This is a genomic window from Streptomyces brasiliensis, from assembly GCF_014647875.1.
GTDB lineage: Bacteria > Actinomycetota > Actinomycetes > Streptomycetales > Streptomycetaceae > Streptomyces > Streptomyces brasiliensis.
The window spans coordinates 1-57,014 of sequence record NZ_BMQA01000001.1 but is presented as its reverse complement, the minus strand read 5'-3'; the positions used below and the strand labels follow the sequence as shown (position 1 = coordinate 57,014).

46 protein-coding genes and 9 pseudogenes are annotated in these 57,014 nt (G+C 70.1%); 23 read left to right on the top strand and 32 right to left on the bottom strand.

Annotated features, from left to right (window positions below):
- Positions 1-223: 223 nt before the first annotated feature.
- Positions 224-1,135, top strand: coding sequence for a DMT family transporter (locus IEZ19_RS00265; RefSeq protein ID WP_189308892.1), 912 nt, complete (start codon positions 224-226; stop codon positions 1,133-1,135).
- Between the two features lie 193 nt (positions 1,136-1,328).
- Entirely contained in the window at positions 1,329-1,556 is a 228-nt protein-coding gene (locus IEZ19_RS00260) for a DUF6458 family protein (RefSeq protein WP_189308891.1), read from the top strand.
- Positions 1,557-1,727: 171 nt separating this feature from the next.
- On the opposite strand, the gene IEZ19_RS00255 is transcribed toward IEZ19_RS00260, so the two are convergent.
- Both IEZ19_RS00255 and IEZ19_RS00250 read right to left on the bottom strand, forming a co-directional pair.
- Complete coding sequence (locus tag IEZ19_RS00255) at positions 1,728-2,591, bottom strand: cation diffusion facilitator family transporter (RefSeq protein ID WP_229839830.1); 864 nt, start codon at positions 2,589-2,591, stop codon at positions 1,728-1,730.
- 199 nt (positions 2,592-2,790) lie between these two features.
- Positions 2,791-3,210: a CBS domain-containing protein gene (locus IEZ19_RS00250; RefSeq protein WP_189308890.1), complete on the bottom strand. Its 420-nt coding sequence runs from the start codon at positions 3,208-3,210 to the stop codon at positions 2,791-2,793.
- 263 nt (positions 3,211-3,473) lie between these two features.
- Here IEZ19_RS00250 and polX point away from each other — a divergent pair, with 263 nt between their 5' ends.
- Positions 3,474-5,234, top strand: a complete 1,761-nt coding sequence (polX, locus tag IEZ19_RS00245; RefSeq protein ID WP_189308889.1) for a DNA polymerase/3'-5' exonuclease PolX — start codon at positions 3,474-3,476, stop codon at positions 5,232-5,234.
- Positions 5,235-5,334: 100 nt separating this feature from the next.
- Here polX and ligD read toward each other — a convergent pair whose 3' ends face one another.
- Entirely contained in the window at positions 5,335-6,261 is a 927-nt protein-coding gene (ligD, locus tag IEZ19_RS00240) for a non-homologous end-joining DNA ligase (RefSeq protein WP_189308888.1), read from the bottom strand.
- 297 nt (positions 6,262-6,558) lie between these two features.
- On the opposite strand from ligD, the gene IEZ19_RS00235 reads away from it, so the two are divergent.
- Positions 6,559-6,696 carry a hypothetical protein gene (locus tag IEZ19_RS00235; RefSeq protein ID WP_189308887.1) on the top strand — a complete coding sequence of 46 codons (138 nt, stop codon included), beginning with the start codon at positions 6,559-6,561 and terminating at the stop codon, positions 6,694-6,696.
- 51 nt (positions 6,697-6,747) lie between these two features.
- Here IEZ19_RS00235 and IEZ19_RS00230 read toward each other — a convergent pair whose 3' ends face one another.
- On the bottom strand, positions 6,748-7,095 hold the full coding sequence (locus IEZ19_RS00230) for a hypothetical protein (RefSeq protein ID WP_189308886.1): 348 nt from the start codon (positions 7,093-7,095) through the stop codon (positions 6,748-6,750).
- Between the two features lie 159 nt (positions 7,096-7,254).
- On the opposite strand from IEZ19_RS00230, the gene IEZ19_RS00225 reads away from it, so the two are divergent.
- Positions 7,255-7,869, top strand: a complete 615-nt coding sequence (locus tag IEZ19_RS00225) for a hypothetical protein (RefSeq protein ID WP_189308885.1) — start codon at positions 7,255-7,257, stop codon at positions 7,867-7,869.
- A gap of 518 nt (positions 7,870-8,387) precedes the next feature.
- Complete coding sequence (locus IEZ19_RS00220; RefSeq protein WP_189308884.1) at positions 8,388-9,821, top strand: P-type ATPase actuator domain-containing protein; 1,434 nt, start codon at positions 8,388-8,390, stop codon at positions 9,819-9,821.
- Here IEZ19_RS00220 and IEZ19_RS00215 read toward each other — a convergent pair.
- The 5 genes and pseudogenes from IEZ19_RS00215 to IEZ19_RS00195 all read right to left on the bottom strand — a co-directional run bounded on the left by IEZ19_RS00215 (position 9,709) and on the right by IEZ19_RS00195 (position 13,274).
- Entirely contained in the window at positions 9,709-10,491 is a 783-nt protein-coding gene (locus IEZ19_RS00215; protein WP_189308883.1) for an Fpg/Nei family DNA glycosylase, read from the bottom strand. The genes IEZ19_RS00220 and IEZ19_RS00215 overlap by 113 nt on opposite strands.
- A 22-nt stretch (positions 10,492-10,513) precedes the next feature.
- Positions 10,514-10,765 (bottom strand): annotated as a pseudogene (locus IEZ19_RS00210) (thiamine pyrophosphate-binding protein); the annotation flags it as partial.
- Between the two features lie 30 nt (positions 10,766-10,795).
- Positions 10,796-11,899 (bottom strand): baeRF2 domain-containing protein, encoded by a 1,104-nt coding sequence (locus IEZ19_RS00205; protein ID WP_189308881.1) that lies wholly within the window; start codon positions 11,897-11,899, stop codon positions 10,796-10,798.
- A 30-nt stretch (positions 11,900-11,929) separates the two neighbouring features.
- Complete coding sequence (ku, locus tag IEZ19_RS00200; protein WP_189308880.1) at positions 11,930-12,940, bottom strand: non-homologous end joining protein Ku; 1,011 nt, start codon at positions 12,938-12,940, stop codon at positions 11,930-11,932.
- Positions 12,941-13,013: 73 nt separating this feature from the next.
- Complete coding sequence (locus IEZ19_RS00195) at positions 13,014-13,274, bottom strand: DUF6480 family protein (RefSeq protein WP_229839829.1); 261 nt, start codon at positions 13,272-13,274, stop codon at positions 13,014-13,016.
- A 232-nt stretch (positions 13,275-13,506) separates the two neighbouring features.
- On the opposite strand from IEZ19_RS00195, the pseudogene IEZ19_RS53340 reads away from it, so the two are divergent.
- Positions 13,507-13,665 (top strand): annotated as a pseudogene (locus tag IEZ19_RS53340) (CBS domain-containing protein); the annotation flags it as partial.
- A gap of 316 nt (positions 13,666-13,981) precedes the next feature.
- Here IEZ19_RS53340 and IEZ19_RS00185 read toward each other — a convergent pair.
- Positions 13,982-14,654 (bottom strand): annotated as a pseudogene (locus IEZ19_RS00185) (HemK2/MTQ2 family protein methyltransferase).
- 139 nt (positions 14,655-14,793) lie between these two features.
- Positions 14,794-15,144, bottom strand: coding sequence for a helix-turn-helix transcriptional regulator (locus IEZ19_RS00180; protein ID WP_189308879.1), 351 nt, complete (start codon positions 15,142-15,144; stop codon positions 14,794-14,796).
- Positions 15,145-15,348: 204 nt separating this feature from the next.
- On the opposite strand from IEZ19_RS00180, the gene IEZ19_RS00175 reads away from it, so the two are divergent.
- The 3 genes from IEZ19_RS00175 (at position 15,349) to IEZ19_RS00165 (ending at position 17,493) form a co-directional block, all read left to right on the top strand.
- Entirely contained in the window at positions 15,349-15,516 is a 168-nt protein-coding gene (locus IEZ19_RS00175) for a hypothetical protein (RefSeq protein WP_189308878.1), read from the top strand.
- Between the two features lie 104 nt (positions 15,517-15,620).
- Positions 15,621-16,673, top strand: a complete 1,053-nt coding sequence (locus IEZ19_RS00170; protein WP_229839827.1) for an NAD-dependent epimerase/dehydratase family protein — start codon at positions 15,621-15,623, stop codon at positions 16,671-16,673.
- Between the two features lie 91 nt (positions 16,674-16,764).
- Complete coding sequence (locus IEZ19_RS00165; protein ID WP_189308877.1) at positions 16,765-17,493, top strand: UdgX family uracil-DNA binding protein; 729 nt, start codon at positions 16,765-16,767, stop codon at positions 17,491-17,493.
- 104 nt (positions 17,494-17,597) lie between these two features.
- On the opposite strand, the pseudogene IEZ19_RS54120 reads toward IEZ19_RS00165, so the two are convergent.
- Positions 17,598-17,825, bottom strand: a pseudogene (locus IEZ19_RS54120) (Orn/Lys/Arg family decarboxylase); the annotation flags it as partial.
- Between the two features lie 36 nt (positions 17,826-17,861).
- Between IEZ19_RS54120 and IEZ19_RS00155 the strand changes: the two are divergent.
- The gene (locus IEZ19_RS00155; protein ID WP_189309510.1) at positions 17,862-18,674 is read left to right on the top strand and encodes a hypothetical protein; all 813 of its coding nucleotides are present in this window, start codon (positions 17,862-17,864) and stop codon (positions 18,672-18,674) included.
- A gap of 447 nt (positions 18,675-19,121) precedes the next feature.
- Here IEZ19_RS00155 and IEZ19_RS00150 read toward each other — a convergent pair whose 3' ends face one another.
- Positions 19,122-19,313, bottom strand: a complete 192-nt coding sequence (locus IEZ19_RS00150) for a CsbD family protein (protein WP_189308876.1) — start codon at positions 19,311-19,313, stop codon at positions 19,122-19,124.
- Positions 19,314-19,513: 200 nt separating this feature from the next.
- Between IEZ19_RS00150 and IEZ19_RS52525 the strand changes: the two are divergent.
- Together IEZ19_RS52525 and IEZ19_RS00145 are read left to right on the top strand one after the other, a co-directional pair.
- Positions 19,514-19,639: pseudogene (locus IEZ19_RS52525) on the top strand (LPFR motif small protein); the annotation flags it as partial.
- A pseudogene (locus tag IEZ19_RS00145) lies at positions 19,638-20,355 on the top strand (Ppx/GppA phosphatase family protein); the annotation flags it as partial. The pseudogenes IEZ19_RS52525 and IEZ19_RS00145, both read left to right, overlap by 2 nt.
- Positions 20,356-20,371: 16 nt before the next feature.
- Here IEZ19_RS00145 and IEZ19_RS00140 read toward each other — a convergent pair.
- Both IEZ19_RS00140 and IEZ19_RS00135 read right to left on the bottom strand, forming a co-directional pair.
- On the bottom strand, positions 20,372-20,710 hold the full coding sequence (locus tag IEZ19_RS00140) for a DUF3040 domain-containing protein (protein WP_229839826.1): 339 nt from the start codon (positions 20,708-20,710) through the stop codon (positions 20,372-20,374).
- 71 nt (positions 20,711-20,781) lie between these two features.
- On the bottom strand, positions 20,782-21,522 hold the full coding sequence (locus IEZ19_RS00135; RefSeq protein WP_189308875.1) for a GvpL/GvpF family gas vesicle protein: 741 nt from the start codon (positions 21,520-21,522) through the stop codon (positions 20,782-20,784).
- A gap of 157 nt (positions 21,523-21,679) precedes the next feature.
- Here IEZ19_RS00135 and IEZ19_RS00130 point away from each other — a divergent pair, with 157 nt between their 5' ends.
- From IEZ19_RS00130 to IEZ19_RS00110, 6 genes and pseudogenes are all read left to right on the top strand, one after another.
- Positions 21,680-22,120 (top strand): SRPBCC family protein, encoded by a 441-nt coding sequence (locus IEZ19_RS00130; protein ID WP_189308874.1) that lies wholly within the window; start codon positions 21,680-21,682, stop codon positions 22,118-22,120.
- A 104-nt stretch (positions 22,121-22,224) separates the two neighbouring features.
- Positions 22,225-22,314: pseudogene (locus IEZ19_RS53330) on the top strand (gas vesicle protein); the annotation flags it as partial.
- A gap of 109 nt (positions 22,315-22,423) precedes the next feature.
- Positions 22,424-23,088 (top strand): annotated as a pseudogene (locus tag IEZ19_RS50225) (acetate kinase).
- Between the two features lie 81 nt (positions 23,089-23,169).
- Positions 23,170-23,622, top strand: a complete 453-nt coding sequence (locus IEZ19_RS00120) for a YbhB/YbcL family Raf kinase inhibitor-like protein (protein WP_189308873.1) — start codon at positions 23,170-23,172, stop codon at positions 23,620-23,622.
- Between the two features lie 116 nt (positions 23,623-23,738).
- A pseudogene (gene gvpK / locus IEZ19_RS52515) lies at positions 23,739-23,837 on the top strand (gas vesicle protein GvpK); the annotation flags it as partial.
- Positions 23,838-23,953: 116 nt separating this feature from the next.
- Positions 23,954-24,214 carry a DUF5133 domain-containing protein gene (locus IEZ19_RS00110; RefSeq protein ID WP_189308871.1) on the top strand — a complete coding sequence of 87 codons (261 nt, stop codon included), beginning with the start codon at positions 23,954-23,956 and terminating at the stop codon, positions 24,212-24,214.
- Here IEZ19_RS00110 and IEZ19_RS00105 read toward each other — a convergent pair.
- The 4 genes from IEZ19_RS00105 to IEZ19_RS00090 all read right to left on the bottom strand — a co-directional run bounded on the left by IEZ19_RS00105 (position 24,191) and on the right by IEZ19_RS00090 (position 29,223).
- The gene (locus tag IEZ19_RS00105) at positions 24,191-25,438 is read right to left on the bottom strand and encodes a carboxylate-amine ligase (RefSeq protein WP_229839824.1); all 1,248 of its coding nucleotides are present in this window, start codon (positions 25,436-25,438) and stop codon (positions 24,191-24,193) included. The two genes, IEZ19_RS00110 and IEZ19_RS00105, sit on opposite strands and share 24 nt — an antisense overlap.
- A 193-nt stretch (positions 25,439-25,631) precedes the next feature.
- Positions 25,632-26,114, bottom strand: coding sequence for a (2Fe-2S)-binding protein (locus tag IEZ19_RS00100; protein WP_189308870.1), 483 nt, complete (start codon positions 26,112-26,114; stop codon positions 25,632-25,634).
- On the bottom strand, positions 26,111-26,998 hold the full coding sequence (locus IEZ19_RS00095) for an FAD binding domain-containing protein (protein ID WP_189308869.1): 888 nt from the start codon (positions 26,996-26,998) through the stop codon (positions 26,111-26,113). The genes IEZ19_RS00100 and IEZ19_RS00095 overlap by 4 nt, the downstream gene beginning before the upstream one ends.
- On the bottom strand, positions 26,995-29,223 hold the full coding sequence (locus IEZ19_RS00090; protein ID WP_229839823.1) for a xanthine dehydrogenase family protein molybdopterin-binding subunit: 2,229 nt from the start codon (positions 29,221-29,223) through the stop codon (positions 26,995-26,997). Before IEZ19_RS00090 ends, IEZ19_RS00095 begins: the two co-directional genes overlap by 4 nt.
- Positions 29,224-29,646: 423 nt before the next feature.
- On the opposite strand from IEZ19_RS00090, the gene IEZ19_RS00085 reads away from it, so the two are divergent.
- On the top strand, positions 29,647-30,918 hold the full coding sequence (locus IEZ19_RS00085; protein WP_189308868.1) for an MFS transporter: 1,272 nt from the start codon (positions 29,647-29,649) through the stop codon (positions 30,916-30,918).
- A gap of 373 nt (positions 30,919-31,291) precedes the next feature.
- On the opposite strand, the gene IEZ19_RS00080 is transcribed toward IEZ19_RS00085, so the two are convergent.
- From IEZ19_RS00080 to IEZ19_RS00070, 3 genes are all read right to left on the bottom strand, one after another.
- Positions 31,292-31,789, bottom strand: a complete 498-nt coding sequence (locus tag IEZ19_RS00080) for a hypothetical protein (RefSeq protein WP_189308867.1) — start codon at positions 31,787-31,789, stop codon at positions 31,292-31,294.
- Positions 31,790-32,074: 285 nt separating this feature from the next.
- Entirely contained in the window at positions 32,075-32,557 is a 483-nt protein-coding gene (locus tag IEZ19_RS00075) for a DUF6114 domain-containing protein (RefSeq protein WP_189308866.1), read from the bottom strand.
- Positions 32,558-32,654: 97 nt separating this feature from the next.
- A complete protein-coding gene (locus IEZ19_RS00070; RefSeq protein ID WP_189308865.1) occupies positions 32,655-33,188 on the bottom strand; it encodes a DUF6230 family protein in 534 nt (177 codons plus the stop codon).
- 448 nt (positions 33,189-33,636) lie between these two features.
- On the opposite strand from IEZ19_RS00070, the gene IEZ19_RS00065 reads away from it, so the two are divergent.
- Entirely contained in the window at positions 33,637-34,488 is an 852-nt protein-coding gene (locus IEZ19_RS00065; protein WP_189308864.1) for an SDR family oxidoreductase, read from the top strand.
- 115 nt (positions 34,489-34,603) lie between these two features.
- Here IEZ19_RS00065 and IEZ19_RS00060 read toward each other — a convergent pair whose 3' ends face one another.
- From IEZ19_RS00060 to IEZ19_RS00015, 10 genes are all read right to left on the bottom strand, one after another.
- Positions 34,604-35,614 (bottom strand): LacI family DNA-binding transcriptional regulator, encoded by a 1,011-nt coding sequence (locus IEZ19_RS00060; protein WP_189308863.1) that lies wholly within the window; start codon positions 35,612-35,614, stop codon positions 34,604-34,606.
- A gap of 31 nt (positions 35,615-35,645) precedes the next feature.
- A complete protein-coding gene (gene yicI, locus IEZ19_RS00055; RefSeq protein WP_189308862.1) occupies positions 35,646-37,904 on the bottom strand; it encodes an alpha-xylosidase in 2,259 nt (752 codons plus the stop codon).
- Positions 37,905-37,915: 11 nt separating this feature from the next.
- The gene (locus IEZ19_RS00050; RefSeq protein ID WP_189308861.1) at positions 37,916-38,737 is read right to left on the bottom strand and encodes a carbohydrate ABC transporter permease; all 822 of its coding nucleotides are present in this window, start codon (positions 38,735-38,737) and stop codon (positions 37,916-37,918) included.
- Entirely contained in the window at positions 38,734-39,702 is a 969-nt protein-coding gene (locus IEZ19_RS00045; protein ID WP_189308860.1) for a carbohydrate ABC transporter permease, read from the bottom strand. Before IEZ19_RS00045 ends, IEZ19_RS00050 begins: the two co-directional genes overlap by 4 nt.
- A complete protein-coding gene (locus IEZ19_RS00040) occupies positions 39,699-40,994 on the bottom strand; it encodes an ABC transporter substrate-binding protein (protein WP_189308859.1) in 1,296 nt (431 codons plus the stop codon). Before IEZ19_RS00040 ends, IEZ19_RS00045 begins: the two co-directional genes overlap by 4 nt.
- 256 nt (positions 40,995-41,250) lie before the next feature.
- The gene (locus IEZ19_RS00035) at positions 41,251-45,030 is read right to left on the bottom strand and encodes a S8 family serine peptidase (RefSeq protein ID WP_229839822.1); all 3,780 of its coding nucleotides are present in this window, start codon (positions 45,028-45,030) and stop codon (positions 41,251-41,253) included.
- 487 nt (positions 45,031-45,517) lie between these two features.
- Complete coding sequence (locus IEZ19_RS00030; protein WP_189308858.1) at positions 45,518-47,812, bottom strand: M4 family metallopeptidase; 2,295 nt, start codon at positions 47,810-47,812, stop codon at positions 45,518-45,520.
- 1,730 nt (positions 47,813-49,542) lie between these two features.
- Positions 49,543-50,721, bottom strand: a complete 1,179-nt coding sequence (locus tag IEZ19_RS00025; protein WP_189308857.1) for an acyl-CoA dehydrogenase family protein — start codon at positions 50,719-50,721, stop codon at positions 49,543-49,545.
- Positions 50,722-50,746: 25 nt separating this feature from the next.
- Positions 50,747-51,820 carry a CaiB/BaiF CoA transferase family protein gene (locus tag IEZ19_RS00020; RefSeq protein ID WP_373296896.1) on the bottom strand — a complete coding sequence of 358 codons (1,074 nt, stop codon included), beginning with the start codon at positions 51,818-51,820 and terminating at the stop codon, positions 50,747-50,749.
- 77 nt (positions 51,821-51,897) lie between these two features.
- Positions 51,898-53,406 carry an aldehyde dehydrogenase family protein gene (locus tag IEZ19_RS00015; protein ID WP_189308855.1) on the bottom strand — a complete coding sequence of 503 codons (1,509 nt, stop codon included), beginning with the start codon at positions 53,404-53,406 and terminating at the stop codon, positions 51,898-51,900.
- A 215-nt stretch (positions 53,407-53,621) separates the two neighbouring features.
- Here IEZ19_RS00015 and gabT point away from each other — a divergent pair, with 215 nt between their 5' ends.
- Together gabT and IEZ19_RS00005 are read left to right on the top strand one after the other, a co-directional pair.
- Complete coding sequence (gabT, locus tag IEZ19_RS00010; protein ID WP_189308854.1) at positions 53,622-54,998, top strand: 4-aminobutyrate--2-oxoglutarate transaminase; 1,377 nt, start codon at positions 53,622-53,624, stop codon at positions 54,996-54,998.
- A 283-nt stretch (positions 54,999-55,281) separates the two neighbouring features.
- Positions 55,282-56,805, top strand: a complete 1,524-nt coding sequence (locus IEZ19_RS00005) for a PucR family transcriptional regulator (protein ID WP_189308853.1) — start codon at positions 55,282-55,284, stop codon at positions 56,803-56,805.
- Positions 56,806-57,014: the final 209 nt, after the last annotated feature.

The following is a 57,014-nucleotide window of genomic DNA, read 5'->3' as shown; positions in this document are numbered from 1 at the left end:
CGTATGCGCCATGATCACCTCGCATCGAGCGGTGAGCAACAGGTATCCCCGGCACCGGCCGCCAAACCGGCATCGGCCGAGATCCGCCCGTATGCGCGGCCGCTACGGCAATGTTTATCCGTGTGTACGGCGGATACGTCTGTGTTCGCTCCACCCCCCACGGCCCGTCCACCCAGTCCACGGTGGTGCCGGTCGGGCCTTCCCGTGAACGACAGGCATCCGCATGCACGTGCTCACCGTCGCCATGGCCTTGTTGTCCGCACTGTCCAACGCGGCGGCGTCGGTCCTGCAGCGCCGGGCCGCTGTCGAGCCGGACGGGGTCTCCGGCCGCGGTGTGAAAGCGGCGGCGGCCCGTCTCGCGGGGCTCCTGAGTCAGCCGTACTGGTGGGGCGGCGCGGTGGCCTTGATCCTTTCCGCGGTCTTCCAGGTCATCGCTCTGGACGCCGGACAACTGGCCGTGGTGCAGCCCCTGCTGGCCAGCGAACTGCTGTTCACGCTGCTCATCGGCGCGGCAGTGTTCCGCCACCGGCCCGGCGCCGGGACATGGCGGTCCTTCGTCATGCTCGCCGGCGGGCTGGCGCTCTTCCTGCTCAGCGCTTCCCCGTCGCCCGGCGGTGACCAGGCCGGCGACTTGCGCTGGCTCACCGTCGGGGGCGGGTCGGCGTGTTGTGTCGCCCTCCTCCTGTCAGCCGCACTGCGCATGCGTGGCCCCCTGCAGGCCGCCACGCTCGGTACCGCGACCGCCGCCTGCTTCGCGGTCACCGCCGCGCTCATCAAGGAAGTGACCGGACGCTTCTCGGAGGGGCCCACAGCGGTCCTCACCACCTGGCACACCTACGCCGGCGCCGCCACCGGCCTGCTGAGCGTGCTGCTGCTGCAGTGGACCTTGCGGGCCGGGACCCTCTCCGCCTCCCAACCCGCCCTGACATTGGGGGATGCCCTCATCAGCGTCTGCCTGGGCGGCCTGCTGTTCGGGGAGAACATCGCGCTGGGCTGGCGCTTGCTGCCCATGGCCGTGGGCGTCGGCCTCATGGCCACGGGCATCGTGGGCCTGACCCGATCGCCCGTCGTGGCCGAGGCCGGCAGCTGGGACGAGGCGGATGCGGATCCACAGGATGTCCGGCGTGATGCGTGACCCGCGAAAGGAGTTCGGTGCCCAACCCTCTCCGCGGACTCCGGTGACGGCGTGTCACCCGCGTCCGGAACGGCCTGCCTCGGCCCTCCGTCTGCTCGATACCCCGATCTCTCGGGGTATCGGCTCCGCTTGGTGCTTCCCGCCCGGGGTACCCGCAGTCGACGAGCCAATCGCACGGAAAGGGCGAGAATCAATGGGCTTGGGTGGCTGCATCATCCTCATGGCTGTAGGTGCCATTCTCACGTTCGCCACGGATTGGCACGTGAAGGGGGCCAATCTTGATGTGATCGGCGTGATTCTGATGGCGGTCGGGCTGATCGGCACCGTCGTCTTCGCGAACATCGCGCGCCGCTACCGGGTGATGGTCCCGCCGACCGCCCCGGTCGTCGACGAGCGGGAGATCCGCCGTACCCGCGAATGACCGAGGGCCGGGGGAGGAACCCCTCAGACGTGTCGAGGAACAGAGAGAACGGGGACGGCAGTTGCGCGCGGACGCGGCACGCGTGGCCCGGATGCCCGCCGGCGCGGCGATGTCCATCACGGCACATCTCGGCCGAACTTGTCAGCCCCTCAGCGGCCGGGGTCCGTGGTGTCACACCTTCGGCAGACGGTGCGACACCCGGTGCCCACGGCTCGGGCCGGTTCCGTACCGTTTCGCCTTCGGAGCTTCCGTGATGTCGAGGAACATCTGGTCGGCCTGCGGCCACTGCTCGGTGAGCTGTCGCCTGATACGCAGGCACGCCGGCTCGACCCGCTCGCTGTCGATACCCGGTGCGAGGTCGACTCGGGCGGCCACGAGCACGGAGCCCAGACCGAGCCGCATCGTGAGCAGGGACGCGATATTGTCGATCTCCTCCTGCGAGGCGAGGAAGGACCTGATCCGGTCGCTGAGGTCCGGGCCCACGGCCTCGCCGATCAGCCGGTCCCTCGCCTCCCGGGACAGCCGGTACGCCACGTACACGAGCAGGAGACCTATGCCCAAGGACGCGGCGGCCTCCCACACCACCTGCCCCGTCACCAGGTGCAGGATCATCCCGGCGGCGGCGGCGAGCACGACGCCGAGCACCGCGAGCCCGGCCACATAGCCGTCGTGCGACTCCTGGGCGCCCGAACGCAGGGCGTGCAGCCCTTGGTACACGGAGAAACAGCCGCCCGTGACGAAGATCCCCACTGCGGCCGGCAGCGCCCAGAAGTAACGCTCCTTGCCGTACCCGAAAGGGTGACGGCGGTCCGCCGGGCGTCGGCTGCGCCGCAGCGCAATCAGCAGGAACACCTCGTTGAGACTGTCCGCGACCGAGTGCGCGGCCTCGGACAGCAGTGCGGGGGAGGCGGCCAGGAGCCCCGCGGCAGCCTTCGCGGCAGCGATCACCACATTGGCGCCGAGCGCGACCAGGACCGTCACCCGTGTCCGGCCGTCCCGCTCCCGGCCGCCCTGTCCCGTCGTCTGCGGTGTCACGCCGTACCGTCCCGTCCTGAGGTTCGTCGCGCCGGACGGGTACCCCGCGCCTGGTGCCGGTTCCACAGGACACCCGGGCGGCGGCGGTTCGTCGGCAGGCGACGCGCCCACCGCCGACGACACGCCGCCCCGGCGCCGTACGGCGTCGATCGCCTCTGCTGCGCCCTCGCTGCGACGGCGCCGCAGCGATGGGACCTGCCTATCGGTTCGGCTCCGCGAAACTGATGTCGGCGAGCGCGGAGTGCGGATCCCGGTCGATGGCCAGGTCGCCCAGGCTGACCGTCCCGACCACCTCGTCACCCTCGATGACCGGCAGTCGTCGCAAGGCGTGTTCACGCATGAGCCGCACCGCGTCGTCGACGGCATCTTGCGGCGAGCAGGTGACGAGGTCCCTGCTGCACACCTGTCCGACGGTCGTCAACGTGGGGCTGCGCTGGTCCGCGAGGGCCCGGATCACCAGATCACGGTCGGTGACCACGCCGCGGAGGTGGCCGGACTCTGTGACGATGACGTCACCGATGCCCCGCTCCCGCATGAGCTGCGCCGCCTCGATTATGGGCGCCTGTTCCGTCACCGTCACCGGATCCGGCGTCATGATCTCCCGAATCTGCCGAGTCATGTCCACCACCCACCAGTGTGCTGCGCTACGAGCGCGTACGAAGTACTCGGGTGTCCCCGGGTACCCGGGGACACCCCCGCGAACCGGGACGCGAAAGGGCCGCCGGGCTCCGGCGGACGACGAGCGCCGCCGGTCAGGTCGTCGCTGATCACCAGAGCGGTGAAGGCTCCCGCCGGCACGATGGGGAGCGGCCCGAGGAACCGTTTCTGCTGCGCTTCGTCCCCAAAGGGTTGAACGGGTCCGTTCCTGCTCACCCGGACAGCATGACTCGGTCCAACGACGAGGTCGCGGCGCTGTTCCAGGAGTACGCGGACCTGATATCGATCACCGGCGGAGACGCGTACAAGGCGCGCGTCTACGAGAAGGCCGCCCGTGCGATCGGCGGCTACCACGCCGATGTGTCCACGCTCGATGCCAAGGGGCTGCAGGAGATCCCCGGGGTCGGCAAGTCGATCGCGGAGAAGGTCGCCGAGTACTTCCGCACCGGCAGTGTGTCCGCGGTCGACGAGGTGCGCACGAAGATTCCGGCCGGCGTCCGGCGGCTGACCGCCATCCCCACGCTCGGTCCCAAGAAGGCGTTGGCCGTCTATGAAGAACTGGGCATCTCCTCGGTCGACGAGCTGGTCGACGCGATCCACGCCGAGAAACTGCGCGACCTGAAGGGTTTCGGGCCCAGGACGGAGGAGAACATCCTGCACGGCGTCGAACTCCTGCAGTCCTCCGGCGACCGTGTCCTGCTCGACGTGGCCATGGACCTGGCCGACGACATCGTCGGGCAACTGTCCCGCGTGACCGGTTGCCGTCGCTGCACCTACGCCGGGTCGCTGCGCCGTGTACGCGAGACGGTCGGTGACATCGACGTCCTTGCCGCAGCCCAGAAGTCGGGGCGGCTGATGGATGCCTTCACCGAGCTGCCCTATGTCGCGGAGGTCATCGCGCACGGCCGGGCGAAGACCTCGGTACGCACCGTCAAGGGGCTGGCCGTCGATCTGCGTGTCGTACCGCCCGATTCCTGGGGCGCGGCGCAGCAGTACTTCACCGGCTCGAAGGCACACAACATCCGCACGCGGGAGCTGGCCGTGCGCGAGGGGCTGAAGCTGTCCGAGTACGGCCTGTTCGACGTCGAAAGCGGGGAGAAGATCGTCTCCGAGACCGAGGAGGAGGTGTACGCCCGGCTCGGGTTGCCGTGGATCGCGCCGCCCCTGCGGGAGGACCGCGGAGAGATCGAGGCCGGACTGCGCGACGAGCTGCCCGACCTGGTAGGGGAGTCCGACCTACGGGGTGACCTGCACACCCACACCGACCTGACCGACGGCCTCGCGCCGCTGGAGGAGATGGCGCAGGCGGCAGCCGAGCGCGGCTACGCCTATTACGCGATCACCGACCACGGGCCGAATCTGTACATGCAGCAGATGACCGAGGAACGGATACTCGCCCAGCGTGAGCAGGTACGGGAACTCGACGGCACGTACCACAAGCGGGGCGGACGGCGGGGCATGCGGTTGCTGCACGGTGTGGAGCTGAACATCGACCCGGACGGCGACGTCGACTGGCCCGAGGAGTTCCTGGCCGGCTTCGATGTGTGCGTCGCCTCGGTGCACTCGCACTTCAACCAGACCCGCGGGGCGCTGACCCGGCGGATCGTGCGGGCCTGCGAGAACCCGTGCGTCAACATCATCGGCCACCCCACCACCCGTCTCATCGGCAAGCGGCCGCCCCTCGACGTCGACCTCGACGAGGTATTCGCAGCATGCGCGCGCACTGGTACGGCCCTGGAGATCAACGCCCACCCCGACCGGCTGGACCTGCGCGACGAGGACATCCTGCGGGCCCGGCGGTACGGGGCGAAGTTCGCCGTCGACAGCGACGCTCATTCCGTCCTCCACCTGGCCAACATGCGCTACGGCGTGGGTACGGCGCAGCGCGGCTGGCTCACCAAGGACGACGTGATCAACACGTGGCCGGAAACCCGCCTGCGGCATTTCCTGGACAAGGGGCGGACGGGGCGCACGTCCCGCCCCTGACCGGAGGCACGTGGTCGTCGTGCCGAGCCCAGGTGTGGCGGTCGTACGGCAGACTCGAACTCGAATTCCGTCCTTCGCCTCGACGAGCGCGAGTTCTTCCTCACCTGTCACCAGGCCGCTCCCGCACCACCGTCTCCGCGGGTTTGTCGGTGCGCAGCCCGAGGAACCGCGGGTGGCGCAGCTTCCCGTCGCCCGTCCACTTCGTGAACCCGATCTCGGCCACGAGCTGCGGCTGCGTCCAGTGGGCGCCGCGCTCGCGGGGGCCGTTCGCGAACGGGGGGTGGCTGCGTTCCAGACGGTCCAACCGTGCGCGCAGCCCTTCAAGACTCCTGCGGTCGTAGCCGGTACCGGCCTTGCCCGCGTACACGAGCCGTCCTGCGTCGTAGTAGCCGACCAGCAACGCGCCGAAGCCGGTGCGGCTGCCTGCGGGATCGGTGAATCCGCCGATCACCGGTTCCTGGCGCCGGCCGCACTTGAACTTCAGCCGGTTCCTCGAGCGGCGCCGCTCGTAACGGCTGTCCGCGCGCTTGGCGATGAGCCCTTCCCACCCCCGCTCGCACGCCTGACGGAAGTACGCCTCGCCGTCGGCATTGCGGTGCGGAGTGAAACGCAGCGGTGAGGAGAAGTCCGGAGCGCGTCGCAGCAGGGCCTTACGGGTGCGCAGCGGGAGCCCGGTGACGTCGTGTCCCGCCAGGTACAGCACGTCGGACACGTAGTACGTCACGGCCACCTGGCTGGCCCGCGCCCGGTCCGCGTCATGAATGCCGATGCGCTGCTGGAGCCGCGCGAAGCTGGTCCGGGTGCCCTCGAAGGCCACCATCTCGCCGTCCACGACGAAGTCGTGGCACCCCTGCCGATCGAGTGCCTCCGTGATCTCGGGATCGGTGTCGGAGAGGGACTGGCCGCTGCGGGACAGCAGGCCCGTGCGGGATCCGTCGTGGAATCCCAGACACCGTTCCCCGTCGAGCTTGCGCTCGAATATCCACGCGGCGTCGGAGAAGTAATGCTCCGTCAGTGTGGCGAGCATCGGCTGGGCCGTTCGGGCCGAGGCGCTCGCCGCAACGCGGCCCGCTCGTCGGTCGGCACACGGCCGAGCAGATCCGTCGCGGCCGGGGAGACAGGCATCCGGTCCACCCTTTCTTGACGGGAGGGGCGTGATCAGGCCCGGAACGGATCGAGTACCGCAGAACTCCGCCAGGCCACCCAAAACCGCATGTTCATCTCGGCGCCGTTGAAAATATGCCCGAGGGCCTCCCGTGGTGCAGAAAAGATCTGGATTGTCAGATTTCAGACACCCGTATCCGAGTACAGAAAGTCAGCCAACATGGCCGAGATACTGGCAGCCGTAGCCACGAAGATCGCCGTTGCGCTCGTCGAGGCGATCGTTCTGCGCCTCGTGTGGCAGCTGTGGTCCGCTTGTTCGCAGTCGTTGCGTACGGCCTTCGCGCCGGTCGCCTCCTAAGCTCCGGGCGCCCGGCAGCGCTCACGCCACCGCGCGCCATCGGGGTGTGGCCTACCTGCCTCCGGGCACTCGAGGCCGCTTTTCCTGCCCTTCGTGCGTCTCCTTCTGCTGCCTCCGTCCGCTGCGCACCAGCCAGGTGGCTCCGCCGACGGCAAGGGCGACCGGCCACTCCAGCGCCCCTGCCACGGCCAGTGCTCCGAGGCCTCCGTAGAAAACGAGGTCCTTGGCGGCGGGTGTCCCGGGTAGCCGTGCCGTCGCCGCTCGGGCCGTGTTCGTCATCTCTTCCTTGGTGAGGTACGGAATCGGGACCGGAGGATGCAGTGTGCGCATGTGCAGGTGCATGCCTGCGCCATCGCCCGCCTGAGCTTCCTGCCGGGTTCTCTCCGTTGTCCTGGCCATCCCCCTCCTCCTTCCTTCGTCGGAGTCGGTGTGGTGTGCCTCTTCAATTCTCGCGCGCCGGTGGCATGCACGCATGGAAAGTGTTGCCCTGCAAACCCGGGATTCCTGCCTGATCGCGCACGCGGAGTGAGGGTGGTCCCAGGGAGCTGGTGATGCGCTGTGACACTGCCGGGAAGGGGACTGCTGCGGGCCGCGGTCTCCTGCGCGGCCGGTGTGCGACGGAACGAGGCCCAGGCCCGCGTTCGGGTCTTCGGGCACCGCGCGCACATCGCCGTACGGGGTCTGTGCCCCGGTGACCTCCCGGAGTCCTCTGCGGAGAAGCCGGCCGGGGACGTCGAGCAGCGCTTGACCGCCGTGCCGGCGGTCGAGTGGGCGGTGGTCAACACCGTGCTCGGTCACGCCGTCGTCGGCACCGAGGCCGGGTGCGAGACCACAGCGGTGGTGGACGCCTTGACCGAGGCGGTCGAAGCCGTGGAGGAGGCCCATGGCATCACACACCCGCTGCCCGAGCATCCGGCGTCGGGCGGGCAGGTCCGTCGTTCCGCCGCGGCCGCGGCCCTCCACGTGGCGGCTGCACCCGTGGCGGCCCTGGCCGGTCTGACGGGCCGTACCCCCGTCCCCGCACGCCTCGCGGCGCTGGCCCCGCTCGTCGACACCCATCCGCGGCTGCGGCGTCTCGTGGAGCGGGCGGTCGGCGCCGACAACGCCGGACTGCTCCTGGCCTCGCTCACCGCGTTCGGCCAGGCGGGCTCCGGCGGTCTCGCCGGGGCTTGAGTGGACACGCTGCGGCACGCCCTGCGCGCGATGGAGGCCGCTGCCGAGACCACCGCCTGGGCCGCGGCCGAGCCGCGTCTGGCCGGCCGCGCCACGGCGGCCGCCCATGGCGCGGGGGCGGAGCCACCTCCCCGCGAGACGCCCCTGAGGCCGGGACCGGTCGAGCGGTACGCCGACCAGGCACTCGCCGTGGCGGCGGCGTCGTTCGGCGGCTCGATGCTGGTCACCAGGCGCCCCGGGCGGGCGGTCGGGGCAGCGCTGACGGCTCCCGAAGGCACCGCTGCTGGCGCGCGAGGGCTTCGCCTGCGCTCTGGGGCGAGGCCTGGCTCTCCGGAGCGTCGTCGTGGCGGACCCTGGGGCGCTGCGCAGACTCGACCGGATCGGCACGGTGGTGCTGGACACGGACGTGCACCGGGGCCCATCGGCCGGCCGATCTGGTCGCCCTGGACGAGGACGCGCCCGCGGGCGAATTCGCCGCGACGGCCCACCGCCTCTTCGACGGCGCTGCCCCCGAACGCGTGCGGGGCGAAGGGGAGTGGGAGCTGGGGCCGGTCGAGCGTCTGACGCTGCGGGGACGTACCGGCAGGCGGGCCCGGGAGCGCCTGCAGCGGGAGGGCGCACGGCTCGTGCTGGGCCTGGCGCGCGGACAGCGCCTGCTCGCCGTGGTCTCCGTACAGCCGGAGATGCACGACGCCGCGAGCGCCTTCGTACCGGCCGCCCACGCGGCGGGGCTCAGGGTGGTGACCGCGGGTGCGCACACCGCCGACGCGTCGGTGCGGGAGGCCGACGCGGTCGGTGAGGGGAAGGGCCTGCTGGTCGAGTCCGTACGGGCCCTCCAGCGCGACGGCGACGGCGTCCTGCTGATCTCGCACGACCGGCGTGCGCTGCGGGCCGCCGACGTCGGCGTCGGCTTCGCCGACCCGCAGGAGAGACCGCCCTGGAGTGCGGATCTGTACCTGGACGGCGACCTGGCGTCGGCCGTGGTGATCGTGGAGGCCTGCCGCACCGCCCGGGAGATCGCACGGGTGGGTGTGCGGCTCGCCCAGGCCGCGGCCGTGGTCGGTTCGACGGCGGTACTGGCCGGACGGGGACGGCGGTCCGCCGCCCGAGGCGTGACGGCGTTCAACACGGCCGCCGCAGTGGGCACCGTGGCCGGCGTGTGGGAGGCGGTACGGCTGCTGCGGCGCCCCCCGCCGCTGCCCACGCCCAGGCACCCGTGGCATGCCATGGACCCGGCCACCGCACCCGCCAGGGCCGGTGGCAGTGAAGAGGGCCTCACGGCCGAGGAGGCGCGGGCGCGGGCCACGACCAGCGGTGTCACCGCCCCGACGACATCGCTGGGTCGGACCTATCTGTCCGAGATGGCGAACCCGCTGACGCCCGTCCTCGGCGCCGGGGCGGCCATGTCGGCGTCCGTGGGTGCCGTTCTCGACACCGTCGTCATCGTGGCGGTCACCGCCGGGTCGGGGCTCTTCGGCGGTTTCCAGCGGTACCGGACCGATCGTGCGGTCGCCCGACTGCGACGGGAGTCGGCCGTGATGGCCAACGTGGTGCGGGACGGGGAGGAGGTTGTCGCCCCCGCCGAGGAACTGGCCGTGGGCGACGTCGTCAACCTCAACCCGGGGGACGTGGTACCGGCCGACGGGCGCCTGATGGAGGGCCACCACCTGGAAGTCGACGAGTCCGCGCTGACCGGCGAGTCGGTGCCGGTGGCCAAGAGCGTGGCCCCCGTTCTGGCCGCTGACCTCGGGGACCGTACGTCCATGGTCTACGAGGGGACCACCGTGGCAGCGGGCCGTGGTCGCGCGGTCGTCGTCGCGACCGGTGCCGACCGGCGCGTCAGCGCTGGCAGTGTGGGCACCAGACGGTACGGCGGCCGGAGATACGGCGCGAGCGCAGCCGTCCGCCGCAGCGCGGGCAGGTCGGTTCGTGGTCGTCGCGGTGGCCGGTGAGCCACGTGCGCCGTGCTGGCACGCATGTGGCGCGCAGGGAAGTGGCGAGCACCCGCCGCATCGCTGTGAACACATGCCGGACCTCGACGTCGCTGAGGTCTCGCGCCGGTCGTGCGGGGGCTACGCGGGCACGCCAGAGAATCTCGTCGCTGAGAAGGTTTCCGAGCCCGGCGACGGCGGACTGATCCATCAGTACGGCCTTGACGGCGCCTCGCCGCCCGGCGAGCAGCGCCCCGAGATCCCGGCGCTCCATGTCGAGGGCGTCGGGCCCCAGCGCGGCCAGGATGCGCTCCACCGCTGCCGACCCCTCGGCGAGCCGTACGCCCTGCAGCTTGCGCTGGTCGCGGTAGCGCAGCTGCTGATCACCATCGAGCGTGAGGACGACCCTGTCATGGGCCTCCAGTGGGTCGTCCGAGGAGGCACACAGCAGTGCTCCGGTCATGCCGAAGTGCCAGATGAGGACCGGGCCGTCGTCCACCGGGACGATCAGCAACTTGCCGTGGCGGCGCGGTGGTCCGAGCCGCCGCCCCTCGACCTCCCGGCGAAGGCGCTTCGCGGTGACGCCGCGCAGTACGCCTGTGTCCCGCACGTCGAGCTGTCGGACGCGTCGTCCACGGCCACACGAGTTCATCACCTCGCGGAAGCCTTCGACATCAGGCAGCTCCGGCATGCGTTCCTCCCGGTGCACACCGGTTGAACAGGCGGACGGCACCAGGTCCCGACGTCGCCGTGCACACCCCCACGCGGCCGCTGAACTTCACGTGACCCACCGCCTCGAACGCCGACATCTCCTCGTGCCGGGACTGGACGAAGCGTGGGTCCTCGTCGGCGCGACCCCGGGCTGCCGGCAGGCCGTCGACGCCGTCGCCGGGGTATCCGAAGACGCTGTCCACGCCCCACTCCGGCCGACGGCTCAGGATGTCGTCGGACACCTTGGCGTTCATGACCTTCCTCCTGGATGCGCCGGAGGCGGATCAGGCGTTGCTCGGCGCCTCGGCGTACCGGAGCAGAACGCCTACGCCGTCGCACAGCCTCAGGCGCTGTTCTGGGACGACCACGAGTTCGGCCCTCGTGCCGACCAGAGCGCGGGCGAGGACGGCGTCGGCACGTTCCCGGTGAACGTCCTGCACGCCGTAGGACCGAAGTTCCTGTGCGGTCAGGGCGAGTTGACGGGGTTCCGGACCGGCCCACAGGCGCAACGGCGACTCGGGGTGGTTGTTCAGGAAGACGGCCTTGGCCTGTCCGCGTTGGAGTGCTGACACGGTTGCGGAGAGGCCTTCGCCCGCCGCTCCGTCGCGTGCGCGCTGGGCGAGGAAGGCGCCCAGCAGGGCTCTGTCGTGCTCGGCCATGCGTCCGCCGAAGAGGTTGTCCAGCCGATGCTCCAACAGCGCTCGCCCCGGAGAGGACTCACCGGCGCCCTCCACCGTGACGACCCGCTCGCGCAGGAGCGCGGGGAGCCGACGGACGAGAATGCCGCGCGCCCACACGTCGCCCGCGACGACCACCGTCTCGGCGTTGATGTGCCGGCCGTGTCCTTCCAGTTCGCGCCCCAGCACCGCGGCGGCGTTCAACCAGTCGGACACCGGGATCTCCTCGTAGAGACGGTGGCCCGGGGTGACCCTTGTCAGAGGCCACACGCCGGCCTCGGCCTCGAACCGGACGGTGCCCGCGGCGCACGTGGAGTGGCGGCCCCCGTAGTGGACATGCACCGCCACATAGGGGATCGCGGGCGCATGCTGCACGGCCAGCGGCATCGTGTGCGGCAGCGAGCCGAAGTGCGTCCGATCATGGGCCGGCGGGACGGGCAGCTCGTCCAGCAGGGCCAGTCGCCCGTGTGCGGTGAACACCGCCTGCCCGTGCTGGCCGGGGATGTCCTCATCACTGCCCACGGCGCCGGCTGCCGCGGCGAGCGAGTCCTGATCGGCGCCCTCGGCCGTCAGGGCGTCCCGCAGGTGCCGCCGACGCAGTTCCACGGCGGCGTCGGGATCGGCCACCGCGCTGTCGCGTGAGGTGTCCGCATAGACCGACGCGAAGGGTCCCGATTGCCTGTAGAGGGGTTCGAGGAACGAAAGTCTCATGCTCGCTTCCAGGGCCACGGATGTGGCTGATCAGGCGGCGGGCTGGTGCTGAAGGGCCTCGATCAGCTCGTCGCGGTTCATCTTCGAGCGCCCCGGGACGTCCGCCTTCGTGGCGCGCCGGTACAGCTCCTCCCTGGAAAGGGAGGAGAGGGCATCGCTGCCCCTGTCCGTCCGGCTCCGCTTCGGGTGCTCGGCGTGGTGTCGGGTCCGGTGTGCGGACAGCGTGCGTTGCCGGCCGGTTCGCGAACCTTCGCTCTTGGCCCCGGCCTGTTCGACGCTCTGGCGGAGGGCCTCCGCGAGGTCGATGACGTTGGTGGCGTCGGGGGGTGGGGCCCCGCTGACGACTTCCTCACCCTTGCGTTTGGCCTCCACAAGCTCCTTGACGCGCTCTTCGAACGTGTCGTGACAGTCCCGCGGGTCCCAGCCGACGCTGAGGGCGCCGATGAGTTGTTCAGCGGACTTCAGTTCCCTGTTGTCGGCCTTGGTGCGCCGGTCCGGCAGCAGATCGATCACGTCACCCGGGTCGCGTACCTCGTCGGCCCAGTGCAGGAGGTGGATGACCAGGACGTCCGCCTGGGCGCCCAGGGCCGTCAGGTACTGCTTGCTGCGCATCGTGAAGGTGGCGGTCCCGGCCTTGTCCGCGCGTTCCAGCGCGGTCCGCAGCAGCTGATACACCTTCACGTACTCCTTGCCTCGAGGGGCGAGGTAGTACGTCCGGCCGAAGTAGACGGGCGCGATCTCGCCCAGATCGACGAAGCCGGCCATCTCGATCACTTTCGATCTGCCCGGGGCGATCGAGTCGAGTTCATCGGGCTCCACGATCACGTAGTCACCGTCGCCGAGGTCGTAGCCCTTGACGATGTCGTCGGAGGCGCCTTCCCGTCCGGTGCGCTCGTTGACCCGCTTGTTGCGGATGCGGTCGGAGGTGCCGCGCTGCAGCTGGTGGAAGTGCACGCTGTGGTCCTCGGTCGCGGTGTAAAGGCCGACGGGGACCGCGACCAGACCCATTGTGACGACACCGGTCCATATCGGTCTGGACATCACCCCTCTCCTTCCCGTCGGCCGGATCACCCCTCGGAATTGTCGTGTCCGGCTTCGGTCTGAGGCCGACGTCTCAGGTGGTCGCCAGCACTATGGCCATCGCCAGCAGTCCCACGACGACGAGGACGACGACGATCCCTATCAGGATGAGCGGCGCGACCGCCCATCCTCTGCGCAGTGCCTCGTGCTCCGGAGCACCGAGGCCCGACACCCCTGATTCGGCGGGAGGCGTCACGCCGGGTGCCATGGCGTGGTCCTCCGGCACGGCCATGCCTTCGACCGGGCGGGCCGTGTCCGGACAGTCGGTGCGGCGGCGTGCATGTTCGGCTTTCATGACCTCAGCCCCTTCGTGTCCTGTCCGTGAGGAGCCGCATGTGGTCCGGGTCACAGGCAACGGGTTTCACGAGTTCGCAGGAGAAAACTCGGGTTCGGTGAGTTCCGAAGCGCAGGCAGTACGTCTGCGACACGGCGTGCCGGGGAGTTGGGGCGCCAGGTGCTGGGGTACCCGTCGTCGGACAGTCGACGTCGGCCATGGCACAGCGTGAGCGTGACAGCTGCGGAGTCTGATGACCGACCGCGACCCGGTGGTCCGTGTCTTCACCGACGGCCCGGACCCCGAGCGGGCGACTGTGGCCGGGGCATGCAGCGAGGAACTGGTCACGGTCGGGCCGGACGACAGCCTCGAGCGAGCGGCCGACCTCATGCGCGAGCATGCAGTGCGCCCGATCCCCGTCGTCGACGATGCGGACACGCCCGTCGGGATCGTCCCTCTCGGCGACCTGGCGTCGAGCGGGACGAGAATCCGGTGCTGGGCGCCATCAGCGCCGCCAGGCCCAGCGCACAGGCCTCCGCGCCGCGGCGAGGCAGGGAAGCTCAGGTATGACACACCCCGCGGAGCGCTCTCAGCAAGCGCAAACTCGACAGCATCGCGGCAGCCCTGCTCGAACGGGAAGGACGTGGAAAGGGGGAGGCCGACGAGAGGTTGCGCAAGGCGATCCGGATGGAGGAGCTGTGACCGGAGGTCCCGCGCGCCCACGCCGGTCACGCGTGCCCGGCACGGATCACCACCAGCTCCTCGGTCGTACTCCCGCCCGTCATTCCCGCTCGCGCAGCCACGCCAGTCGTGACAGCAGCACGCGGCCGAAGGGCAGCCGGGTCCGGTCGACTACCTGCGCGGTAGCCCGGCCCGCCCGAGGCGGGCCAGCGTGTCGTCGATTCCGCACAGGTGCGACTGCACGATCAGCAGAGTTCCCCTCGAGCGCAGTACCGTCGGCGCGGCGTCGCAGATGCGATCGATCAGGAGTCGCCCGTCCCGCCCGGCGTCCCAGGCCCTGGCGGAACCCCGGGGGCTGTCGCACGGAGCCGGCACGTACGGGGGATTGGCGACCACGAGGTCGAAGCGACGGCCTGGCACGGCGGCTGCCATATCGCCGTGACGCACGCGTACGGTCTGCCCGTTCAGCAACGCGTTGATCCAGGCGGCACCGACCGCCCGCCAGGAGATGTCGACGGCGGTGACCCGCGCGCCCAACCTGGCGGCCTCCGCAGCGAGTACCCCACTGCCGGTGCCCAGGTCCAGGACGTCCGTCCGGCAGGTGATCTCCTCGCGCCGCATCGCCCGCCGCAGGAGCCGGGTGTCGGCCTGCGGCGCGTAGACGCCCCGGGGAACCCAACAACGGGGCGGGGCGGGGGTGGTGAGGGATCCGCTCGTCATGTGGTCGCCTCGCGAACGCGGTCGTGGTGACACACGGCGCGCCGGACCCGTGCCGACGGTGCCACACGGGTACCCCCTGGCAGCGGACGTAACTGGAACAGCACGCCGAAGGTGCTCGGCCACTGTGCGCCGGGTGCGTCTAACGGTCGTCCGCCGGCACGTCGGAATCGACATGTCCGGTGCGCCGAGCCTCGTCCTGAACGAGGACGGAGAGCAGGGCGGCGACGGTGAGTCCGGCCTCGGCGGGGTGACGCAGTACTCCGTCAGGCTGGATCCGGTAGATGTTGCCGCGGCCGACTCGGGTGTGGGAGAGGTAGCCGTCCTGCTCCAGATCGAAAATGATCTTCTGAACCGCGCGCTCGGTGAGCCTGCAGTGTGCCGCGAGGTCGCGGATGCGCTTCTTCGGGTCGTCGGCTATGGCGGCCAGAACACGCGCGTGGTTGGTGAGGAACGTCCACGTGGTCCGCTGTTCGGGGAGTTGTCCATCCATGGGGCAATCCTACGAGAGAGAACTCGTGTATACAAAAACACGAAGATCATTTCATGTTTTTATTGACGTGTGTCTTGTTCTGGGGCAGCGTGGTGAACAGGTGAGGTTCTCACGGGAGGGGCAGTCATGCGCCAGGTGCCACGCGTCGCTCCCGGCGCCACGCGGGAAGCTGTGCGGAGTGCAGCGGCGACACGGTTTCGGATCGTGATCCAGGGCGACGCTACCGGCGTCGTCGACGCCGGTACGCGCGCCACGCCCCGTTTCGGAGCAACGCCGCGGGAAACCCGGAACCGCGACTTTCACAGCGTCGTCGACATGATCTCTCGTCATCCGCTCATGGACATGGGGCACGATCCACTGAAGCCCTCCTGACCCGCCAGGACGTCTCTCCGCGCAGGCGCCGTATCGCGACGACTGACGACCCCGGGCCCGGGTACGCGGAGGGAGTCACGGACCCTCGCTGGAAGGCGGGCGACATGAACGGCGGCATGGACCACTGGACCCGTACCGGTGCTGAGGGCGGCGTCGGCACCAGAGTCGTGGTGGTCGGGGCGACCGGAAACGTGGGGACCAGCGTCATGGCGGCCCTCGCCGAGGATCCGCGTGTGGCCTCGATCCTCGGCTTGGCCCGCAGAGCGCCCGACTGGCGTCCCGACAGGACGACCTGGGCCGTCGCGGACATCGACCCGGGTGGCAGCGACCTCGTCCACCGCTTCGCCGGTGCGGACGCGGTCGTGCACTTGGCCTGGAAGTTCCAGCCCACCCACGACCCCGTGACGACATGGCGTACGAATGTGCTGGGCAGCATCCGGGTCTTCGAAGCGGCCGCCCAGGCCGGAGTGGGTACTCTCGTCCACGCCTCGTCGGTCGGCGCCTACTCACCGGGCCCGAAGGAGTCACGAGTCGACGAGAGCTGGCCCACTCACGGCTGGCCGCAGGCGGCCTACTGCCGGGAGAAGGCGTATCTCGAGCGTTACCTGGACGCGTACGAGCTGCACAACGCCGGCATGCGGGTCGTCCGGCTGCGGCCCGCCTTCATGTTCAAGCGGGAGTCCGCCTCCCAGCAGCGACGGATCTTCGCCGGGCGGCTCCTGCCGTCCCACCTGGTTCGCCCCTCGCTGGTGCCCGCGGTTCCCGACCTGCGCGGCCTCGTCTTCCAGGCACTCCACACCGATGACGCGGCGGCCGCCTGCCGCGAGGCGGTCATCCGCCCGGTCCGCGGAGCCTTCAACCTCGCCGCCGGCCCGGTGCTGGACGCCGCCGAACTCGCCCGGGTCCTGGACGCCCGGCCGGTGAAGCTACCCCTGCCACCGGTACGGGCCGCGCTCTCCGCGGCCTGGCGCCTGCATCTGGTTCCGGCCTCACCGGACCTCTTCGACGCCGTCCTGCGACTGCCCTTGCTGTCCTGTTCCCGCGCCCGCACGGAACTGGACTGGCAGCCGCGCCACACGGCTGTGGAGGCGGTCCAGGAGTTCCTCGACGGCCTCCGCAACCATGCGGGCATGCAGACGGCACCGCTGGCGGCGTGACCCACGAAGGACCTTTGGGTTCCTCGTGCTCCGCGGCTTCCCGTGGCGCTGAGCACGTTTCGCAACACCGGTTCGGAAGGAGCGTCGCGAGATGGCCACACGTACGACGCCCGAGGAGCGGGCGGGACAGGGATACGACGCCACTCCCTATCTTCCCGGTCGGCGTGCCGGTCTGGCAGGGCTGCGCCGGGCGGCGGCAAGCTGCCGTGGCTGCCCGCTGTACGAGGACGCCACGCAGACCGTGTTCGGTGAGGGCGACTCCGATGCGCGGATTCTGCTGCTCGGTGAGCAGCCGGGTGATCAGGAGGACCGGCAGGGAAGGCCGTTCGTGGGCCCGGCCGGCAGAGTCCTGGAGCGGGCGCTGGCGGACGCGGGCATCGATCCGGCCGGCGCCTATGTCACCAACGCCGTCAAGCACTTCAAATTCGTCGTTCCCGAGGGGCGCAAGCGGCGCATCCACAAGGCGCCGAGTCTGCGCGAGATGACGGCGTGCAGGCCGTGGCTGGAGGCCGAACTCCGCGTCGTCCGCCCCGACGTGGTCGTGGCACTCGGGGCGACAGCGGGCAAGGCGCTGCTCGGTTCGTCGTTCCGGGTGACCGAGCGGCGCGGTGCTCTGCTGCAGTGGCCCGGATTCGACGGCGGCGCGGACGCTGGTGGCGGCGGTGTGGTGGACGAGGGCATCCTCGGGCTGGTCGCGACGATCCACCCCTCCGCGGTCCTGCGCGCGGACGACCGCGACGCGGTGTACGCGGGGCTGGTCTCGGACCTGCGGGTCGCCGCCCGCGCCCTGGACGGCCGGGCGAACGGCTCCCCTTCGTGAACGGCGTTCCGTCGCACCGCACTTGAGCCTGCCGACGATCACACGGTGCACGTTGCGGCCGACAATTGCCTGCGCGCACCTTCGCGATCTGCGCCGTATGCGGCTCAGTCCTCCTGCGCCACGACGCGGACGGTGCGCAGCCGCTGATCGGCCGCGTCCGGCCGGAACATGCCGGCCTCGACCCCGGTGACCAGGTACTCCGGCACGGGCTCGGTCAGCCGTTCACCGGGCAGGGCGACGGGCGGGTAGGGAGTGATCATCTCCGCGGCGATCCTTCCCGGGGCCTCTGCGGCAGGCACTTTCTCATGGCGTGAGAAATACGCGTCCCGTGGCTGGGTGCCCTCTGTGCCGCGCGCCCGGACAGCCGTTTGCTGCCCATCGCGCTGGACGTCCCGGCTGTCGAACTCGCGGCCCGGCTCGGCGTACCGGTGGCGCCCTACGGGCCGTGCGGCGTAGCGCCGGGGACCCAGGACATCACGTATCGGCTCAACACGAAATCCGGCTCCCGGGCGCTCGCTGCCGATCTGGACATCCGGGTACCCCTCGGCCTTTGCTGCGAGGGCGGCGAACTCGGCACCATGGTGGCGGCGATGCTGGTGGGCCATGAGCGCCTCGTGGTGAAGGCGAACCGGGCCGCCGGCGGATACAGGCTGTGCCGGGTCACCCGGGCCGACCCAGGACCGCACCCGCAGTCCGGACAGTGGGTGGTCGAACAGTACCTGGGCGTGGTCCGTTCGGTCAGCGTTCAGGGTGAGGTCCTGGAAAGCGGTCCGCGCCTGGCGTTCAGCGGTGGGATGCGCACGGCGGACGCGGCGTGCACGGGCTACGACTCGCCCCTGACCGCATGCCCCGACGGTGTCGGGAAAGATCTGGATCGGTGGGCCTCGGTGCTCGGCCGCCACCTGGCCGCACACGGATACCGCGGGACCTTCGGGATCGACGCGGTCATGGACTCGCAGTGCCGATTGTTAGCCACGGAGAGCAACGTCCGCAGGACGGCGACCACCACTCCGCACGCCATGGTCGATCGGCTGAGGCGGACGGCGGGGCTCGTGCTGTACAGGGAGCCCGCTCACGACGAACGGAGCATCCCCTACGCGGTGTTGGCTCCCGACCCGCGAAGAGCCGCCGAACTGGAGGCTCGGCTCAGGGACGTCATGCAGTCCGACGCCCGGCCCTGAAGGCGCTCAGGCACTTGCCCGGGCACGGCGAAAGGGTCCGGCATCACCGCCCACCGCGTTTCATGGGGCCACAGGGTCCGCGGTACGGGGAGTTCGTCGGTGGTGCTCATCGAGTCGCTCTTGCGATGAAGAACGGCGGCGGCGCCATACCGGCGCGCCGCCGTCCAGGTCCGGCGGAGCTGTCATCCACAGTGGAGGTTGACGGGGCCGTCGTCGGCTCCGCGGCGCTTCTCCCCGAACAGAGCCGCCTGACCCACAAGCCGAGTGGCCGAACGAACCGTCCTCAAACCCGTCGAGCCGAGGCCGGGCTCGGATCATGGGACTGACAGCCCGTGTGAGCGGTCCGAGGTGCGCTGCGGGCGGACCGCCTCAGCGGTGGCCGTGAGCTGACCGGAGCAGGCGGGAAGGGAGTTCCCGCGGACGGGCGAACCCCCTTCCCGCGCGGGCTCAGGAGTTGCCGCGCTTGATGGAGCGACCGGTCTCCTCGACGCGTTCGCCGGCCTTGGCGCGTGCTTTCTTGGCCTCGCCGCGGGCCTGTTGGAGCCTGCCCTCGATCTCCATCTCGCGATCGCCGGTGACCTTCCCGGTCGTCTCCTTGGCCTTGCCGGTCATCTTTTCCTGTCGGCCCTTGTCGGCCATGACTCCTCCTGGGGGGTGGTGTCGCTTGCCAGCCCAACCTAAGGCGGTGCCTGGGCCACCGCTCGTCGGAGCGTCACGTTGAGTAGTAACGGCATGTCGACAAGCACCGTCCGACCGGGCCGAGTGGTCGTCCCGGCCACGGGCACTCGTGCGCCAGGACACAGAGAACCGACACAGAGACCCGCTCGAGGGGGCCTTCCATGTTCCGGGCCATCGCCGACGTGCCGCGTGCCGTCGGCACCACGATCGCCGCCGTGGTGACCCTGCCGTTCCGGGCCCTCGCCCGGCTGTTCGGCGGAGCGTCGAGCACCGTCCGTGGGGGGCGCGCGTCGGTGGATGGGCTGGCAGTCTGGCCCGCTGGCGCTGTTCGACATCGGCGGCGGGTCGCTCGAAGTGGCCTTCGGACGCGGCCGACTGCCGGACTACGTCGCCTCGCTGCCCCTGGGCGCCAGTCGGCTGACCCGGGAGTTCTTCGACGGTGACGGGCCACCGAGCGAGCGGAGCCTGAAGGCCCTGCGCCGCAGGGTGCGCCACCAACTGCGGGACGTCGCCGCTCAGATCCGCTGGGAGGGACCGCGAACGACGGTGGCCACCTCGCGGGCCTTCCAGCAACCGGCGCGGTTGTGCGGTGCCGCGCCCGGCCGCCAAGGCCCGTTCGTGCCACGGTACCTGGCCCGTGCCGACCTGCGTGACTGCCGCGACACACTCGCGGCCCTCCCCGTCGACCGGCGCGCCGAACTCCCGGGCATCTGCGCACCCCGCGCCGCGCAGAGCCTGGCCGGAGCGGTTGTGGGGCACACGGTGATGAAGCTGACCGGGGGTCAAGACGCTGTGTGTCTGTCCGTGGGCCGTCCGTGAGGGAGTCCTGCTCCGGTACATCGAGGACGGCGCAGCCTGGTGGGAGAACGCCCTGGAGCGCTACGTCGCCCCGACCGGTCTCCTGGACAGCGGCCCCGAACTCGACACCGGCGACCGGCGCGGTCCGCTGCAGATCGCGCGCCAGGCGGACACGGAGCGTTCCGGACTGGCGGTCGAGGGCTGAGACGATTCGGAGACGGTCAGGAAGGAGGCCGTGCGACCGTGCGACCGCCACGCACCTCCGTCCACCGGCACAGCAGGCGAAACCCCTGGAGCATGGTCAGCGGCCACAACACGGCGAAGGCGCAGATGACGGCGGGATCCTGGGTGCGAATGCCCGTGACCACGAGGAAGACGGACGCCACTGCCAGCAGTGCGACGGAGAGCGACAGCCAGACCGAACGAGGCTTACGTGCCCGTCGCATGCTGCGCACGAGAGCGCGGTCCTGATTCAGCGCCGACTCGATGCCGTCCAGTAGGAGCTGTTCGTGCCGGGTGAGCCGTTGCTCGTTCACCGCCATCGAGTACCCGACAGCCACGGTCGAAACAGGTCGTGACAACGTGACGAACTTCGCCCGTCGCTTCCGCAGAGCGCCGTCGCCGGCGCCGTTCAGGCACCTCGATCGGCGATGGGCCTCGAGATGAAGCTGTATGGCGGGAGAGGCCCCTCGAACCTGAACCGGAAATCGTCTCCGGCCTGCTGAGCCAGGCTCACGGCGGCGGCGTAGAAGAGCGATTCCCGATCGTCGGGCACGAGAAAAGACGCGCTGAAGAACGCGTCGTCCTCCGGCTCCAAGGATGCCTGGGCACGGACGAGCGGTCGGAGCGCCTCGATCACACCCGCGGCGAACGCCCGGTGCCGCGCTCGCGCTTCCCCGTTGATCATCTCGCCGAGATGCAGCGGCAGATCGGGATCCTCAGCAGCCGTGCGGATGTCGTCGTTCAGTTTCCGGGCCGTGTACGAGTCCTCGAGGATCTGGCGCAGCAGTGCCTCTGCGTCCTGCGCCACCTGTAGCCGGTATTCGGCACAGCCGTCGACGTGTCGAAGATCGCGCCGGTAGGCCTCGGCCTCGTTCTCCAGGGCGATACGAACGGCTGCGTCGTCGGGTACGACGCGACCGACACACACGGGCAGCACGGTGCCGTCCTCCATGAGGCGAGTCAGCACTTCTTGGTGTACGGGCGCGTTTCGCGCATCGTGACCCTGAGCGTGCGGCGTATCGCTGACGACCGCGCGCAGCGACTCGGTGGTGATCGTCCGTAGGGGGGCACCAGGCTCACCGACGCCTCGGAGACCGGTCAGGCGTACGGGATGGTCCTTCCCGACGATGGCATAGACGTAGACGGCCACGTCTCACCTCCTTCGGTGGCCGCGCTCTGCTCGGCTGCGCGGGCAGGGTGCCCTCGCACACGATCGGGTACCCCTCCGGTGTCCGGCGTCACGCAACAGACGTCTGATCTCGCGCTGCACAGGTCTGCGATTGCTGAATTTCGGTCCGCCCGCAGGGGTGAGGCTCCCCGACGACCGCATTGCCTGGACGTCGGAGGGCGCCAAGGGCACCAGCAAGGGAGTCGTCTCCTTCCACCGTCTCGACGACGGCCTCACCCGCGTCCTCCTCGTCATGGAGTACCACCCGCACGGCTTGTTCGAGACGACCGGCAACCTCTGGCGCGCCCAGGGCCGCCGCGCCCGGCTCGACCTCAAGAACTTCGCGCGCTTCGTCACTCTCAAGACGGAGGCGGCGGAAGGCTGGCGTGGCGAGATCCGCGACGGCGAGGTCGTCCGTGAGCACGAGGAGGCAGTCGCCGCCGAGCGCGCCGAGAGCGAGGACGAACAGCCCGGCGGCCAGGACCGGCAGCCGGCGGACGCCTACGCGGAGTACGAGGACGAGGAGCCGGAAGCGAGGGCCGACGAAGACCGGGAGCCTCAGGAGGACGACGGACGATAGGTGCGCGAGGAGGAGTACGAGCCCGGGGACGAAGAGACCGGTGACCATGCGCCCAAGGAGGAAGAGGAGTCGGCGGAGCGGTACGCCGAGGGCGGGAGCACTCGATGACGACGGCCGCGCGATTCCCCGCGCCGTACGGCGGTCACGGCAGCGGCGCCAACCTGGCCGACGTCCTCGAGCGCGTCCTCGACAAGGGGGTCGTCATCGCGGGAGACATCAGGATCTGCTGCCCGATGTCCCTCACACCGCCTGCTTCGGCACCGTCTTCCACACCGGCCTGCCCGCTGCCGCCCGGGAGTACGCGTGCCGGCCGCCTGGCGCGAGCAGTACGGGCTGCGCCGCTACGGTTTCCACGGACTGTCCTACGCCTGGTCGCTCGATCGCGCCGCCGAACTCCTCGGCCGCCGCCCCGACAGCTCCACCTGGTGATCGCCCGTCTCGGCGGCGGCTGCTCCGTCTGCGCGGTGCGCGGCGGGCGCAGCGTCGACACGACGATGGGGTTCACCCCATTGGAGGGGCTGGTGATGAGCCACCGCAGCGGCGGTGTCGATCCCGGCGCCCTGACATGGCTGCAGACTCGGCACCGGCTGTCGGCACAGGACATCGAGGACGCGCTGAACCGCGATTCCGGCCTGCTCGCCCTTTCGGGTACCTCCGACGACACACGCGACCTCGTCCGCAGCCGAGCGGCGGGGGACGCGCGCGCCGCGCTCGCCCTGGCGGTCTTCACCCACCACTGCCGTCGCGGCGTCGCCGCGATGACCGCGTCCCTCGACCGGCTCGACGGCCTGGTCTTCACCGGACACATAGGCGAGGACCAGCCCGAGGTACGCGAAGAGGTGTGCGTCCGGCTCACCGTCCTCGGTCTCGCAGGCGGCCTGCGCACACATGCAGCAGCCCGTCCCGAGATCATCAGTCGGCCCGGCGCGCGGGTCCCGGTGATGGTCGTACCCACCGGAGAGGAGTGAGACCCGAGCTCTCCTGGTCCGCCACTGAGGCCAGGTAGCCAGGCATGTGTAAATCCTCCCTTACGCGGTACTTCGCTCCACATGGCTGGTATCGAACTCAACAGCGCTGCATTCAGCGATCACACCATGATCCCTCGCCGTTACGCCAAGGACGGTGACAACGTCTCCCCGCCGTTGACGTGGTCCGGAGTGCCGGACGAGGCGGCGGAGCTGGCTCTCCTGTGCGAAGACCCGGACGCACCGTCAGGAACCTTCGTGCACTGGCTGATCACGGGCATCGACCCACGGCAAGGGGGACTGGACACCGGCGAGACGCACCCCGGCGGCCATCTGCACCGGAACGGCTACGGTCAACAGGGTTGGGGTGGCCCCCAGCCTCCGGTGGGAGACGAGGCACACCGCTACTTCTTCCGCCTCTACGCCCTCCCGGCTCCCGTGTCGGTTCCGGACGCGGCCACGGCCGACGAAGTCCACGGTGTCCTGGACGAGCAGCAGATCGCCAGCGGCACCCTGGTCGGCCTGTACCAGCGCTGATGTCACGTCGGCGGATCCGTCTTCCGCGCGCGATACCGAGCAGGAGTGGCATGGCCCGCCCAGAGGGTTGATGATTGACAGAGAGCTGGAAGGTGACAGATCACGAACTACCGCGAGTCGAAACCCGGATGGCCGAACTGTGCGACCGCTACGGCCTTACGCTCGCGGACCTCAACATCGATCTGGGACCGCTGGGCACGCTCCTTCCGCCCTGACAGCCGCGACGTCCGGCTGCGTGCGCCGGTTCCGCGTGCGTCCTGTCCACGACATGGCGGGGCGGACACGGGGTACACGTGCGGAGCAGTTGTGATCCAGAGGGAGAGGTCTCGTCATGCTGATGGCTCACCCCGCGGTGCTGCAGGGCCTGATCGAGCAGTACACGGCCCTGAAGGTGCTCCACGCCGAAAGGGGCGGCACCGAAGTCCAGCAGCGGCTGGACGACGTCGCGTACAGCCTGTGCATCTCCACCGGAACGTGTGACATCGACGCGGCGCTCATCGCCGCCCGCTACCACCTCCCGGGCGCCCGGCCCGAGGACGACTCGGTCCTCTCACCGGGACACCGATCCCTACGAACCGTCGAAGCCCGGTGACCCCACAGACAAGGGGCCTCGTCCGCGGGGTGGCACGTTCGTCGTGATGTCGCTCGTGTGGTCGACGACGTCGCGGAGCCTTCCGCTGCTCCGGTAGCGGGCGCGTTGCCGGTCGGCGCCGCTACCGAGTGCGAGATGCCGGTCGAGCAGCCGGTGGGCGGCCCCCAGATCTCCCGCGGTCGTCAGGCCGGGCTCCGCTCGGGCGAGCAGTCGTCCGATGAGGTCCCGCATCGGGACCTCCACGCCCGTCACGGGGTCCAGGCCCACACCGGTGGGGCCGGTGGGGCCGACGAGGGCCGCCCGGCGGTGTGCCGCGCGCAGTCTGCCGGGCGGGAGACCCGGCGGGGGGCGCCCGTCCTGCGCCTCGGTCAGCAAGGTCATGCACAGGCCGCGCACGAGCGCCGCGAGCAGCACGGTGCAGTGCACGTCCGCGTTGACGTCGGCGATGCGGATCTCCAACGTCGGCACATGCTCCGACGGCCTGGCGAACCAGTAGATCATCCGCCGGTCGAGCAGCGTTCCGGAGGTCACCAGGGCGTCGGCGGTGGCCTCGTAACGGTCCGTGTCGAGCAAGGGCGGGGGCCCGACTGTGGGCCAGCGGGCCTGCTGGACGGCCCGCCAACTGGCGAAGCCGCTCTCGGTCCCGGCGCCCAGCGGAGAGTTGACCGCCAGGGCTTGGAATACAGGCAGCCACGGCCGGAGATGATTGGCCAGCACCAGGGCCTGGGACCGACCGAGCGGGCCGAGGTGGACGTGGCAGCCGCAGGTCGCACTCATGCCGTCGTCCACGGTCAGGCGGTAGCGGGCCTGCATGCGCCGATAACGAGGCGTGCTCGTGACGGGGAGCCGGCTGGACGAGGGCACGACGGGCGTGCCCGAGGCGAGAAGCAGACAGTCCGCGTCCCGGGCGGCTTCGGCGACCGTGGCGCGCAGTCCGGCCAGTTCGGCCAGCAGGTCCGCGCACGACAGCCTGGGCCGGGTACAGATCTCGATCATGCAGCGATACAGCTCGGCCTGAACCTGTTCGCCGAGCAGCGGCGCGGCCTGTGCGAGTACCTGGGGTCCGCGGGGTACCGGCGCCCGGGTGCGGCGGTCGACCAGGAAGAACTCCTCCTCGACCCCCACCGTGGGTATCACAGGTCGCCCGGTGGCACTCGTCAGGCGCCCCGACTCGTCCGTCAGCGACGTGGCGCCCTCGGAACCCATCGGCATCTCATGGGTCATGAACCTCGGGTGCCCACTCAGTTCCCGGACAATCGGCTCCGCACCAGCACGACGACGGGCTGGTGACGGGGGCGGGGGGCTCGACAGAACCAGTGGTCACTCCGGCCGGCGGCGTCAGCCGGTCCAGCGCGCGCCACACGTTGCCGTCCAGGTCGAAGTCCTCCGCGCTCCATGCCTTCGCACGGCTCTTCCGTCACGTCCCGCCCGTGTTGCGCATCGCCGCCGCCAGCCGTACCGCGAGTCGGATCGCCTCGTAACCCGTGCAGCGGCACAGGTTGGACGTGAGCAGCTCGCGCAGTCCGTCGGGGTCGTCGGCCAGTGCCGGGTTCTCCTCCAGAGCGGCGGCGGCCAGCATGAGGAAGCCTGGCGTACAGAATCCGCACTGGAGGGCGTGCTCGCTGGCGAACGCGGTCTGCAACGGGTGCGGGGTGCCGTCGGGGGCCGCGAGGCCTTCGACAGTACGCACGGTGCTGCCGTCGCACTGGACGGCGAACATCAGGCAGCTGCGTACGGCGGTCCCGTCCACTTGCACGGTGCAGGCCCCGCACACACCGTGTTCGCAGCCCAGGTGCGTCCCGGTGAGGCCGCAGTCGTCCCGCAGGGCGTCGGCCAGTGTCCGCCGGGGCTCCACGTCGAGCTGCCGCTCCTCGCCGTTGATCGTCAAAGAGATGTTCATGTCCGCTCCGCGATGTCGTCGCGTGCCTGCATCAGGGCCCGCCGGACCAGGACTTCTGCCGCGTGCCGCCGATAGGAGTCGCCCGCGTGCGGGTCGTCCGGCGCGTCCACCACACCGACCGATGCGGCGGCCGCCCGGTTGATTGCCTCGTCCGTCGGTGCCCGGCCGGTCAGCAGCGCCTCTGCCGCGCGGGCGCGTGTGGGCCGCGCGGCCGTGCCGGCCAGCCCGATCCGGGCGTCGGCGACGACGCCGTCCTGGGCCGACAGGGCGGCGGCCACGGCGAGTTGGGCGAAGCTGGCGGCCGTGCGCCGGTGTTCCACGAAGGCGACCCCGGTCGCCGTAGGGAGCAACGGCAGACACACCCGTGTCAGCAGTTCGTCGGGACGCCGTGCGGTGGCGAAGGAGCCGGTGATGAAGTCGTCGGCGGACAGGGTGCGCGCGCCATGCTCGTGCACCAGGTCGAGCCGGGCGTCGAGGGTGACGGCGAGGGTCGGCCATTCGGCGGTGGGATGGGCGTAGGCGAGGCTGCCGAGCATGGTGCCCCTGGCGCGCACGGGCGGATGGGCGATGAAGTGGACCGCCCGGGCCAGCAGACGCCCGAGCGGTCCTGCCTCCACCTGCTGTTCGAAGCGGCCGTGCCGGACCAGCGGTCCGACACACAGCCATGGGCCGGAGTCCGGCACCGTGACGACGTCCAGCCCGCCGAAGTCCCGTACACGATTGATGTCGACCAGTTGCACGGGGCGCACCGCGCGGTAGTTCATCTCCAGCAGGAGACTCTGCCCCCCGGCCAGGACACGGGTTTCGCCCTCCCCGGCGGCGAGTGCCCCGATGACCTCGTCACAGGTGCGTGCGGCCAGGTACTCGAACGGTGCGGGTTTCACCGGGCCGCCCTCCAGCAGGTTTCGGGAGTCAGTGGCACGGTCAGAGTGGAGGGGTCGATCTGAAGAGCGTCGGCGACCGCGTTCACCACGGCGGGCGGGACGCCGATGCAGCCCGCTTCTCCGGCGCCCTTGGCGCCGAGCCGCGTGGCCGGGTTCGGCGTACACGTCTCCTCCAAGGTGATATCCGGTATCTCCGACAACGTGGGCAGCAGGTACTCCAGCAGGGAGACGGTCCGTGGCCGCCCGTCCGCGTCGTGCACGGCTTCCTCGTACAGCGCCTGGCCCAGGCCCTGGGCGATCGATCCGTACGTCTGCCCATGTACGACCAGAGGGTTGACCACGGTGCCGTAGTCGTCGACGGCGACGAGCCGCAGGACCCGGACGATACCCAGCTCCCGATCCACTTCGACGACGGCCGCATAGGCACCGAACGGGAAGGCCTGCGGTGGTTCGACCTGTGCCTCGGCGCGCAGCGGGTGGTGCGCCGCGAGCTCGCCGAGGGTGCGTGTACGTCCGCGTGCGTGCAGGGTTCCCCCGCTCTGGACGACGATCTCCGCTTCGGGGACGTCGGCCTGGGCGGCCAGCCGCCGACGGGCCTCGGCGAGGAGCCGGTGTGCCGCCTCCAGCAGCGCCTCTCCGCCGTTCTGCATCGAGCGCGAGGCGAAGGAGCCCACGCCGCGCGGGACCACGGACGTGTCGGCCTCCACCAGGTGCACCAGATGCCGGTCCACGCCGAGCGCGGACGCCACCACCTGCGCGAAGGTCGTCGCATGGGCCTGTCCCGTCGCACAGCATCCGGACGTGGCCGTGAACGTACCGTCGGCGTGTGCTTCGACAGCACCGAACTCGCCGCCGGCACCTGAGCGTTCGACGTAGGCACAGACCCCGATGCCGAGGGGCGTGCCGTCGGCGGCGCGGCGGTGGGCCTGTTCGGCGCGCCATCGTGGGTAGTCGAGGGTCTTCAGCGCCAAATCCAGAGCCGCCGGGTAATCGCCGCTGTCGTAGCGGAAACCGGTCGGCGTGTCGTAAGGGAAGGCGTCCGGCCTCACGAAGTTGCGGCGGCGCAGCTCGGCCGGATCCATGCCGATCCGGCGGGCCAGCAGATCGACGGTGCATTCCACCGCGTACGCGGCCTCGGGTCGGCCCGCCCCGCGATAGGGGCACAGCGGCGGCGTGTTCGTCAGGACGGCCCGGGCACGCACGTGGACCTCCGGGGTGGCGTAGGCGCCGGTCGCCATCCTGGCCGTCACCTCGGGCAGGAAGGCACCCATGTGCGGGTAACCACCGACGGCGGCGTCCGTGTGCAGTTCCATCGCCAGGAAACGTCCGTCCGCGTCGGCAGCGAGCCGTACCCGCTGCGTCTGGGCGCGGCCGCGCGGGCCCGCAGACAGCGCCTCCGCCCGGTCCTCCACCCAGCGCACCGGCCGGGCAAGGCGCAACGCCGCCGCGGTCACGGCCAGGTACTCGGGCCATGTCTCGCTCTTGCCGCCGAACGCCCCGCCGACATCGGGCACGATCACACGCACGACGTCCGTGGGCAGCCCCAGTGCTGCGGCCAGGTCGTTGCGCAGGCGGTGGGGCGCCTGATGGGAGCACCAGACGGTCAGGACCCCACCGGGCTCGGGGCGCGAGAGGATCGCGCGGGCTTCGACGGACGTGTGGCAGAGCGCGGGGTACCGGTACGTCGTGTCCACGACGGCCGCCGCCCGCTCCCAGACCCGCGGATCGACCGGCTCGCCCACAGTGACGTCCACGGCCACGTTGGACAGGCCCGGAAAGAGCGGGACCTCGTCACGCCCGGCCTGCGCGGAATCCAGCACTGCGGGCAGGGGCTCGGTCGAGATGCGGGCCCGGTCGCGGCCGTCCTCGGCCACGTACCGGTTCTCCGCCACCACGATCGCCACAGGCTCGCCCGCATACCTGACCCGGTCCGTGGCCAGCGCGGGCCAAGGCCGGTCAAGGGCCCCCTCCGGATACAGCATCGCCGGGACGAGCGGTACGTCGTCCAGATGGGACGCCGACCAGGCGCCGCGAACCCCCGGTGTGCGACGCGAGGCGGTCAGGTCGACCGACCGCAGCAGGCCGTGTGCCACGCCACTGCGTACGAAGGCTGCTTCCAGGCAGCCGGGCACCCGGAGATCGGCCACGAACTGGCCGTGCCCCCGCACGAGAGGGCCGTCTTCCACGCGGGCCACGGCCTGGCCCATGTCTCCCGGGTCCGCCATCGTGCCTCCAAGCCCAGCGGCCGTCATGAGTGCCGGGTACCTCGGCGAACGCCGGTCATGCGGGCGGACGAGGCCGGGCGCGCATCCGTGCAGACGGTGGCCCGACTCGAACGTTCCGTCTTCGCCCGCTGCCCGGCGGTTCACCTGCGCCGTCCGGGCGTGCGAGCCGGCCGCAACGGCGACCTGGATCCTGTCCACCATGCGTGTCGCCCCGACTGCGCGGCAGGACTTCGCCTCCCTCGACCCGACCTCGAGGCAGTCGGCCGGGCCCGAGGCCGAGTCGAGGATTCTTCTCGCCGTGGAAGAGGGCCACCCGGCATTGTGGGTAGTCTCCTCCCGGTGTCCGCGGTGCCGCACGAACCCATGAGCGCTGCTGCCTGGACAGCGTCCGGTTGCGCCGAGAGCCGATGTCTGTGAGACCGAATGACCGATCAACCCATCGGGAGTGCGCGACGGACCCCTCTCGGGCTCTTCGCACTTGCTCTGGGCAGTTTCGGAATCGGCCTGACCGAGTTCGTGATTGCCGGGCTGCTTCCGCAAGTGGGCCGGAGCCTGGCGGTGTCGGAGGCCGCTGCGGGCTGGCTGATCTCCGCGTACGCCCTGACGGTCGCGGTCGGCGCGATCGCGGTGACCGCCGCCACCGCCGGTCTGCCCCACAAGGCGGTCCTCATCGGGTTGGTCGCGTTGTTCGTCGTCGGCAATTTCCTGTCCGCGGTCGCGCCGAACTATCCCGTGATGCTGTTCGGACGCGCGGTCGCCGCACTGTGCCACGGCTCGTTCTTCGGCATAGGCTCGCTCGTCGCGCGGCGCATGGTCGCCCCCGAGCGGGCGTCCAGGGCAGCGGCGGTGATGTTCGCCGGCCTGACGGTGGCGAACGTGCTGGGCGTACCGTTCGGCGCCCTGGTCGGCGAGCGCTGGGGGTGGCGCGCAACGTTCTGGGCGATCACCGGCATCGGTGTCGTCGCCGCGGTCGCCGTCGCCGTACTGGTGCCGAGCCTGCCCGGCCCGGTGAACCCGCCGCACCCTCCGTCGGGCTTGCGCACAGCCCCCGGCCGGGCGGACGGGCTCCGCAGCCAACTGCGCGCCTTCGTGTCAGGGCAGGTCTGGCTGACCCTGGGCGCCACGGCGCTCGGCTACGGCGGGATGTTCGGTGCGTTCAGCTACCTGGCGTACACCTTCACCCAGGTCACCGGCTTCTCCAGCACCGATGTCGCCTGGCTGCTCGTCGTGTACGGCAGCGGACTCGTGATCGGGAACATGGCCGGCGGACGATCCGCCGACCGGCATCGCGACCTCACCCTGATCGCTTCTCTGGCCGGCCTCACCGCCACTCTCATCCTGTTCGGGCTGCTGGCCGCCAGCCCCACCGCATCGGTGATCCTGGTCTTCCTGACGGGGTTGTTCGGATTCGCCGGTGTTCCCGGTTTCATCACCCGGGTTACCGACCACGCTCACGGGGTGCCACTCGCCGCCAGCGCAAATGTGTCCGCGTCCAACATCGGCAACGCCCTCGGCGCCTGGCTGTGCGGCCTTGCCGTCGGTCACGGTCTCGGCTACACGGCTCCGTTGTACGTCGGTGCCGGCATCGTACTGGCCGGGGTCGGCGTGATGGCGGTTGCCGCACATCGATCGGGGCCCCGGAGACCCGGTCTCGCGGACCGCAGGCTCGCCCAGGACTCCGCGTCCGCCGATTGACCGGACCGCAGCGTCCACCCCGTCCGAAATGGGGACCGGCATCGGGATTGTCATCGTCGCCGATCGTGGCTCGATCGAGCGCCCGGGGAGGTGCCGCGTCGGTGTGAGCCGTCTCCGGAGCCAGGGGATCGCGCGGTCACCGCGCACCGCCCCGAGGCGCTACCAGATCAGGCACCAGTAGTTGCCGGCTCGCCCGGTGCCCACCGATGTGAGGCCCCTCGGGACCAGCGCCGGATCCGGCTGGCCGAAGGCCGCCATTGAGCACACCGGGTCCCCGACCACCCCGGCGGCGGCCATTCGCTGAGCGGCAGCCGTTGCCGCCGCGCTCGTGTACCACCGTGTCGACTTCGGTGACGGAGAGGACGTCGGCTCCTCAGGTGCTGCTGGTGTGGACGTGGGTGCCCTCGTCGCGGTCGGCTTGGCCGCGGAAGACCGTGTCGGTGTCGGCCTCGGTGAGGGTGAGGAGGGTGCCTTGGACGATGTAGGCGCTTTGGGCGATGTGGGTGATGCCGATGTGGACTTGGGCGTCGTCGCCGTGCTCGTCGCCGCCGTGCTCGTCGCTGTCGTCGCTGTCGCCGCCGTGACCGCCGTCGCCGTCGGCGCAGGTGTTGAAGGCCGTGCCGATGCCGGCTCCCGTGGGGGCGACGGGGTAGTCGTCGTCCTGTGGGGCGTTGCCCGGGACTGCCCGCTGGACGGTGATGGTGACGGTTGCCGGGTGCGGGCCGACGGAGTAGGTCCCGGCGTGTGCGTCGACGTGGGCTGCGTCAGGCCCGACGGCGTCGGACGGGGCGTGCCGTGTGGCGCCACCAGCGCCCAGATGCCGATGCCGATACCGCCGAGGACGAGTACGGCGACACCTCCCGCGATCCACGGGGCCCGTCGGCGTGGGCGTCGGTGACGGTTCATGGTTTCCACTGTCCGAAAGTGACTGCGGTGCCGCCACTCGGGTTACTGCCTTCGGCGTGGCACAGAGCGCGGAGCGCCTGCGAGGTGGGGGCAGATCCGACTCCGGCTGTGGGCCCTAGCCCCGCTCGCTGCCCACGTGCCCCGTTCCAGGCACCACCGCCGGTGGGCGCCGTGGCGGGCTCAGGCGTCGGATCGAAGGTCCGCCGACCGGCCCTGGCCGGATTCCGCGCCCCCGTCGTCGGTGCGGGTATCAACTGCCGCTGTGCTCGTGTGGTGTCGGGGTCGTGTCGGGTGCCTGGTCCGTTGCGGCTGACGACGGTTCTGTGGCGCTGGGCGGCTTCCAGGCGCAGGCGAGGGCGCCGCCGATGAGGGCGGAGATCAGTCCGAGGAAGAGGCCGCCGAAGTTCGCGACGGGGAGGGAGATGAGGGCGAGGAGCAGGGTGGCGACCCCCGCGAACACGCGATGGTGGGGGCGGTACCAGAGGGTGAGGCCCAGGGTCATGAGCAGAACGCCGATGACCAGGGATCCGGCACCGGATGTGGTCGAGAGGGCCAGCGGGATCCCGCTCAGGTTCAGGTGTGCGTAGGGCCAGTACAGGATCGGCAGGCCGGCCTTGAACGTGAACAGCCCGGCCCAGAAGGGACGTTCACCACGCCAGGTGGTGAATCTGCATCGGGCGTCGGCCGCCGCGAAGCGCGGGCTGCGTTGTCTGCGGAAGAAGTTGTTGATCACGCGTGGTGTCCTGATCGTGGTGCGTGGGCGGGCGCCTTCTGTGCGGGTGTCCGAGGGGCGCGGGTGGGCCGTGGGTGGATGTTCGCCGGCGCGGGCGTCAGAAGCATTCGTGACGGCCCGGCTTGAGCTGTGCGCGCAGGCCGGGGACGTTGAACGTGCCGGCGGAGACCGCGACCGCGGTCCAGTGGACGTTGGTCAGGGGCGCCGATTCGGCCTGCTGACCCACGCCGTCGGGGTCGAAGAACTTCGAGTTCCTGTCACCGGGATTGATCGGTCCCTCGGTGATGTCGCCCTGCGCGACGCCGATGTCGAGACTCCTGAACTCCGCGTTGTCGGTCGTCTCGTTTGTCGCGTCGATGAACAGGTTCGAGGCCTCGACCGGCCGTTCACGGCCGCCGGTGAACCTCATCGTGTACGGGCCGAGCACCGGGATGTCCACCAGAACGGACTGGCACAGCCCGCGGATCGTCGCATGCCGGGTTCCGGTGACCATGACGGGTACGAGTTTCCGCTTCCTGGTCACATCGACCATGCCGTAGATGCTGACTCCGCGGGCGATCAGGGTGTCGTTGGAGACCCGGAATTCCTGGCCGGAGACGAAGAACGACGCGGCGAGCACTCCCTGTGCCATGGCGATGACGGTGGCTGCGCATGCTGCGATGCTGGCAACAAGGATCATGCTGAAGCGCCTCCAACAGGTTCTGCCTGCGTGGCGCGACATCCCGTCTCCTTCGGTCGTGAGGTGGGCCCGCCCGTGCCGGGAAGGGGGGCCGGTGCCTCGGTCCGGTGACGGATCCTAGGCTTGCGGGCATGGCAACCGGCTGCACGTCGGGTCTGCCGTTCGGGTGGTGCAACTTCTGTTGGACTCTTCAGGTGACACGTGTCGTCGTGGCTTCCGCGCTGGGTGGGCCGCCGGCGGAGCGGGTGCCGCGAAGGGGGCGGGTGGCCGGGCCGGTCGCTGTGCTGGCCTCGCCCGATGCCCAGGGGTCTCCCGGGGGCGTTGTGCTGACCGCCGTAGGAGCTTGACTTCAAGTCGACTTCGACTTCTGGCGTCGGTGGCAGTACACGAAAGGATCACCATGCCCACCACATGGTTCATCACCGGCACCTCGTCCGGCTTCGGACGCCTGCTCACCGAGCGCCTGCCGGCACGCGGTGACCGGGTCGCCGCGACCCTGGGCCGGACCGGGGCGCTGGAAGACCTGCGGGCCGAGTACGGCGAGCGTCTGTGGCTCGCCCGGCTGGACGTCACCGACATCGGGCAGGTGCACCGCGCCGTGGACGAGGCCTTCAAGGCGCTCGGCACGATCGACGTCGTCGTCGACAACGCCGGCTACGGCGTCTTCGCCTCCGTCGAGGAAGCCACCGACGAGCAGATCCGGCGGGTGACCGACACCAACCTGCTCGGCTCGATCCACGTCATCCGCGCCGCGCTGCCGCATCTGCGTGCTCAGCGGCACGGTCGCATCCTGCAGGTCTCGACCGCCGGCGGGCAGACCGGCTACCCGAACTTCGGCTACTGCCACGCCTCGAAGTGGGGAATCGAGGGCTTCTGCGAGACGGCGGCCCGCGAGATCGCCCCGTTCGGCATCGGTTTGACCATCGTCGAACCCGGTGCGACGCCGACCGGATTCGGCAGTTCGCTCGAGACGGCGCCGGTCATGCCGGAATACGACGGCACCCCGGCGGGCGAGGTACGGCGCGCGATCACCACCGGCGCCTTCAACCTCCCCAACGACCCGCAGAAGATCGCGAACGCGGTGATCGACCTGGTCGACTCCGGTGCGGCACCGCTGCGGCTTCCCCTGGGGTCCGACACCTACGACGACGTGCGGGCCTCGCTCGTGGCCCGGCTCGCCGAACATGATTCACACCGCGACGTCGCATACTCCGTCGAGAAGGACGACCCGGGTAACCGAAACCTGCCTTGAACTGCGGGAGCTGGGAGCCTGCCCGGCCGGCAGCGACAACCCGTCCCTCCTTCTTCTCGTGCCTCCTTTCTGCATGTCGAGGCTCCTTCGCTCAGTGCCTCGCACATGAGGAGCTTCAGGGCGCGTTGCGCGGTGCCGTGCTCGCGCGTTCCGTCAGCCGGGGCGGCAGGAGCGTCGCCTCGGGTACGGCCGCGCCGTCCAGCTTCTTCATCAGCAGTTCCACGGCCCGCGCACCCAGCTCGGCGGACGGCAGGGCGACCGAGGTGACGGGGACGCGGAGGGACGCGGCGAGTTCGTCGGGGCAGATGGCGGTGATGGACAGATCGCCGGGGACCCGCAGACCGAGCTGCTCGAAGGCGTCGATCAGCGGCTCGAGAACCGCCTCGTTGTGCACGACGACCCCGGTCAACGCGGCTTGTTCGCTCAGCAGTTGCTCGGCGACCCGGCGGGCGGCGGCGGGCGAGGCCTCGCACGGGTGGATGGACGAGGTGAGCCCGTTGCGGTCGGCGGCGGCCGTGAACCCCTGCACCACCCGCTGGGCGAACGCCGTCCGACGCACATAGACCTCGGGCGGCGACCCGACCAGCGCCACGACCCGGTGCCCGAGTCCGGCCAGCCGCTCCACACACAGCTCGCCCGCCGCCATGAAGTCGAGGTCGATGCAGGTCAGGCCCGCCGGGTCCTGGGGGAATCCGATCATCACGGACGGCCGGTCGAGGGTGCGCAGCAGCGGCATCCGAGGGTCGTGGAGTTGTACGTCCATGACGATCAACGCGTCCACGAGCGCGGTGTCCGCGACCCTGCGCAGCCCGTCCTCGCCCTCCTCCTGAGTGAGCAGCAGCACGTCGTGGTCGTGCGTCCGTGCCGTGGTCACCACCGACACCGCGAACTGCATCACCACCGGGACGTGGATCCCGGACCGCAGCGGGATCACCAGCGCCAGCACGTTCGACCTGCTGCTGGCCAGCGCCCGGGCGCCGGCGTGCGGGCGGTAGCCCAGCTCGCGGATGGACGCCTCGATGCGCCGTCGGGTCTCCTCCGAGATCGGGCGCTTGCCGCTCAGGGCGTACGACACGGTGCTGGGGGAGACACCCGCGTGCCGCGCCACGTCCGTGATCTTCACCATGCTCAGTCCAGCTCCATTGGGGGAGGAACCATTACTCCGACTCCAGCTCCAGCGCCAGGAATCCGGTACCCGCAGCCGCCCGCGCGATCCGCTCCCCGGCGGCCAGAGCCCAGGGTGCCGCCGGATCACTGCTGGAGGCCCGCAGGGTGTCCCCCTCCCGGACGACGGTGAAGGTCACGTCCCCCACCGGCACCGTCACGCGTGCCCGGCGCTCGAGGCCGTACGCGCGCAGGGCGACCCCGTCGGCGTACGGATAGTCGGGCCGGTCGTCCACCGCGCCCACCGGGATCACCGCACCCGGTCTGACCAGCAGCGGAACGCTGGAGAACCCGTGTCGCTCGCGCACCCAGCGCGGCCCGGTCACGGTCTGCCCGCTCAGGTAGTGGGTCCAGGTGCCCTCGGGCACGTAGTACGAGACGTCGCCGTCGTCGCTGAAGACCGGCGCGACCAGCAGATCGGGGCCGAGCATGTACTGCCGCTCCAGATGCGCGCAGCCGGGGTCGTCCGGGAACTCCAGCACCATCGCCCGCATCATCGGCACACCCTCCGCCTGAGCGGTGCGGGCGACCTCGTACAGGTACGGCATGAGCCGCAGCTTCAGCCGGGTGAAGAGCCTGAGGACGTCCACGGCCTCCTCGTCGAACAGCCACGGCACCCGGTACGACGACGAGCCGTGCAGTCTGCTGTGCGAGGACAGCAACCCGAAGGCGAGCCACCGCTTGAACAGCGCCGCGGGCGGGGTGCCCTCGAAGCCCCCGATGTCATGGCTCCAGAACCCGAAGCCGGACATGCCGAGGCTGAGGCCGCCGCGCAGCGACTCGGCCATCGACTCGTACGTGGCCTCGCAGTCACCGCCCCAGTGCACCGGGAAGCGCTGGCTGCCGGCCGTGGCCGAGCGCGCGAAGACGACGGCCTCCTGCTCGCCGCGGTGCTTGCGCAGCACCTCGAAGACGGTGCGGTTGTAGAGGTACGTGTAGTAGTTGTGCATCCGCTCGGGGTCCGAGCCGTCCGCGTACGCCACGTCGACCGGGATCCGCTCGCCGAAGTCGGTCTTGAAGCAGTCGACGCCCTGCGCGAGCAGTGCCTCCAGCTTGGAGGCGTACCAGTCGCGGGCGGCCGGGCTGGTGAAGTCGACGAGCGCCATGCCGGGCTGCCACAGGTCCCACTGCCACACGCTCCCGTCGGGCTTCCTGAGCAGATGGCCCAGGGCCTTGCCCTCGGCGAAGAGCGGCGAGCGCTGCGCGATGTACGGATTGATCCAGACGCAGATGTGCAGGCCCTTGTCCTTCAGCCGGGCCAGCATGCCTTCCGGATCGGGGAAGACCCGCGGATCCCACTGGAAGTCGCACCAGTTGAACTCGCGCATCCAGAAGCAGTCGAAGTGAAAGACCGAGAGCGGAAGTTCGCGCTCCTTCATGCCGTCGATGAAGGAGGTGACGGTGGCCTCGTCGTACGAGGTGGTGAAGGAGGTCGACAGCCACAGGCCGAAGGACCAGGCCGGCGGGAGCGCCGGGCGGCCGGTGAGGGCCGTGTACTTGCGCAGGATCTCCTTCGGCGTCGGGCCGTAGATGACGTAGTACGTCAGCTGCTGGCTCTCCACGCTGAACTGGACCCGGGACACCGCCTCCGAGCCGACCTCGAACGAAACCTTGCCCGGGTGGTCGACGAAGACGCCGTAGCCCGCGTCGGTCAGGAAGAAGGGGACGTTCTTGTAGGCCTGTTCGGTCGCCGTGCCGCCGTCGGCGTTCCACATGTCGACGACCTGCCCGTTCTTGACGAGCGGCCCGAAACGTTCGCCGAGGCCGTACACCGAGGTACCGACGCGGAGGTTCAGCTGCTCGCGCAGGTAGTGGGCGCCGGTCGCGTCGCGCATGATGCCCATGCCCTTGCGACCGCTGGTGGTGAGAATGCGGCCGTGGGCGAGGAAGTCGACGTGCCAGGGTCCGGTGCGGGCCACACGCACGGACAGGGTGCCCGCGGTCACTGTGGCGTGCTCTTCGTCGTACTCCACGAGCGGCGTGAAGTCGTCCTGCCGCACCACTTCGAACCGCGGTCCCCGGGGCTGCTCGCCCTCGAAGTGCGTGAAGGTGACGCCGATGACGTCCGGCGTCGGCGCATGTGCGCTGATCGTCACGACCGGTCCCTTCAGCAGGTCGCCGCGGTGGCGGATGGGCTGGGTCGGCGCGTGGATCTCCAGGGCCCCCGGAGAGGCGGTGACGTCCAGGACCTCGACCGGGTGGGCCGCGGTGACACCTTCGCGCAGCAGCCAGTAGCCGTCGGTGAACTTCAAGCGCGTACCCCCTACTTGACGGCACCCACGGCGATGCCGCGGGTGAGAGTCCGCTGGAAGACGAGGAAGAAGACGATGGCGGGCAGGACGCCGAGCAGGGCCGCCGCGTTGGTCATCGTGGCGTCCATCAGGCGCTGACCTTGGAGGACGCCGAGTGCCACCGACACCGTCTGGTTGTCGTTGGAGATCAGCATGACCAGGGGGAGCAGGAACTCGTTCCACGTCCAGATGAAGAAGAAGACGAGCAGCACGCCGATGGTCGGGCGGCTGACCGGGACCACGATCCGCCACAGCACCTGCCACTTGTTCGCCCCGTCGATTCGGGCCGCCTCGATGATCTCGCGCGGGAACTGTCCGAGGACGGAGGAGAGCAGATACGTACCGAAGGCGGCCTGGACGACGGTGAAGACGATCACGACGCTGAGCCGGGTGTCGTACAGGCCCACCTGCTTGCACAGGTAGTAGATCGGATAGACGAGCGCCTCCTGCGGCAGCATGTTGGCGAGCACGAAGAAGGCGAGCACCCAGGTGCGGCCCTTGATGCGGCCGATGCCGATCGCGTAGGCGTTGAGCACGGACAGGACCGCGGCCAGGACCGCCACCGAGCCGCTGATCAGGACGGAGTTGAAGAGCTTCTGGCCGTAGTCGACGCGCGACCAGAAGTCCTTCAGACCGTCCAGGTAAAGGCCCTTGGGGAGGCTGAGGGGGCCGTGCTGGGAGTACTCGGTGGGGGACTTCACGGCGTTGACCGCGACGATGAGGAACGGCAGGACCATGAAGGCCGCACCGATGCAGAGTGCGATGAGGACGGGGTAGCGGCGTACGGCGGTCATGTGCGGACCCCCTCCTCGGCGTCCTCGGCGCGGGTCTGGAGCTTCAGTCCGACCAGGGCCAGGACGAGGATGATCACGGTGAGGACGGTGGAGACGGCGGCGCCGTACCCGACCTGGGTCTTCTCGAAGAAGGTGGTGAAGGAGAAGTAGGAGGGGACGTCGGTAGCGCCGCCCGGCCCGCCCTTGGTCAGGACGTAGACGGCCCCGAAGACCTTCAGCGCGGCGATCGTGCACCACAGCAGCACGACGTAGATCTCGGGTCTGATCTGCGGCAGCGTGATGTGCCAGAAGCGGCGCCACCAGCCGGCGCCGTCCAGCTCCGCCGCCTCGTACAGTTGCGGGTCGACGCGCTGGAGCCCCGCCATGAAGACGACGAGCGGGAAGCCGATCTGCACCCACACCATCACGCCCATGACGGAGTAGAGGGCGATGTTCGGGTCACCGAGCCAGTCCTGTTGCAGGGAGCCGAGACCGACCGCCTTCAGCACGGCGTTCAGGGCGCCGTCGTCGGGAGCGAGGATCCAGCTCCAGACGATGCCGGCGACCGCGATGGGCAGCACCTGCGGGAGGTAGAAGCAGGCGCGGAGGACGGCCGCCGTCCTGCTGCCGAAGTGCTTGCCTATGTAGTCGAACAGGGCGGCGGCGAGGACGAGTCCGAGCATCGTCGGTACGACGGCCATGGCGACGACCATGAACAGACTGTGCCGGAACGACGCCCAGAACTCCGAGTCGTCCATCAGCTCGCGGTAGTTGGCGAGCCCGGTCCACTTCGGCGAGCCGACACCGCTCCAGTCCGTGAAGCTCACGCCCGTGTTCATCAGGAACGGGACGACGATCACGGCGAGGAAGGCGAGGATGCCGGGGAGCAGGAAGAGGGCGTACGACGTGCGCGGGCGGGGGCGGCGCGGGCCGGCGTACTGGTGCTTGCCGGTGGTCCGCGCACCCCGTTCGACGGTGATCGTCATTGCTGCGGCACGCCCTTGTCGTACGCCTTCTGCACGCTGCTCAGAAAGGCGTCCGGCTTCTCGCTGCCCGTCATCAGTTTCTGCGTCTCGGAGACGAGGACGTCGTAGAAGCCGGGAACTGGCCAGTCCGGGTAGAAGGCCAGGCCGTCACGTACGGAGAGCGTGTTGAAGTCGGCGATGAGGGTCTTTGCCTGCGGGTCGGTGATGGCGGCCGCGTCGGCCGCGACGGGCACGCCGCCCTTGTTGCCGAGCAGGTTCTGGATCTTCTTCGACATGGTGATGTCGATGAAGTCGTAGGCCAGGTCCTTGTTCTTGGCTCCCTTGGGAACGACCCAGAGGTTGCCGCCCGAGCCGAGGGTCAGGTTGGAACCGGGCCACAGGACGGTGCCCCAGTCGAACTTGTTCTCCGCCTTGAAGCGGCCGTACCACCAGCTGCCGCTGAACAGGATCGGGTTCTTGCCCTGGATGAAGGCGACCCCCGCGTCCTCGGCCTTGGAGCCGCTGGAGGTCTTGCTGATGTACCCCTTCTTCACCCAGTCGGCGAAGGTGGTCGCGCCGTAGGTCCAGGCGGCGTCGTGGAAGTCGGTCTTACCTTTGTAGAGCTCGTACGAGTCGACCCAGGAGCGGTCGGCCTTCGACAGCGCCAGCTGGTACAGGTACTGCTGGGCCACGTACTCGGCGCCGGCGTTGGCGAGCGGGGTGATGCCCTTGGCGACGAACTTGTCCATGGCCGAGGTGAGGTCGTCGAACGTCTTCGGCTCGGCGACGCCGTACTTCTTGAAGAGGTCCTTGTTGTAGAAGACCATGGTGTATTCGGCGTAATTGGGTACTCCATACCACTTTCCGGAGCCCATGACGCCGTTGGCGTCGTACTGACTGGTGGTCTTCACCCCCGCGCTGAGCTCTTTGTCCCAGCCGCGCTCGGTGACCTCGGCGGTCAGATCGGTGAGGAGCCCCTGCTTGGACAGCAGGCCCGCCGTCGCGTTGCCCTTGTTGTACTCCATGATGTCCGGCGCGTCCGAGGAGTTGAGGACCATCGGCGCGGTCTTCTGGATCTGCTCGAAGCCCTTCTCCTCGAACTTCACCTGCACGCCCGGGTGTTTCGCCTCGAACTCCTTGATGGCCTCGTTCCAGGCGACACCCATCGCGCTGTTCGGGGCTTCGTAGTGCCACAACTTGAGTGTCTTGCCGTCGGAAGAACCGCTGTCCGAGCCACCGCAGGAGGCCAGGAGCAGGGAGCCGGTGAGGACCGCCGCCGCCGTCGCCACCACACGCCTTCGTGCCTTCAACATCCAGTGCCTCCAGGGGAGTCGGATGGGTACCTGGGGTGTCACGCAGCGTTCGTCGAATCGTTTCGATGCGTGACGTCGAAGCGCTTCGACGGTGGAAGGTATGTGGGGGCTGCGGGCACGTCAATGGGTGCGTACGAATCAGCGGAGAGGTGTCGTGACAGGCACCGTTGACGATCACGCCCGTCCGCCGGTTCCCATGGCGTCAGAAAAGGGGCTGGTTTCGCGCTCGTGAGCGCGAAACCAGCCCCCGCAAGGGTCACTTGAGGCCGAAGGCCCGCGTGACGGTCTGGGTGACGCCGCCGCCGTTGTGCTGTGTGGCGGTGACTCGGATGGACACGTAGTCGGCCTTGGACGGGGCGTTCAGGGACGCCTGCCAGGTGCCCTTCTTCTCCTTGAGGTCCTGACGCTGCCAGGTCTTTCCGTCGTCGTAGGAGACCTCGAGTCGGAGCGAGGAGACCGCGTCCTCGGCGGCGGAGCTGCCGAGGACGTCGGGCGTGATGGACAGGTCCGTCTTGCGTCCAGCCCGGCCGGTGGCGTCCAGGTCCGTCCCGTAGTCCAGCTGTACCAGCGGAACGGCCTGTACGTCGGTGGCGGCCCCGGAGGTGAAGCTCCACTCGGTGCGGGTGGTGTCGGAGTAGGGGCTGAGGCTGGGGTCACCCTTCGTCTCGACGACCATCCGGTACGGCAGTTCTTGCGGTGCCAGCGCGTCGCGGTAGATCCAGGGCCAGCCTTCGATCCGGTTCAGCAGCTTGTCGCCCTGGTAGAGCGAGACGGTCTGCGGGGCGCCGATCATCCCGCCGCTGTGCGCGGCCCCGGCATCGCCGAACGCCTCGAGATAGCCGCTGAACCACTCACCACCGCGGTACAGGATGTTGTTGTTGAGCAGGCGGGGCCGGATGATGGGTCCGAACCAGCGGTCCTTGTGTACGCTGCCCGGCTGGTAGGCCACCTGGTCGGTGCGCGAATCAGTGAATCCCAGGACAGTGCCGAACTGCTGCCACTTGCGGCCGCCACCGGCGGAGACCCAGTCGGTGCGCGGCCCCGGGGCGACCGGCTCGGCGGACAGCGAGGGCGCCGCGGTTCCCGGCCATTCGTACGGAGGGAAGTCCACCCGCTTCTCGATGGCCTGCATGCCGGCCGGCGGGGCGAAGTCGAGGTCGATCCGGGCGAGGTCGCGGGGATCCGTCCCGGCCGAGGGATCCGCAGGGACTCCGCCGACGTGGTAGTCGGCCAGGTCGTACAGATACTCGGGCGCGGGGTGAGCCTCGACAGTGAGCCGTACTCCTCTCCTGCCCGCGGCGGTGATCTCCTTGATCAGTGCCTCTCCCTCGTCCTGGGTCAGCGAGGCGACCGGGACCACGCCGGTGGTCACGCCGTCGGTGCTGCCGTACCAGTCGTTCTTCCGGCCGTTGCCCTCGTTGACCACCACGAGCATCGCCGCACCGGCCGACTCCGCCGCTGCCGCCTGGTCCGCGGGAGTCACGGTGTCGCTGCTGTGCACGACCACGGCCTTGCCGCGGGCGGAGACACCGGCGTACTCGGCCGGTGAGCCGGTGCCGGCGAACACGGCGTCGAGGCGCGACGTGCCGTCCGGCAGCGGCTTGGCACCGGGCTGTACGAGCGCGTCGTCAAGGCGGTGGCCGTCGTAGGCGATCGCCAGCGGGGTCTGCTCGGCGCGGATCCTGGTGCTGAAGGCGAAGCTGCCCTTCTTCACCTTGTCCTTGGTCGGGAGGGCCCACAGGCTGTCGTAGGCAGGGGAGGGGAACTCCACGTCGAACAGGGCTCCCCAGTCCGGCACGGGCTCGGCCGACGTCCAGTTCCGGTAGATGTCGATCCTGCTCTGGACGACGGCGCTCGGCTTGGGCGTCGCCACCTTCACCTGGCGTGCCTGCGAGGCGTCGAGCTCCACGGTCCGGTCGGCCGCCAGGTCGACCTCGGGAGCGGTCAGCACCGCGTACCCGAGGGAGTGGGGGCCGTGCAGACCTTCCACGTCGGCGAAGGAGAAGACAGTGTAGGAGCCGGGGGCCAGACGCCGGGAGGCTGTTCCGTCCGAGGGGACCTCCACGAGGAAGTCGCTCCCGTCAGCGCCCCGGATGTCGACTTCGCCGCTCATGGGCCGGCCGGCGCGGTCCTTGAGACTGATGGTCAGGGCGTACTTCTCGGCCTCGACCGAGAACCCTGCGGCCGTGTGCACCTCACCGCCGCTGAAGCGCGCCGTGACGCGGGCGGTGTACTGGCCCGCCGCGAGCCCCCTCGGGTCCGCCACCAGGTCGGCCTGCGCGGTTCCGTGCGCGGGCACGGTGACATGGTCGGCGCCCAGCGTGAAGGCCTGCGCCGGGGTGCTGCCCGGGTCGACGGAGAGGTCCAGGGTGATCGGGGCGTCCGTGGTGTTGGTGTAGGTGATCTGCCGCTGGATCGGCTGCCGCTGCGTCTGGGGCGACCACTTGACGAGCCCCGCGTCCACCGATCCGGTGGCGAAGACCTTGGCGTAGTACGCACCGGGCACGTTCACCCGGCCGGCGCCGGCCTGGTAGGGGCTGTAGTCGGGGGTGGGCACGCTCGTGCTCATCAAGGCGTCCTTGAGCTGCTGCGCGCTCCACTCCGGGTGCTTCTGGGCCAGCAGGACGGCCGCACCGGCGACGTGGGGCGTCGCCATGGAGGTGCCGCTGTCCAGGCGGTAGTAGCCCTCTCCGCCGCCGTTCATGTACTGCGAGCGTGCGGCGAGCACGTCCACACCGGGAGCGGTGATATCCGGCTTGAGTCCGTCATCGTCCTCGCGCGGCCCGGCACTGGAAAAGGCGGCCAGGTGGTCGGAGCCGTCCACCGCGCCGACGGTGAGTGCGGCCTCTGCGGTTCCGGGCGAGCCGAGAGTGTAGGCACCCTGTTCTCCGTTGTTGCCCGCGGCGATGACGAAGAGTGCGCCCGTCTCGGCGGTCAACTGGTTCACGGCCTGGCTCAGCGGATTGTCCTGGCCGTTCCGGACCGAACTGCCGAGGCTCATGCTGATCACCTTGGCGTGCTCGGTCCGCGCGGCCCACTCCATGCCATTGATGATCCAGGAGTCCAGACCGATGTTCTGGTCGCTGAGTACCTTCCCCACCACCAGATCTGCCCCGGGAGCGACTCCCTTCTCCTTTCCGCCGGACGCGGCGCCCGTCCCGGCGACGGTGGAGGCGGTGTGCGTCCCGTGCCCGAACCGGTCGATGACGTCCTGGCCGGGGACGAAGCTCTTGGACTCCACGATGCGGTCCTTGAGATCCGGATGCGTGCTGTCCACCCCGGTGTCCAGGACGGCGACCCGCACCCCGGCGCCCGTGCCGCCGCCTGCCCAGACCGCGGGAGCGCCGATCTGCGCCGTGCTGTCGGCGAGGGTCCCCTTCGCCTTGCCGTCGAGCCACACCTTGTCCACGCCGGCGGCGAAAGGAGCCGCTTGCGGCGTGCCGCTCTTGCGAGCCGTCGACCGGCCGTTGGTGAGGGCCGACCAGAAGGTGGCGGACTTCGACCGACGGGTGCGCACCGCCTCGCCGTGGACCACGGGCAGGCTCAAGGTGGTCTCGGAGCCGGGCAGCGCCGCGTTGGGCCGCGGAGTGGGCGAGCCCTTCTCCGTGTCGGGCTTGAGGGTGGCTGCGTCCTTCTTGTGGGTGACGATCAGGGGGAGCGAGGTCGCGTGCTCGTCGTCGTAGCCCTGCGCTATCAGCTCGGTGACGTCGAAGAGTTGCTTGTCGAGGCGGCCGTCCGCGATGTAGGGCATGGCGGTGTCGGGGTACACGTAGGTGTCCCGGCCCTCGGTGGTGACGCGTACCGAGCCCGTGGCACCCGGTGCGCGTTTCACGCTCACCGCGGGCGTCGCTCCGGCAGGTCCTGGAGTCACCGTCACTTTGTCACCGGTGATCAGCGTGACCGTGGTCGGTGCGGGATGCTTGCCGTTGGCCAAGGCGGCTGCTTCAGCGGCCAGTTGGGACGGGACGGCGACCCGAGCCGCCGACGGGGCCACAAGGGTGGCGACGACGGCGGTCGCGACAGTGACCGATGCCACGGCCGATCTTCGGGAAAGGGGGATCCTCACATTGCCTCCGGTGGCGATGGTCTTCTGAAACTGGGTGGGGTTGGACTGAACAAGCGTCAGATCGACTGAATTTCAGGGGGATTGGTATCGAGCCGCGTTTCGCGGGGGCGGCCGCAACACGAACGCTCGCCCTCGTTCCCTTGCCGTTACGCGTGACCTTGTCGATTTCCTTGGCGCCCATGGCCGCTTCTGCCCTCGGCACAGGGACGTCTAGGAGTGCGCTTCTGCAGGTCGACGCCGTGGACGGAGCAGGGCTTCTCGGCGGCCGCGATGGCCGCGTCCGCAGTCGTGATCCGCCTTCGAGTGGTCGTCCGAAGGCTCGTTGATGATGCGCCGTCCTACGTCAAGGCTCACGGCCACCGCATGATTTCCGGGGGCTAAGCCCCTGGTGACCAAGCGGTGGCCGTTGCGCTCCCTACCGGGCCGGACGCGAGTTACGACCCGTTGGGCCGGAGCCTCAGAACGTCAGGCTCCAGCGCTGGAGATGGCCCGGGTCCAGGCTGAAGATGCCCGGGGTGGCGTCGGTGACGCGCAGCTTCCAGGTGCCGACCGTCGTGACCGCCGAGGCGTCGACCGTGTAGGTCTCGTGCAGCTCGGGCGTGATCACCCAGGGTCCCCAGGGCTTGACGTGGATGACGGTGCCGTCGGGGGCGATCAGATCGATCACCATGGCATTGCTGAACTGGTGGTCGAGGTCGACCGTGACCTTGAGGTCACTGGGGGCGTTGCCCGGCTTCCCCCGGTAGACCAGCGGGGACTCGACCACGCCCCACTTGGGGATCACATACGTGGTGGGGTTGACGAAGAAGTGTCCGCCGGATTCAAGAGCGGTCCAGGTGAACGAGAGGCTCCGGATGTCCCCGGCCGCGTCCGTGATGACGATGACCGAGCTGTAGTCACCGGCCTTGTCGGGCGTACCGGTGATCAGGCCGGTGGTGTGGTCGATCGACAGGCCACTGGGCAGCGACTTGGCCGAGTAGGTCAGCGCGCCGGGACGGCTGCTGGACGCGGTGATCTGACGGCTGACCGGCTGGCCGACCGCCACCGGCTCGGTCGGCGGCGCCTCCACGGCGATGTGATTGACGAAACGTATCCCGACGTTGACGGCCGCCCAGGAGTTGGCCACGGCCTCGTAGGCGTCGCTGTCCGAACCGTAGAGATCGGTGGCGGCCTGGAGCGTCGCGGTCCGGGCACCCGCGTAGTCGGTGGTGCTGGTCATGTAGACGGTGAGCGCGCGGTACACCACGTCGGCGGCGTCGGCCAGACCGATGCCCGCCACCGGGAGCCCGTCGTACGTGGGGCTGTCGTAGTCCACGCCGTTGATGGTCTTCTGCCCGCTGCCCTCGGCAAGCAGGTAGAAGAAGTGGTCACCCACCCCGGCCACCATATGCGCTTCGTCCCACTTCGCCTCTGGCGTCCAGTAGTCCAGGGGCGCGTAGCCGACGGAGCTGATGCCGGCCTTGGAGGGAAGGTCCATGTAGCGGATGGGCTTGCCGTCGCCGTGCAGGTCGTCCAACTCGGCCATCGTGTAGTCGGGCACGTCGTTGGGGTTGTCGGCGTAGAACTCGACGGCGGCGGCCATCATGTCGCTGATCGCCTCGTTGAGGCCCGGCGATTCGCCGTTGTTGCCCAGCCCGGCCGTGGCGGAGGTGACTCCGTGCGTCATCTCGTGCGCGGCGATGTCCAGGGACGTCACCGGGTGCTGTCCGTCCGCGCCGTCGCCGTAGCTCATGCAGAAGCAGCCGTCCTGCCAGTTGGCGTTGGCGAGGGGGACCCCTTTCACGGATTCGTAGTGGACTCGGGAGGAACTGCCGCGGCCGTCGTCGGCTATGCCGTTGCGGCCGAAGCTGTCGTGGTAGAAGTCCCACGTCGTCTGCGCGCCGTAGGCCGCGTCCACCGCCGCGGTCTGGGGGTTCGCCGCCGTTCCGTCGCCCCAGACGTCGTCATTATTGGTGAACAGGACCCCGTTGGAGTTGACGCTCGAGTCGAGCGTCCGGTGACCACCGTGCTGCGGGTCGATCAGGGCGTACGTGCCGTCGTCCTGGCGGGTGGAGCCGATCGTGACCTGCCCGCTGTAGAGGCTGTTGCCCTGGGCGGACTCCACGTGTTCGGAGTTCTCCAGGGTGGCGCCGCCCGCGGCGTCGGTCACGACGTGGCGTTCGCTGGGGGACCCGTCCTGCTGTACGCCGGTGACAACCGTCTCCCAGGCCAGCTGGGGCTTGTCGTTCATCATCCAGACGACCTGGCGGGGGGCGGTGCGCGCGTCCCCCTTGCGGGTGCCCTTGGCCGCGGCCTTGCTCAGGGCCGACTTCTTCGCGTCGTCCGCCGAGACCTTGGCCTTGGCCGTCGGCAGGGTCAGCTTCGCCTTGGAGGCGTAGGTGACGGTGTGGGACCCATCGTGCTGATGGACCACCAGGTCACCGCCGAGCACAGGCAGTCCGGCATAGGTCCGTTCGTAGCGGGTGTGGACCGTTCCGTCGGCGTCCTTGATCACGTCCTTGGGAATCAGCTTTTCCTGAGGGCCCAGACCCAGCGAACGGGCGGTGTCCGGCGCCGCGTTGGCCGCCTGGTCGAGCAGCTTCCGGCGCTGCCCGGGCGACAGCTGCACGGTGGCGGCTCCTGGTCTGGCTGTGGCCTTGATCTTTGGGAGCGCTTCCGTCTTCCGGGTGCCCCCGGATGCGTCGGAAGTGGAGGCGGCGCCGGCCGAGGCGGGCAGTGCGGAGAACGCGAGTGCTGCGGCCGTGATCACCACGGTCGCTGCCAGGCGCCGTCGGGGGCGGTGCGAACCCTGTGAGAACGCAGCCCTGTTACTGGAGGAATTCAATCCCGGGTCCTTCCGTACGGCCGTCTGTCGATGTCCACAGCCGCGCACGACGTGACTGACCGGCTGTTCCGTAACTGTTGGTCAGCGCGCCCGCGGCTCGCCCTGAACCTTCGCTTCCACACGTGCACCATGACAAGAGAAGTCGGAGGGGAATACGTGCAGTTGCGCAGCTGTGAAACCTGCGCTCTCGGCCAGGACATTCCGGGCGGAAACGTGTCGGCTGCTCCAGCGGCCCCGGCGATCTGCGTGGACACCCCGAGCAGCGGAGACGGCTGCCGCGGCGTGAAGTCGGCCCGCCAGGAGGCGGCGATCAACAGCACCCGTCCCTCCAGCGGCAGACGCCACGGCCGGCCTTGGCCGACCGGGTCCGCCCCCCTTCGCGCCGCAACGCCATGCCCGGCCGGCCGACGTTGGCTCAGCCTGGTGAACGGGGTGTGTTTCCGGGACGGTTCGACATCCTGACCAGTCCGGCCACGACGTGATCATCCCGCCCGCGGGTGCGCCGCATATCTGAGGTCCCACTACCGGGCCCGTGCCGCGCTGGGCGGTCGGAGGCACTCGTTCCTGCCATCACACGTACGACGACGGCTTGTTCGCAGTCCCGGCCACGCCGCTCCGGTCGCCCCGCTCGCTGTGACGGTCCTCCTGGCCGCCGGTGTGAGCTCTCCCACACATGCGGCTGCGGCCGAGCCGCTAGGTTGTGGGCGGGGACGCAGCGCAACCGGCGACCGAAGCTCCCTTTCTGGTGGAGGGGTTGGCCGACGCGGTGGACGCGTCCGTGCCGGCCGCAACCGCGGCCCGTACCCAGCTGGCGGGCCACAAGGACCGGTACCACATTCCGTCCCCCCGACCCTCGGTCGTGGGTGGGCGGGGACAGCGCTGGTGGTCAGGTGGCTGGGCGGGGCAGGGCGGGCGAGCAGGCGGGCGATTAGCGCCGGTCGGTTCTCATCACCAGGGCCAGGTGGCAGTGATCCGCACCAGGGCCAGGTGGCAGTGATCCGCGGGCGTAGGCAGCGGCCGCCGCGGTGATGCGGGCGGCGGCCTGCAGGACAGACCCTGCGCGGCATTGTCGGAGGTCGCGGCACCTGGCGGCGCGGCCGGAGCCCGGCCGGTGCGGGCGGGCACGCCTTCGGGCGAGCGTCCGCACAAGCTGCCGGACTCCACACCGCTGAGCCACGGAGTGCGGGTGACGGGTGGCGGCCGGTCCCGGTGCGCCGGGGCCGAAATGCACGCGGCTGAGCGAACCTCACCGCCGCCACCCCTGTCGGTCACGGGCCTGGGCCGGCAGCCGTGTCACCCCGGCCTTGTCGAAGACCTCGAGCAGGCGACGTGGTGGCAGCCGACCGCCTGATCATGCGCTGACGACCGGACCACCGGACACGCCGAGACCAAGCCCGAACCGAGAGAATCCACCAGGGCTCTCTTTCAAAGATCATCAGGCGGCGGATCACGGTGCCTGGGATACCTCACCATGAACTCACCGACCCCGAGCACGGCCGGGCCTGTTCGCGCGTTGACCTTTCCTGATGGCGCCGCCCGTGCGGCCCGCTCCGGCGACGCCGGGGCGGGGAATGCCGGCTGAGGACGCGCGGGCGGCAGGGGAGGAGCGACCGGCTGTCGAAGGTGTCATGGGCCCTTCGGCAGAGGGGAAGCGAGCGTCAGCGGTAGGCGGCCTGGCCGGTGAGTGCCTGTCCGACCACGAGCGTGTGGATCTCGCTGGTGCCCTCGTACGTGAGGACGGACTCCAGGTTGTTGGCATGGCGCAGCGGCGAGTACTCGAGGGAGATGCCGTTGGCGCCGAGGACGGTCCGGCACTCGCGGGCAATGGCCAGGGCCTCACGGACGTTGTTGAGCTTGCCGACGCTGATCTGTTCGGGACGGATACGACCCTGGTCCTTGAGCCTGCCCAGGTGCAGGGCGAGCAGAGCTGCGCTGCCGAGGGTGACGCTCATGTCCGCGAGCTTCTTCTGGGTCAGCTGGAAGGCACTGATCGGCTTGTCGAACTGGACGCGGGAGTCGGCGTACTCGAGGGCCGTCTGGAGGCAGTCGCGGCCGGCGCCGACCGCTCCGAAGAGAATCCCGAACCGGGCCTCGTTCAGGCAGGACAGCGGCCCGCGCAGACCCTGGGCGTGCGGCAGGCGCGCCGACTCGGGCAACCGCACGTTGTCGAAGTACAGCTCCGAGGTGATCGAGGCGCGCAGCGACATCTTCTGTTTGATGTTCTGGGTGGTGAAGCCGGGGGTGCCGCGCGGCACGAGGAAGCCGCGCACGCCGTCCTCGGTCTGCGCCCAGACGGTGGCGACGTCGGCGATGCCGCCGTTGGTGATCCACATCTTCGAGCCGTTGATAACCCAGTCGCCACCGTCGCGTACGGCCCGGGTGCGCATGCCCGCCGGATCGCTGCCGAAGTCCGGCTCGGTCAGACCGAAGCAGCCGATGGCTTCACCCGCGGCGAGCCGCGGCAGCCACTCCTGCTTCTGCTCCTCGGAGCCCCACTTCCAGATCGAGTACATCGACAGCGAGCCCTGCACCGAGACGAAGCTGCGGAACCCGGAGTCGGCGGCCTCCAGTTCCAGACAGGCCAGCCCGTAGCTGACGGCGTTGGTACCGGCGCAGCCGTAGCCCTCCAGATGCATGCCGAGAAGCCCGAGCTTGCCGAGTTCGGGAGCGAGCTCGCGGGCGAAGTGCGCGTTCTCGAACCACTCGCCGATGTGCGGGCGCACCCGGTCGGCGAGGAACTTGGCGACGGTGGTCTGTATCTCGCGTTCCTCGTCGGAGAGGGCGGAGGAGAGGTCGAGCAGGTCGAGGGGGTCCTTCATCGGCTTGGCGCCGCTCATTGTGTGCTCCTTCGGGGAAGTGGGGTCAGGAGTCCAGCCAGTCCGCGATCTCGGTGGTGTGCTCGCCCAGCCGGGGCGGGCGCCGCTCGTATCGAGGCGGGGTGCGGGACAGGGAGATGGGGTTGGCGACGAGATCCGTGGGAGGGCCCTCGTCGCTGTGGATCACGGCCCGCGGCGCGAGGCCGAGGCGGTCGGCAAGGTCGAACGCCTGGGCGAGGTCGTTGACGGGGCCGCAGGGGACGCCCAGGGGCGTGAGGTGCTCGAACCATTCGGCCGCGGTGCGGGTGGCGAGCAGCCCCGCGAGTTCCCGGGTCAGTTCGTCGATGTGGGCAACGCGATCGCCGTTGGTGGCGAAGCGCGGGTCTTCGGCCAACTGCGGCGCTCCGATGCCGCGACAGAGCGCCGCGAACTGGCGGTCGTTCCCGACCGCGATGACGAGCGGCCGGTCCTTGGCCTGGAAGACCTCGTACGGTGCGATGGACGGATGCCGGTTGCCCAGGATGCCTGGTACCTGACCGGCGAGTGTGTACCCGGCGGCCTGATTGACCAGGCTGGACAGCAAGGTCGAGAGCAGATTGACCTCGATGTGCTGTCCCTCGCCGCTCACCTCCCGGTGGCGCAGCGCGGCGAGCACACCGATCGCCGCGTGCAGGCCCGTGAGGACGTCCACCAGGGCCACGCCGGTCTTCACCGGCTGTCCGGGGGCGGGGCCGGTGACGCTCATGAGCCCGCCGACGGCCTGGATCAGCAGGTCGTATCCGGGTAGGTCGGCTCCGCGCCCCGCACCGAATCCCGTGATCGAGCAGTAGACGATCTTTGGGTTGGCGGCACGGACCTCGTCGTAGCCGAGCCCGTACTTCGGCATGGTCCCGGGGCGGAAGTTCTCGAAGAGCACATCGGCCCGGCGAGCCAGTTCGACGGCGCGGCGCCGGTCGGCGTCGTCGCGCAGGTCGAGGGCGACAGAGCGCTTGTTCCGATTGACGGAGAGGAAGTAGGTGGCCTCACCGTGCGCGTGCGGCGGGCCCCAGGCGCGGGTGTCGTCCCCCATGGTGGGGTGCTCGACCTTGATGACGTCGGCGCCGAGGTCGGCGAGGAGCATGGTGGCGTAGGGCGCGGCGAGTACGCGTCCGAAGTCGGCGACGAGTACGCCGCTCAACGGCAGTTCCGGGGACGTGGTCACAGCGTCGGCCCTCCGGAGCTGCGCAGGTACACGGTCGTGGTGCGGGTGAAGAACTCGCGCGCTGCGCGGCCCTGTTCCTTCGGCCCGTAGGCACTCTGCTTGGCGCCGCCGAACGGCACGTGCGGATCGGCGCCTGCGGTCTCGGAGTTGATGTGCAGTACGCCGACGTCCACCTGGTCCATGGCGGCGGTGACGGCGCACAGGTCGTCGGTGAAGACGGCCGCGGAGAGGCCGAAGTCACTGTCGTTGGCCAGCGCCAACGCCTCACGAGTGTCCTTGGCCCGGCGAACGGCGAGGACGGGTCCGAACAGTTCCTCGCGCCACAACGGGTCGTCGTCCGCCAACTCGATCACGGTGGGCTGGACGAACGCCCCGCCCATCCTGTCGTCGTCGTAGTGCCGGCCGCCGGTGAGGACGTCGACGCCGGCGCGGGCGGCTGCGCCGTCCACGGCGTGCTGGATCTCGTCGCGGGCCTGGAGCGACACGACAGGTCCCATCTCGGTGGCGTCGTCCAGAGGATCGCCGACGCGCAGGGCGGTGGCCCGTTCGATGAGCTGCGCGAGGAACTCGTCGGCGATGGGTTCCTGCACGATGAGCCGGGAGGTGGCGGTGCACTTCTGTCCGGTGGCTCGGAAGGCCCCGGCGAGCACCTCCTGCACGGCGAGGTCGAGGTCGGCGTCGGCGAGCACGACGGCCGCGTTCTTGCCGCCCATCTCGGTCTGGACGGGCCGCGCCAGGCGCCCGCAGGCGGCGATCAAGCCGCGTCCCACCGCGGTGGAGCCGGTGAAGGTGACCGCGTCGACGCCCGGATGCTCGACCAGCCGGCCGCCCAGGCTGCCGCTGCCGATGAGCAGGGAGAGGACGCCGTCCGGGAGCCCCGCCTCGACCAGTGCCTCGGCCAGGCGCACGGCCAGCAGCGGCACCAGGCCCGAGGGCTTCCACACGACGGTGTTGCCGTAGCTGAGCGCGGGTGCGATCTTCCAGGCCGGGATCGCGATGGGGAAGTTGAAAGGGGTCACGACCGCGACGGCGCCTACAGGCCGGTGGACCACATGGATCTGTTCGCCGGGGCGGGGCGAGGCGAACACCTCACCCACCGGGCGGGTCGCCTCCCCGGCGTAGTAGCGGAAGATCTCCGCAGCCCGGCGTACCTCGCCGATGCCCTCGGCACGGGTTTTGCCCTCTTCCCAGGTGAGCTCCTCGCCCCACTGGTCGGCGTGCGCGTCGATGAAGTCGGCGGCGCGGTCGAGAATCCGGCCGCGGGCCTGCGGCGGCGTGGCGGCCCAGCGAGGGTACGCGTCCCGTGCCGCCGCGACCGCCTGGTCGAGGTCGTGGTCCTGGGCGAACTGTCCCACGGCCACGGTTTCGCGAGGGCGTGCCGGGTTGAGATCGACGATGTCCTCGCCGTCGCCGGTCCGCCACTGCCCTGCGACGAGGTGGCGAAGGGTCCGGGCCCGCCGGGCCATTCCGGCCTCCCTCGCGCTACCGCCTGCGGTGGGTCGCATCTTCACTCCTTTCGGGACGTCCCTGCGCGCCGCCGTCGTCTCCCGGGGCGCGGTGGATCGGTGCGGTCGCCATTGTGAGGAGGGCCGCGCCTCGAGCGCACTGGACGAGATGGACTGTCGCGGGCCGTCCATGCACGCCGATCCGTCGATGGTGCGGTGCGCACAGCGGTGGTTGGCTCGGCGTCCCCGAGTCCCGACCCCCCGGAGGACGTCCCATGCCCGGTAATTCCCGACCGGCCGGCGGTCCCGGCCTCGAGCAGGTCCGTCGGATCGTCACCGAGATCCCCGGTCCGCGCTCACGCGAACTGCTGGCCCGGCAGCGGGGCCTGGTTCCCGCCGGGGTCGGTGCCACCCTGCCCGTCTTCGTGGAGGCCGCCGGCGGGGGAGTGATCGTCGACGCGGACGGCAACTCCTTCATCGACTTCGGCAGTGGCATAGCCGTCACGACCGTGGGCAACTCGGCCACGGCAGTGGCCGAGCGCGCCGCCGCACAGCTGCGGCGGTTCACCCACACCTGCTTCCTGGTCAACCCCTACGCCTCCTACCTCGATGTCTGCCAGAGGCTGAACGAGCTCGCGCCCGTTCCCGGCGAGAAGCGAACCCTCCTGGTCAACTCCGGTGCCGAGGCGGTGGAGAACGCGGTGAAGATCGCCCGGGCCGCCACCGGGCGCCCAGCGGTCGTGGTCTTCGACCACGCCTTCCACGGCCGCACACTGCTGACGATGACCCTGACCGCCAAGAACCGGCCCTACAAACACGGCTTCGGCCCGTTCGCGCCGGAGGTCCACCGCGCCCCGATGGCGTATCCGTACCGCTGGCCCACCGGGCCCGAGCACTGCGCGGAGGAGGCCGCAGCCGCCCTCGCGGACCTGCTCGACCGACAGGTCGGCGCGGACAACGTCGCGGCGGTGCTCGTGGAGCCGATCCAGGGCGAAGGAGGCTTCATCGTCCCCGCCCCGGGCTTCCTCACCCAAGTCGCCGAGATCTGCCGGGCCCGCGGCATCCTCCTGATCGCCGACGAGGTCCAGACGGGCATCGCCCGTACCGGCCGGATGTTCGCATGCGAGCACGAGGGCATCCGGCCGGACCTGGTGACCACCGCAAAGGGCCTGGCGGGCGGCCTGCCTCTGGGCGCGGTGACCGGTCGCGCGGAACTGATGGACGCCGCCCCCGTCGGCGGCCTGGGTGGCACCTTCAGCGGCAACCCGGTGGCCTGCGAGGCCGCGCTCGGCGTCTTCGACGAGATTGAGACCCACGACCTGCTCGAACGGGCCCAAGCGATCGGTGACGTCATGCACCAGCGCCTCGCCGAACTCGCCCGCGTCCACCCGGCCATGGGAGATGTGCGCGGCCGGGGAGCGATGATCGCCATCGAACTCGTGCAGCCGCACGGGGACCGCGTCCCCGCGCCCGAACTGGCCGCCGGCATCGCCAGGCGCTGCCATGCGGAGGGGCTCCTCGTGCTGACGGCGGGCAGCTACGGCAACGTCCTGCGGTTCCTGCCGCCGCTGTCGATCTCCGACACCCTGCTGGACGAGGGTCTCACGCTGCTCGGCGAGGCCATCGCCAAGGAGACCGCCTCCGCAGGCTGACCGTACTCACCGCTCACCGCATGCTCGGCATGCAGGGGGTACGGCCAGGTGCGACCGCCGAATGAGCTCACGGATCGGGATTCGGCTCCGGACCGCCCTTCACGGGCAGGTGAATCGCCCGCCCGACGCACCGACGCCCGGTTTCCGGGCGTCGGTGAGGGTCGGAAAGCGGCGAGCCCATGCCCACGGGCGAGGTTCGCCTCACAACCGGGGACGAGTTCGGATCGGTGAAATAGGATGACCTCCAGTTTTAGAGGTCAAGCTCGAAGGTGGTGATGCGGCGGTGGGCGTACCGCTGCGCTGGCTGCTCGGGCGTTCGGAGCTGCGCCTGCGCGTGCTCGCAGCACGCGAGCAGCTCGACCGCGAGGTGCTGTGGGCGCACAGCATCGAACTCGCCGACCCCGTGCCCTGGATCAGCGGCGGCGAGCTGCTCCTCACCACCGGCCTGCGCCTCCCGGCCGAGGCCGACGCTCAGCAGAAGTACGTCCAGCGCTTGGCCGACGCCGGAGTGGCCGCGCTGGGCTTCGGCATCGGCCTGTCCCACGACGTGGTGCCCGCCGATGTCGTGGCGGCCGCCGAGGCGGCCGGTCTGCCGCTGCTGGAGGTTCCGCTGCCCACGCCGTTCGCGGCCGTCACCAAGGCGGTGATGCAACGGCTCGCCGAGCAGCAGTACGAGGGCGTCGTCCAGGCCTCCCGCATCCAGCCGCGGATGACCCGGGCCGCTCTGCACGGCGGAGCGCAGGCCGTGGTCCGGGAACTGGCGGTCTCCACGGGCACCGCCGTGCTCTTCCTCGACCACGAGGGCCGGACGCGCGCCGCCCATCCGGCCGGCGTCCCCGCGCCCGCCCCCGACGTGCTGGCAGACTTGCGCGCGGCGGACGAGGCGGCAGCGGCGGTGAGCTGCGGCCCCGACGCGGGGGTGGCAGTTCAGCAGGTCCGGGTGGGCCCGCGGGTCCATGGGCGGTTGGTGCTGGTCACCGACCGGGCACTGACACCGGTCGATCACCTGTTGCTGGGACACGCGGCGTCACTGGTCGCCCTGGAGGCCGAGAAGCCGCTGAGGCTGCGCGACGAGCAGAACCGCGTGAACGGCCTGTTCGTCCGGATGTTCCTCGACGGGTCGATCCCCGCTGCGGCAGCGCTCAGCCATCTCTCCGAGGCGGGCTTCCCCGTCCGTGACGGGGTGCGTGTCCTGGCCCTGCGGGGCGGCAGCCCCCGGCACACTCTCGAGGCCGCCGGCGAGCAATTGAGCGAGCGCGGCCTGCCGCTGTTCGGCACCGTCCGCGAGGAATGCGCCGTGCTGCTGCTCCCCGGCGGCCACGCGATGACGGCCCAGGCGGTGATGGACCGCCTGGACAGCCGGCCGAGGACCCGCCTCTGGGCCGGCCTCAGCAGCCCGCACGACCTGGCGGACGGGCCGGCGGCCCTCCGCGAGGCGCTGAGCGCCGCGTCGGCCGCGCAGGCACGCAGCTGCCGGGACGTGATCCGCTTCGAGGCGCTCGCCGGTCACGTCCTCCTGACCACGCCCGAAACGCGCACGGTACTGGCGTCGATCGCCCGGACCCGGCTGGCCCCACTCGCCGCGCACGACGCCGCCAACGCGACGGAGCTGCTCGGCTCGCTGCGCGCATTCCTCGAGCACAACGGCCAATGGGAAGCCGCCTCCGCATCCCTGGGGGTGCACCGCCACACCCTGCGCAACCGGATGGAAAGGGCCCAGTCCCTGCTCGGTGTGGACCTCGACTCCGCACATGTACGCGCCGAGCTCCTCCTGGCCTTTTCGGCCTGGCAGGAACTCGATCGCTGAAACCCAGCGGAGACCGAACGGACACCAGCGGGGACGCCTGCCGTGACGGTCACCCGGAACCGTGCCGTTGCCCCTGCACAGGCGAAGGCCCGGGTGCGGTGGTCCGCTCCGGGCGCTTGCGCAATGGTTCACCGGGTTCCTCCGAGGATGCCCCGGCCTTCAGGACTTTGTTGGCGGATTCGGTTGATCAGGCGGCCAGTTCCAGTCCG

Excerpts from the sequence above, each read along its gene's own strand:
- IEZ19_RS00170 (WP_229839827.1), top strand. The coding sequence starts at position 15,621 with ATGAACGGCGGCATGGACCACTGGACCCGTACCGGTGCTGAGGGCGGC.
- IEZ19_RS00085 (WP_189308868.1), top strand. The coding sequence starts at position 29,647 with ATGACCGATCAACCCATCGGGAGTGCGCGACGGACCCCTCTCGGGCTC.
- IEZ19_RS00090 (WP_229839823.1), bottom strand. The coding sequence starts at position 29,223 with ATGGCGGACCCGGGAGACATGGGCCAGGCCGTGGCCCGCGTGGAAGAC.
- IEZ19_RS00230 (WP_189308886.1), bottom strand. The coding sequence starts at position 7,095 with ATGGCCAGGACAACGGAGAGAACCCGGCAGGAAGCTCAGGCGGGCGAT.
- IEZ19_RS00065 (WP_189308864.1), top strand. The coding sequence starts at position 33,637 with ATGCCCACCACATGGTTCATCACCGGCACCTCGTCCGGCTTCGGACGC.
- IEZ19_RS00120 (WP_189308873.1), top strand. The coding sequence starts at position 23,170 with ATGGCTGGTATCGAACTCAACAGCGCTGCATTCAGCGATCACACCATG.
- IEZ19_RS00050 (WP_189308861.1), bottom strand. The coding sequence starts at position 38,737 with ATGACCGCCGTACGCCGCTACCCCGTCCTCATCGCACTCTGCATCGGT.
- ligD (WP_189308888.1), bottom strand. The coding sequence starts at position 6,261 with ATGCTCGCCACACTGACGGAGCATTACTTCTCCGACGCCGCGTGGATA.
- polX (WP_189308889.1), top strand. The coding sequence starts at position 3,474 with ATGACTCGGTCCAACGACGAGGTCGCGGCGCTGTTCCAGGAGTACGCG.
- IEZ19_RS00025 (WP_189308857.1), bottom strand. The coding sequence starts at position 50,721 with ATGAGCGGCGCCAAGCCGATGAAGGACCCCCTCGACCTGCTCGACCTC.
- IEZ19_RS00045 (WP_189308860.1), bottom strand. The coding sequence starts at position 39,702 with ATGACGATCACCGTCGAACGGGGTGCGCGGACCACCGGCAAGCACCAG.
- IEZ19_RS00020 (WP_373296896.1), bottom strand. The coding sequence starts at position 51,820 with ATGCTCCTCGCCGACCTCGGCGCCGACGTCATCAAGGTCGAGCACCCC.
- IEZ19_RS00180 (WP_189308879.1), bottom strand. The coding sequence starts at position 15,144 with ATGGATGGACAACTCCCCGAACAGCGGACCACGTGGACGTTCCTCACC.
- IEZ19_RS00100 (WP_189308870.1), bottom strand. The coding sequence starts at position 26,114 with ATGAACATCTCTTTGACGATCAACGGCGAGGAGCGGCAGCTCGACGTG.
- IEZ19_RS00040 (WP_189308859.1), bottom strand. The coding sequence starts at position 40,994 with ATGTTGAAGGCACGAAGGCGTGTGGTGGCGACGGCGGCGGCGGTCCTC.
- IEZ19_RS00110 (WP_189308871.1), top strand. The coding sequence starts at position 23,954 with ATGCTGATGGCTCACCCCGCGGTGCTGCAGGGCCTGATCGAGCAGTAC.
- ku (WP_189308880.1), bottom strand. The coding sequence starts at position 12,940 with ATGTCCAGACCGATATGGACCGGTGTCGTCACAATGGGTCTGGTCGCG.
- IEZ19_RS00165 (WP_189308877.1), top strand. The coding sequence starts at position 16,765 with ATGGCCACACGTACGACGCCCGAGGAGCGGGCGGGACAGGGATACGAC.
- IEZ19_RS00060 (WP_189308863.1), bottom strand. The coding sequence starts at position 35,614 with ATGGTGAAGATCACGGACGTGGCGCGGCACGCGGGTGTCTCCCCCAGC.
- gabT (WP_189308854.1), top strand. The coding sequence starts at position 53,622 with ATGCCCGGTAATTCCCGACCGGCCGGCGGTCCCGGCCTCGAGCAGGTC.
- IEZ19_RS00195 (WP_229839829.1), bottom strand. The coding sequence starts at position 13,274 with ATGAAAGCCGAACATGCACGCCGCCGCACCGACTGTCCGGACACGGCC.
- IEZ19_RS00215 (WP_189308883.1), bottom strand. The coding sequence starts at position 10,491 with ATGCCGGAGCTGCCTGATGTCGAAGGCTTCCGCGAGGTGATGAACTCG.
- IEZ19_RS00070 (WP_189308865.1), bottom strand. The coding sequence starts at position 33,188 with ATGGCACAGGGAGTGCTCGCCGCGTCGTTCTTCGTCTCCGGCCAGGAA.
- IEZ19_RS00250 (WP_189308890.1), bottom strand. The coding sequence starts at position 3,210 with ATGACTCGGCAGATTCGGGAGATCATGACGCCGGATCCGGTGACGGTG.
- IEZ19_RS00015 (WP_189308855.1), bottom strand. The coding sequence starts at position 53,406 with ATGCGACCCACCGCAGGCGGTAGCGCGAGGGAGGCCGGAATGGCCCGG.
- IEZ19_RS00205 (WP_189308881.1), bottom strand. The coding sequence starts at position 11,899 with ATGAGACTTTCGTTCCTCGAACCCCTCTACAGGCAATCGGGACCCTTC.
- IEZ19_RS00105 (WP_229839824.1), bottom strand. The coding sequence starts at position 25,438 with ATGACCCATGAGATGCCGATGGGTTCCGAGGGCGCCACGTCGCTGACG.
- IEZ19_RS00260 (WP_189308891.1), top strand. The coding sequence starts at position 1,329 with ATGGGCTTGGGTGGCTGCATCATCCTCATGGCTGTAGGTGCCATTCTC.
- IEZ19_RS00265 (WP_189308892.1), top strand. The coding sequence starts at position 224 with ATGCACGTGCTCACCGTCGCCATGGCCTTGTTGTCCGCACTGTCCAAC.
- IEZ19_RS00235 (WP_189308887.1), top strand. The coding sequence starts at position 6,559 with ATGGCCGAGATACTGGCAGCCGTAGCCACGAAGATCGCCGTTGCGCTC.
- IEZ19_RS00150 (WP_189308876.1), bottom strand. The coding sequence starts at position 19,313 with ATGGCCGACAAGGGCCGACAGGAAAAGATGACCGGCAAGGCCAAGGAG.